40 protein-coding genes (1 of these 40 running past the window's edge) are annotated in these 57671 nt (G+C 69.9%); 18 read left to right on the forward strand and 22 right to left on the reverse strand.

The window, feature by feature from the left end; all coding sequences use genetic code 11:
• Positions 1-423: 423 nt before the first annotated feature.
• Positions 424-1431, reverse strand: coding sequence for a stage II sporulation protein M (locus tag G3I77_RS13705; protein WP_248503526.1), 1008 nt, complete (start codon positions 1429-1431; stop codon positions 424-426).
• Positions 1432-1559: 128 nt separating this feature from the next.
• Here G3I77_RS13705 and G3I77_RS13710 point away from each other — a divergent pair, with 128 nt between their 5' ends.
• Complete coding sequence (locus G3I77_RS13710) at positions 1560-2525, forward strand: RDD family protein (protein WP_248503527.1); 966 nt, start codon at positions 1560-1562, stop codon at positions 2523-2525.
• 40 nt (positions 2526-2565) lie between these two features.
• Here the strand turns inward: G3I77_RS13710 and G3I77_RS13715 are convergent, their stop codons facing one another.
• The 9 genes from G3I77_RS13715 to G3I77_RS13755 all read right to left on the reverse strand — a co-directional run bounded on the left by G3I77_RS13715 (position 2566) and on the right by G3I77_RS13755 (position 12604).
• Entirely contained in the window at positions 2566-3180 is a 615-nt protein-coding gene (locus G3I77_RS13715; RefSeq protein ID WP_248503528.1) for a hypothetical protein, read from the reverse strand.
• A 132-nt stretch (positions 3181-3312) separates the two neighbouring features.
• Positions 3313-4770, reverse strand: a complete 1458-nt coding sequence (ahcY, locus tag G3I77_RS13720; protein ID WP_248503529.1) for an adenosylhomocysteinase — start codon at positions 4768-4770, stop codon at positions 3313-3315.
• Between the two features lie 388 nt (positions 4771-5158).
• Positions 5159-6139 carry a cation diffusion facilitator family transporter gene (locus G3I77_RS13725; RefSeq protein WP_248503530.1) on the reverse strand — a complete coding sequence of 327 codons (981 nt, stop codon included), beginning with the start codon at positions 6137-6139 and terminating at the stop codon, positions 5159-5161.
• Positions 6140-6289: 150 nt separating this feature from the next.
• Positions 6290-7441 (reverse strand): mannose-6-phosphate isomerase, class I, encoded by a 1152-nt coding sequence (gene manA / locus G3I77_RS13730; RefSeq protein ID WP_248503531.1) that lies wholly within the window; start codon positions 7439-7441, stop codon positions 6290-6292.
• Positions 7442-7496: 55 nt separating this feature from the next.
• Positions 7497-8624, reverse strand: a complete 1128-nt coding sequence (locus G3I77_RS13735; RefSeq protein WP_248503532.1) for an SIS domain-containing protein — start codon at positions 8622-8624, stop codon at positions 7497-7499.
• A gap of 112 nt (positions 8625-8736) precedes the next feature.
• A complete protein-coding gene (locus G3I77_RS13740) occupies positions 8737-8907 on the reverse strand; it encodes a Trm112 family protein (protein ID WP_248503533.1) in 171 nt (56 codons plus the stop codon).
• A gap of 70 nt (positions 8908-8977) precedes the next feature.
• Positions 8978-10342: a phosphomannomutase/phosphoglucomutase gene (locus G3I77_RS13745; RefSeq protein ID WP_248503534.1), complete on the reverse strand. Its 1365-nt coding sequence runs from the start codon at positions 10340-10342 to the stop codon at positions 8978-8980.
• A 103-nt stretch (positions 10343-10445) separates the two neighbouring features.
• Positions 10446-12062 (reverse strand): L-lactate permease, encoded by a 1617-nt coding sequence (locus G3I77_RS13750; RefSeq protein WP_248504239.1) that lies wholly within the window; start codon positions 12060-12062, stop codon positions 10446-10448.
• A 119-nt stretch (positions 12063-12181) separates the two neighbouring features.
• Complete coding sequence (locus G3I77_RS13755) at positions 12182-12604, reverse strand: DUF3499 domain-containing protein (RefSeq protein WP_030844668.1); 423 nt, start codon at positions 12602-12604, stop codon at positions 12182-12184.
• Positions 12605-12898: 294 nt separating this feature from the next.
• Here G3I77_RS13755 and G3I77_RS13760 point away from each other — a divergent pair, with 294 nt between their 5' ends.
• Positions 12899-13354: a metallopeptidase family protein gene (locus G3I77_RS13760; protein ID WP_248503535.1), complete on the forward strand. Its 456-nt coding sequence runs from the start codon at positions 12899-12901 to the stop codon at positions 13352-13354.
• Positions 13355-13375: 21 nt separating this feature from the next.
• Here the strand turns inward: G3I77_RS13760 and G3I77_RS13765 are convergent, their stop codons facing one another.
• The 3 genes from G3I77_RS13765 to G3I77_RS13775 form a co-directional block, all read right to left on the reverse strand.
• Positions 13376-14908 carry a DUF5719 family protein gene (locus G3I77_RS13765; RefSeq protein ID WP_248503536.1) on the reverse strand — a complete coding sequence of 511 codons (1533 nt, stop codon included), beginning with the start codon at positions 14906-14908 and terminating at the stop codon, positions 13376-13378.
• On the reverse strand, positions 14905-18582 hold the full coding sequence (locus G3I77_RS13770; protein ID WP_248503537.1) for a glycosyltransferase family 2 protein: 3678 nt from the start codon (positions 18580-18582) through the stop codon (positions 14905-14907). The genes G3I77_RS13765 and G3I77_RS13770 overlap by 4 nt, the downstream gene beginning before the upstream one ends.
• A gap of 159 nt (positions 18583-18741) precedes the next feature.
• Entirely contained in the window at positions 18742-19005 is a 264-nt protein-coding gene (locus tag G3I77_RS13775; RefSeq protein WP_010034659.1) for a WhiB family transcriptional regulator, read from the reverse strand.
• A gap of 658 nt (positions 19006-19663) precedes the next feature.
• Between G3I77_RS13775 and G3I77_RS13780 the strand changes: the two genes are divergently transcribed.
• The 4 genes from G3I77_RS13780 to G3I77_RS13795 all read left to right on the forward strand — a co-directional run bounded on the left by G3I77_RS13780 (position 19664) and on the right by G3I77_RS13795 (position 23653).
• Positions 19664-20170, forward strand: a complete 507-nt coding sequence (locus G3I77_RS13780; protein ID WP_248503538.1) for a cysteine dioxygenase family protein — start codon at positions 19664-19666, stop codon at positions 20168-20170.
• 131 nt (positions 20171-20301) lie between these two features.
• Positions 20302-21261, forward strand: coding sequence for a 2-phospho-L-lactate transferase (cofD, locus tag G3I77_RS13785; protein ID WP_248503539.1), 960 nt, complete (start codon positions 20302-20304; stop codon positions 21259-21261).
• Positions 21258-22589, forward strand: a complete 1332-nt coding sequence (locus G3I77_RS13790; protein ID WP_248503540.1) for a coenzyme F420-0:L-glutamate ligase — start codon at positions 21258-21260, stop codon at positions 22587-22589. The genes cofD and G3I77_RS13790 overlap by 4 nt, the downstream gene beginning before the upstream one ends.
• 62 nt (positions 22590-22651) lie before the next feature.
• A complete protein-coding gene (locus G3I77_RS13795; protein ID WP_248503541.1) occupies positions 22652-23653 on the forward strand; it encodes a DNA-3-methyladenine glycosylase in 1002 nt (333 codons plus the stop codon).
• 228 nt (positions 23654-23881) lie between these two features.
• Here the strand turns inward: G3I77_RS13795 and G3I77_RS13800 are convergent, their stop codons facing one another.
• The gene (locus G3I77_RS13800; protein ID WP_248503542.1) at positions 23882-24964 is read right to left on the reverse strand and encodes an NDP-sugar synthase; all 1083 of its coding nucleotides are present in this window, start codon (positions 24962-24964) and stop codon (positions 23882-23884) included.
• 133 nt (positions 24965-25097) lie between these two features.
• Positions 25098-26576, reverse strand: a complete 1479-nt coding sequence (locus tag G3I77_RS13805; protein WP_248503543.1) for a peptidoglycan recognition protein — start codon at positions 26574-26576, stop codon at positions 25098-25100.
• Positions 26577-26725: 149 nt separating this feature from the next.
• On the opposite strand from G3I77_RS13805, the gene G3I77_RS13810 reads away from it, so the two are divergent.
• The 5 genes from G3I77_RS13810 (at position 26726) to G3I77_RS13830 (ending at position 34674) form a co-directional block, all read left to right on the forward strand.
• Positions 26726-27496 carry a TIGR03089 family protein gene (locus G3I77_RS13810; protein ID WP_248503545.1) on the forward strand — a complete coding sequence of 257 codons (771 nt, stop codon included), beginning with the start codon at positions 26726-26728 and terminating at the stop codon, positions 27494-27496.
• A 140-nt stretch (positions 27497-27636) separates the two neighbouring features.
• Positions 27637-28827 carry an LCP family protein gene (locus tag G3I77_RS13815; RefSeq protein WP_248504240.1) on the forward strand — a complete coding sequence of 397 codons (1191 nt, stop codon included), beginning with the start codon at positions 27637-27639 and terminating at the stop codon, positions 28825-28827.
• 241 nt (positions 28828-29068) lie between these two features.
• Positions 29069-30808 (forward strand): LCP family protein, encoded by a 1740-nt coding sequence (locus G3I77_RS13820; RefSeq protein WP_248503546.1) that lies wholly within the window; start codon positions 29069-29071, stop codon positions 30806-30808.
• 231 nt (positions 30809-31039) lie between these two features.
• Positions 31040-32791, forward strand: a complete 1752-nt coding sequence (locus G3I77_RS13825) for an LCP family protein (RefSeq protein WP_248503553.1) — start codon at positions 31040-31042, stop codon at positions 32789-32791.
• 224 nt (positions 32792-33015) lie between these two features.
• Entirely contained in the window at positions 33016-34674 is a 1659-nt protein-coding gene (locus G3I77_RS13830) for an LCP family protein (RefSeq protein WP_248503555.1), read from the forward strand.
• A gap of 111 nt (positions 34675-34785) precedes the next feature.
• Here G3I77_RS13830 and G3I77_RS13835 read toward each other — a convergent pair whose 3' ends face one another.
• Entirely contained in the window at positions 34786-35838 is a 1053-nt protein-coding gene (locus G3I77_RS13835) for a glycosyltransferase family 2 protein (RefSeq protein WP_248503557.1), read from the reverse strand.
• A 127-nt stretch (positions 35839-35965) separates the two neighbouring features.
• On the opposite strand from G3I77_RS13835, the gene G3I77_RS13840 reads away from it, so the two are divergent.
• Together G3I77_RS13840 and G3I77_RS13845 are read left to right on the forward strand one after the other, a co-directional pair.
• Entirely contained in the window at positions 35966-37447 is a 1482-nt protein-coding gene (locus G3I77_RS13840; RefSeq protein ID WP_248503558.1) for an LCP family protein, read from the forward strand.
• A gap of 118 nt (positions 37448-37565) precedes the next feature.
• Positions 37566-37931, forward strand: coding sequence for a four-helix bundle copper-binding protein (locus G3I77_RS13845; RefSeq protein ID WP_248503559.1), 366 nt, complete (start codon positions 37566-37568; stop codon positions 37929-37931).
• 58 nt (positions 37932-37989) lie between these two features.
• On the opposite strand, the gene G3I77_RS13850 is transcribed toward G3I77_RS13845, so the two are convergent.
• Complete coding sequence (locus G3I77_RS13850; protein WP_248503560.1) at positions 37990-39291, reverse strand: LCP family protein; 1302 nt, start codon at positions 39289-39291, stop codon at positions 37990-37992.
• Between the two features lie 119 nt (positions 39292-39410).
• Between G3I77_RS13850 and G3I77_RS13855 the strand changes: the two genes are divergently transcribed.
• Complete coding sequence (locus tag G3I77_RS13855) at positions 39411-39968, forward strand: acyl-CoA thioesterase (protein ID WP_248503561.1); 558 nt, start codon at positions 39411-39413, stop codon at positions 39966-39968.
• A gap of 32 nt (positions 39969-40000) precedes the next feature.
• Here the strand turns inward: G3I77_RS13855 and G3I77_RS13860 are convergent, their stop codons facing one another.
• Positions 40001-40444 (reverse strand): ATP-binding protein, encoded by a 444-nt coding sequence (locus G3I77_RS13860; RefSeq protein WP_248503562.1) that lies wholly within the window; start codon positions 40442-40444, stop codon positions 40001-40003.
• A 235-nt stretch (positions 40445-40679) separates the two neighbouring features.
• On the opposite strand from G3I77_RS13860, the gene G3I77_RS13865 reads away from it, so the two are divergent.
• Complete coding sequence (locus G3I77_RS13865) at positions 40680-41534, forward strand: helix-turn-helix transcriptional regulator (protein WP_248503563.1); 855 nt, start codon at positions 40680-40682, stop codon at positions 41532-41534.
• 11 nt (positions 41535-41545) lie between these two features.
• The gene (locus tag G3I77_RS13870; RefSeq protein ID WP_248503564.1) at positions 41546-41728 is read left to right on the forward strand and encodes a DUF397 domain-containing protein; all 183 of its coding nucleotides are present in this window, start codon (positions 41546-41548) and stop codon (positions 41726-41728) included.
• A gap of 2600 nt (positions 41729-44328) precedes the next feature.
• On the opposite strand, the gene G3I77_RS13875 is transcribed toward G3I77_RS13870, so the two are convergent.
• The 3 genes from G3I77_RS13875 to G3I77_RS13885 all read right to left on the reverse strand — a co-directional run bounded on the left by G3I77_RS13875 (position 44329) and on the right by G3I77_RS13885 (position 51600).
• A complete protein-coding gene (locus tag G3I77_RS13875) occupies positions 44329-44901 on the reverse strand; it encodes a PH domain-containing protein (RefSeq protein ID WP_248503566.1) in 573 nt (190 codons plus the stop codon).
• 98 nt (positions 44902-44999) lie between these two features.
• On the reverse strand, positions 45000-45503 hold the full coding sequence (locus tag G3I77_RS13880) for a hypothetical protein (RefSeq protein ID WP_248503568.1): 504 nt from the start codon (positions 45501-45503) through the stop codon (positions 45000-45002).
• A gap of 136 nt (positions 45504-45639) precedes the next feature.
• The gene (locus G3I77_RS13885) at positions 45640-51600 is read right to left on the reverse strand and encodes an RHS repeat domain-containing protein (protein ID WP_374385394.1); all 5961 of its coding nucleotides are present in this window, start codon (positions 51598-51600) and stop codon (positions 45640-45642) included.
• 848 nt (positions 51601-52448) lie between these two features.
• On the opposite strand from G3I77_RS13885, the gene G3I77_RS13890 reads away from it, so the two are divergent.
• Complete coding sequence (locus G3I77_RS13890; protein WP_374385389.1) at positions 52449-55541, forward strand: FG-GAP-like repeat-containing protein; 3093 nt, start codon at positions 52449-52451, stop codon at positions 55539-55541.
• A gap of 215 nt (positions 55542-55756) precedes the next feature.
• Here the strand turns inward: G3I77_RS13890 and G3I77_RS13895 are convergent, their stop codons facing one another.
• On the reverse strand, positions 55757-56914 hold the full coding sequence (locus tag G3I77_RS13895) for an acyl-CoA dehydrogenase (protein ID WP_248503572.1): 1158 nt from the start codon (positions 56912-56914) through the stop codon (positions 55757-55759).
• A 188-nt stretch (positions 56915-57102) separates the two neighbouring features.
• Here G3I77_RS13895 and G3I77_RS13900 point away from each other — a divergent pair, with 188 nt between their 5' ends.
• Positions 57103-57671, forward strand: the 5' end (the start) of a protein-coding gene (locus tag G3I77_RS13900; RefSeq protein WP_248503573.1) for a UDP-glucose/GDP-mannose dehydrogenase family protein. Its footprint extends 775 nt past the window's final position; the window shows 569 of its 1344 coding nt (coding positions 1-569); the start codon lies at positions 57103-57105; the stop codon falls past the right edge of the window.

The raw sequence follows: 57671 nt of genomic DNA on the forward strand, positions 1-57671 counted from the left end.
GGCACGCTGTTGAGTTCTCAAGAAACGGTCGCTTCCTTTGTACTCACCCTCTCGGGCTTTCCTCCGGGCGCTTCCCTTCGGTCTTGCGTTTCCGACTCTATCAGATCTTTTCGATCCGATTTCCTCGGTGCTTTCCAGGTTCCCGCTTCCGCGTTTCCCTTTCCGGCGGTTCCGACTTTATCAGAAGTTTCGGGCCGGATTGACCGGCCGCTCGTTTCCGATTCATCGGGAGAGGCTTCACTGAAATCAGAGTTTCAAGAAGCAGATAGACGTTCACTCTCGCTGGTCCGGGACTAGAGCCCATCTCCAGACAACTGTTCAAATCTACCTCCCCACACTTGCCGTGTCAACGGCTCCTGTGGGGCGAAGAGGACACTAGCAGCTGAACGGTGGTGGTCGCACATCCGGCGGTCGTGGGGGCGATCAGGCGGCTGTGGGGACGGTCGCGCTGCGTTCCGCTGCCTCGACGTCACCGGTCTCTCCGGCACGGGCCGCCCTGCCGCCCAGGACGTAGACGTAGGCCAGGAAGGCCACTTCGGCGGCGACCCCGATGCTGATGCGGGCCCAGGTGGGGAGGCCGGACGGGGTGACGAAGCCTTCGATGGCGCCGGAGATGAAGAGGACGACGGCGAGGCCGATGGCCATGCCTATGGCGGCTCGGCCCTCTTCCGCGAGAGCCGTGCGCCGCGTACGGGGGCCCGGGTCGATGAGAGTCCAGCCCAGGCGCAGGCCGGTGCCGGCTGCGACGAAGACGGCGGTCAGTTCGAGGAGGCCGTGCGGGAGGATCAGGCCGAGGAACGTGTCGAGGCGACCGGCCGAGGACATCAGGCCCACGCCGATGCCGAGGTTGAGCATGTTCTGGAAGAGGATCCAGAGGACCGGGAGTCCGAGGAAGACCCCCAGGATGAGGCACAGGGCGGCGGCCCAGGCATTGTTCGTCCAGACCTGGGCGGCGAAGCTGGCGGCCGGGTGACTGGAGTAGTACGTCTCGTACTGGCCCCCGGGGCGGGTGAGCTCGCGCAGCTCGCTGGGCGCCGCGATCGAGCCTTGTACGTCGGGGTGGGTGCCGATCCACCAGCCCAGGAGGGCCGCGACGGCCGTGGACAGGAGCGCGGTGGGCACCCACCAGTGCCGTGACTTGTAGACGGCGGCGGGGAAGCCGTGGGCGAGGAAGCGCGTGACGTCCCGCCAGGAGGCGCGTCGGGTGCCCGTCACGGCATTACGCGCGCGTGCCACGAGTTGGCTGAGCCGGCCGGTCAGCTGCGGGTCGGGGGCGCTGGACTGGATCAGGGAGAGGTGCGTCGCGGTGCGCTGGTAGAGGGTGACGAGTTCGTCGGCTTCGGCGCCGTTGAGTCGGCGCTGGCGGCGGAGCAGGGCTTCAAGGCGGTCCCATTCCGCTCGGTGGGCGGAGACGAAGACGTCGAGGTCCATCGGTGTGCCTGCTCCTCGGCTGGTCGTCGGAGGCTCGTCGTGGATCAGCTTGTCGTACTGCGGCGCGATGCGCCCTCAGCTTGGCAGACTGGCCCTGTCGGGGGCAGGGCAGGGGAAGGACGGCGGGCGTGAGTGAGCTGGTGACGGGCGAGGCTGTGGCGTTGGAGCTGCGCCCAGCGAGGCTGCCCAGCAGGGCGCTGGCCGTGCTGCTCGATCTGGTGGCGGCCATGGCGGTCTACGTCGCGGTGACCATCGCGCTGGTCGCTTCCACGGCCTCCCTCGACGAGGCGGCGCAGACGGCGCTGTCGATCGCGACGTTCGTTCTCGTGCTGGTGGGCGGGCCGATCGCGGTGGAGACGCTCAGTCACGGGCGGTCGCTCGGGAAGATGGCGTGCGGGCTGCGTGTGGTGCGGGACGACGGAGGCCCGATCCGGTTCCGGCATGCGCTGGTGAGGGGCTTGATCGGCGTGATCGAGATCCTCATGACTTTCGGGGTCGTCGCCTGTATCGCCTCGTTCGTCTCGGCGCGGGGACGGCGGCTGGGGGATGTGTTCGCGGGGACGCTCGTCGTCCGGGAGCGGATCCCGGTCGCCCGGACCGGTTTTGTACCGCCTCCTCCGCCCTGGCTGGCAGGACGGTTCTCGGGGCTCGATCTGTCCGCGGTTCCGGACGGGCTGTGGCTCGCCGTCCGGCAGTACCTGACGCGCATGCAGCAGCTGGATCCGCAGGTGGGCTGGTCGATGGCGGAGCGGCTGGCGTCGGATCTGGCGGAGCGTACGGGGGCTCCGGTGCCGCAGGGTGTGCCGCCGGCGGCGTATCTGGCGGCGGTCGTGCAGGAACGGCAGGCGCGGGAAGCCCGGCGGGCTTTCGGGAGCGATGCGGCCCAGGCGGCCTCGTCGGCCGCGGCCCCGGTGGCAAACGGCCCTATCCCTACGGCCGAGGCTCAGGCGGTGGGCGGTGCCCCGGCTGCCTACGGGCCGCCGGCCGGGGCGCCCGGGGTGGCTCCCGAGCCGTCCGACGGAGGCCGGCCTGCGGAGTCGCCGGGGGTTTCGGCGGGTGAGCGGCCCGGCACCGGGTTCGTGCCGCCGGCGTAGTGGAGGGCGGGGCCGGGCCGGCCCCGGCACGGCTGCCTGCTCAGGTGAACACCGACGGCGGTGACTCCAGGTCCTCGAGCTCGATGCCGGGGGCCGCGAGCACCACGTCTCCGGCGATGTGCACGGTGTGCTGCTCGCCCGTGTCCAGGGCTGTGACCTGGTATTCGTCCACGGTCAGAGGGCCGTTGTCAGTGGCGTGTGCTTCGCTTTTCACCAAGGCCCAGGACTGGTCGACGGTGCGTGGGGCGAGGACCGGGTCCGTGAAGGCGACGAGGCGTACGCGGGTGGCGGCCGCGGAGGGGGTGAGGCGCAGGAGACGGGTGGTGGCGACGAGGAATGCCGGGGACGTGCCGGTGAAGGCGTGGGCGCGCACAGTGCCTTCGGTGGCCTCGGTCCCGGTGGGGTCGGTGCGGACCCAGGTGACGCCGTCGAGGGCGGCGCCGCGGACCTGCCAGGCGGCGGCGTGGAGTTCGAGGCGGATGGGGCGGCCGAGTGCGTCGAGGGTGAGGTCGACGGAGCCGTGGTGATCGCCCGAGGGGGTGGTCAGCTGGGATACGTAGCGCCAGCCGGAGGGGCCGGGGGCGCACTGGAAGTGTTCTTCTGCGAGGGGGGTGTGATCGTGCGGATCGTGGAGCGAATAGCGGCCGCGGGGCATGGGGGTCCTGGGTCCTGACGGGCTGGGCCGGTCGCTGGTCCGTCGAACGGGGCAGGCCCCCGGCACGGGGGTGCGGGGGCCTGCCTCGGAGATCTGACCGGCAGTGAACGACCGGCAGCGGTGCTGCTCGGCTCAGTAGCGGTAGTGGTCCGGCTTGAACGGGCCCTCGACCTGGACGCCGATGTACTCGGCCTGCTCGGGGCGCAGCGTCGTCAGCTTCACGCCGAGCGCGTCGAGGTGGAGGCGGGCGACCTTCTCGTCGAGGTGCTTGGGCAGCACGTAGACGCCCGTCGGGTACTCGTCGGGCTTGGTGAACAGCTCGATCTGGGCCAGGGTCTGGTCCGCGAAGGAGTTGGACATCACGAACGACGGGTGGCCGGTGGCGTTGCCCAGGTTCAGCAGGCGGCCCTCGGACAGGACGATGAGCACCTTGCCGTCGGGGAACGTCCAGGTGTGAACCTGGGGCTTGACCTCGTCCTTGACGATGCCGGGGATCTTGGCCAGGCCGGCCATGTCGATCTCGTTGTCGAAGTGGCCGATGTTGCCGACGATGGCCTGGTGCTTCATCTTGGCCATGTCCGAGGCCATGATGATGTCCTTGTTGCCGGTCGTGGTGATGAAGATGTCGGCCTTGTCGACGACCTCGTCGAGGGTCGTGACCTGGAAGCCGTCCATCGCGGCCTGGAGGGCGCAGATCGGGTCGATCTCGGTGACGATCACGCGGGCGCCCTGTCCGCGCAGAGACTCCGCGCAGCCCTTGCCCACGTCGCCGTAACCGAAGACGACCGCGGTCTTGCCGCCGATGAGGACGTCGGTGGCGCGGTTGATGCCGTCGATCAGCGAGTGGCGGCAGCCGTACTTGTTGTCGAACTTCGACTTGGTGACGGCGTCGTTGACGTTGATCGCCGGGAAGAGGAGGACGCCGTCGCGCTGCATCTCGTACAGGCGGTGGACGCCGGTCGTGGTCTCCTCGGTGACGCCGCGGATCTCCGAGGACAGCTGGGTCCACTTCTGGGGGTTCTCGCCCAGGGTGCGGGTCAGCAGTTCGAGGATGACGCGGTGCTCGTCGGACTCGGCGGTGTCGGGCGAGGGGACCTTGCCGTCCTTCTCGTACTCGACGCCCTTGTGGACGAGGAGGGTGGCGTCGCCGCCGTCGTCCAAGATCATGTTGGGGCCGCCGGTGGGGCTGTCCGGCCAGGTCAGCGCCTGCTCGGTGCACCACCAGTACTCGTCCAGGGTCTCGCCCTTCCAGGCGAAGACCGGGACGCCCTGGGGGTTGTCCACGGTGCCCTGGGGGCCGACGGCGATGGCGGCGGCCGCGTGGTCCTGGGTGGAGAAGATGTTGCAGGAGGCCCAGCGGACCTGCGCGCCGAGGGCGACCAGGGTCTCGATGAGCACGGCGGTCTGCACGGTCATGTGCAGGGAGCCGGTGACACGGGCGCCGGCCAGGGGCTGCGCCTCGGCGTACTCCTTGCGGATCGCCATCAGGCCCGGCATCTCGTGCTCGGCGAGGGTGATCTCCTTGCGGCCGAACTCGGCCAGGGAGAGGTCGGCGACCTTGAAGTCCTGTCGGTTGTCGACAGTCGTCATTGCGAGCTGCTCCTCGGGGTTGGGGCGAGGTGGGTACGGCTGATCTGCGCGGCGGCGGACACAGGGGTGCCCGAAAGAGGACACAGGCATGCCCGCGTACGCGCAGCGCAGTCCGTCGGAGGCCCTCTCTCCCTCGGCCGGTCCGCGGTGGGACCGCCCGACCGCCATCAGCAGCGACGTCTGGCTCCGTCCCAAGCTACACCGGGGGCGGGGGCGATCCCCAGTCCGCCGGGAAACACATCGAGCCGATCATGTGACGGATCGGAGGACGGGACAGGCGGCCGAGAGTGCCGGGGCCTGGGCCGGGGCCAGGCCGGTGCGGGGCCGGGGAAGCCGGACGGGGCCCGCCGAGTGGTTCGGCGGGCCCCGTGGGCCGGAGAGGAAGGGGTCAGTGGTCGGTGGGCTCGAGGGCCGGGCCGCCCGGGGAGGCCTCGGGGTCGGAGCCCTTGGCGGCTTCCTTCTCGCTGTAGACGTCCGGCTCGAGGTAGATCACGCGGGCGATCGGGACGGCGTCGCGGATGCGGGCCTCGGCGGCGTCGATGGCGGCAGCGATCTCGGAGGCCGTGTCGTCGTGCTGGACTGCGATCTTGGCTGCGACGAGGAGTTCCTCGGGGCCGAGGTGGAGCGTGCGCATGTGGATGATGCGGGTGACGGTGTCGCCGTCGACGAGGGCGGTCTCGATCTTCTGGGTCTCCTCGACGCCGGCGGACTCTCCGAGCAGCAGCGACTTGGTCTCGGCGGCGAGGACCAGGGCGATCAGGATGAGCAGGATGCCGATGCAGAGGGTGCCGATGCCGTCCCAGACGCTGTCGCCGGTGAGCAGGGCGAGGCCGACGCCGCCGAGCGCGAGGATCAGACCGACGAGGGCGCCGAGGTCCTCCAGGAGGACGACCGGGAGTTCGGGGGCCTTGGCGTGGCGGACGAACTCCTTCCAGGAGCGCTTGCCCCGCAGGACGTTGGACTCCTTGATGGCCGTGCGGAAGGAGAAGGTCTCGGCGATGATCGCGAAGACGAGGACGCCGACCGGCCAGTACCAGTTCGTCAGCTCGTGCGGGTGCTTGATCTTCTCGTAGCCCTCGTAGAGGGCGAACATGCCGCCGACCGAGAAGAGGACGATGGAGACGAGGAAGGCGTAGATGTAGCGCTCGCGGCCGTAGCCGAAGGGGTGTTGCGGGGTGGCCTCGCGCTTGGCCTTCTTGCCGCCGAGCAGGAGCAGCGCCTGGTTGCCGGAGTCGGCGAGCGAGTGGACGGACTCGGCGAGCATCGACGACGAGCCGCTGAAGAGGAACGCCACGAACTTCGCTACCGCGATCGCGAGGTTGGCGACCAGTGCCGCCACGATCGCCTTGGTGCCGCCTGACGCGCTCATATGTCCGCGTTGTCCCTTCGTACGCCGTTCCAGGGCCGGGATGCCGCCTTGGTGCGGCGCCCGTGGCTTTGCCCGTGCTTGACGGTGGGCCATTGTTGCAGCCCGCTCGGGCCGCGGTGCTTCAGGTCAACAGCACGGGGTGCATCGCGGTCAGGCGACGACGGTGGCCCGGAAGAGCGTTCCCGTTCCGGACACTTCGGCCTTTTCGCCGGCCGGGACGAAGACGGACCCGCCCGGGGCCAGGTCGTGTTCGCCGGCCCGGACGGTGCCGGCCGTGCAGAGCAGGATCTGCGGGGTCGGGCGGGTGAGGTCGTGGGCGGCGCCCGCCTCGGCGAGGACGTAGCGGGAGAGGCGGAACTCGTCGATGGGGGTCTCGTAGACCTCCTCGCCGTCCGGGGAGGCCTCGGGGCGCAGGACGCCGGGGTCGCTGGGAAGGAAGCGGACGATGCGCAGGAGTTCGGGGACGTCGACGTGCTTGGGGGTCAGGCCGCAGCGCAGGACGTTGTCGGAGTTGGCCATGATCTCCACGCCGAGGCCGTCGAGGTAGGCGTGCGGGATGCCGGCGCCGAGGTACAGGGCCTCGCCGGGCTGGAGCCGCACGTGGTTCAGCAGCATCGCGGCGATGACGCCGGGGTCGCCCGGGTAGTGGTGGGCGATGTCGGCGTAGGGGGCGTAGGCGCCGCCGAGGCGGGTGCAGGCGGTCGCCGCCTCCGCGACCGTGCGGGACATCTCGTCGGGGTCGGCGGTGAGGATCGCCGTGAGGACCTCGCGCAGGGCGGCGTCCTCGGGGTGGGCGTGCAGCAGGTCGACGTAGGGCTTGAGGGAGTCGACCCCGAGGTCGTCGAGCAGGGCCGCGGCCTCCAGCGGGTCGCGGAAGCCGCACAGGCCGTCGAACTCGGTGAGGGCGCAGATCAGTTCGGGCTTGTGGTTGGCGTCCTTGTAGTTGCGGTGCGGGGCGTCCACGGGGATGCCGCGGCGCTCCTCGTCCGCGTAGCCCTCCTTCGCCTGCGCGAGGTCGGGGTGGACCTGGAGGGAGAGGGGGGCCCCGGCGGCGAGGAGCTTGAGGAGGAAGGGCAGCCGGGGGCCGAACTTGGCGACGGCGGCGGGTCCGAGTTCCTTCTCGGGGTCGGCGTCGACGACCTCGACGAGCGTGCCCCGGGCGGTGCGCGAGGGTGCGCCCGGGTGGGCGCCCATCCACATCTCCGCCTGCGGCTCGCCGGTCGGTTCGACGCCGAGCAGCTGCGGGATGGCGGTCGGGGAACCCCAGGCGTAGGGGCGGATGGTGTTGTCGAGGCGGTCCATGCGGTTCTCTCTGGGTGTGCGGGGGTGCGGGCGCGTCAGGGTGTCCCGGGCAAGATCAGGCCCTCGAGGCGAGCGCCAGGTAAACCGCGGCGAAATCCGTGATGGCGATCAGTTCCGCGAGGGTCTCCAGTTCGCCGCCCTCCTCCGGTTCCAGTTCGCTGATCGGTGTGTCGTGGCTGAGGGCGAGGTCGCGGGCGCCGGGGGCGGCGGTGAGGCCGCCGATCGGGCGGTCGCGGAGCAGCACCACGCGCGCGTGCAGGGCGGGTGCTTCCTCGACGCGGTCGCGGAAGAAGTCGTCGGGGTCGGCGCTGGCGGCCAGCGGGCCGGCGAGGAGGGCGCTGTGGGCGGCGAGGGCCTCGGGGAGTTCGGCGACGACCGCGGGGGTGCCGGACAGTTCGGCGAGGGCGGCGGCGAAGCGGCGGCCGGCCGGGCCGGCCGAGGTGCCCTCGGTCCAGACGATCGGGAGCGCGTCGGCGAGTTCGGCGGCCAGGGTCTTGGCGGCGTTGCTGTAGGTGGCGATGGCCGGGCCGCAGCGTTCGGCGACGCGGTCGAGGCGGTCGGCGACCTTGCCAAGGGCGTCCGGCGGGGCGGCGAGCACGCCCGTGCGGTCCAGGAGCGCGAGCAGCGGGGTGAGCAGGGCCCACAGGACGCCGGGGGCGGACGCGGCGAGGGGCTCGTCCTGGTCGTACGGGGCGGTCGCCATGGGCACGAACAGGCCGTGCGAGCCCTGGACGGCGTCGGCGAGCGGGGTACGGGCGGGGGCCACGGCGACGACGGTGCAGCCCCGGCGGTAGGCCTGCTCGGCGAGGAGGGACAGGCCGGGTTCGGTGCCGTCCGGGGTGGTGATCAGCAGGAGGTCGACGGAGCCGACCCAGCCGGGCAGTTCCCAGCGCAGGGCGCCCGCGGCGGGGGCGACGCCGGTGGGGGCGAGGCGGGTGACCGGACTGCCGGCACCGGCGAGCGTGCCGATGAAGTCGGCGGCGTGGGTGGCCGCGGCACCCGGGCCGGCGATGAGCACCGCGCGGGGACGGCCGTCCGGCTTGAGGTCGTTGACGCCCGCCTCGGCGGCATGGCGGGCGGCCGTGCGGACGCGGGCGCCGGCTTCTGCGGCGCCGCGGAGCAGGCCGCGGTGGTCGGCCTCGGCGAGGCCCTCCGGGGAGTCGAGCAGCGATTCGTCGAGCATGGGCGGCAGCTTCCCATCGCCGGGGTCCGTTATGAGGGTGTCCTGGATCGTGCCCGCTGTGCCGGGGGCTATGTGCACCGAAGTGTCACGCGGGTGCCTGAGCCCCCGCCGGTCACGCGGGGCGGCGGGCCTCGTCGACGAGCAGGACGGGGATGCCGTCGCGGACGGGGTAGGCCAGGCCGCAGCTGGTGTCGGTGCAGATCAGTTCGCTGTCCTGCTCCGTGAGGGGGGAGTGGCAGGCAGGGCAGGCGAGGATCTCGAGGAGGCCGGATTCCAGGGGCATAGGGGTTTCCTCCGAGGTGCGGGCGCTTGGGGTCGTGCCTGGTCAGGTTACCGCCGGTGGGGGTGGGGCCTCAGCCCCTGATGATCCCCAGCACCTCGTCCCGCACCCGGGCCATGGTCGCGGCGTCCCTCGCCTCGGCGTTCAGGCGCAGCAGCGGTTCCGTGTTGGACGGGCGGACGTTGAACCACCAGTCGGCGGAGGAGACCGTGAGGCCGTCGAGCTCGTCGAGGGTGATGCCCTCGCGGGCGCCGTACGCGGAGCGGATCGCGGTGAGGCTGGCCTGCTGGTCGGCGACCGTGGAGTTGATCTCCCCGGAGCCGGCGTAGCGGTCGTACTGGGCCACGAGGGAGGAGAGGGGGCCGTCCTGGCCGCCCAGGGCCGCCAGGACATGGAGGGCGGCCAGCATGCCCGTGTCGGCGTTCCAGAAGTCGCGGAAGTAGTAGTGCGCGGAGTGCTCGCCGCCGAAGATCGCGCCGGTGCGGGCCATCTCGGCCTTGATGAAGGAGTGGCCCACGCGGGTGCGGACCGGGCTGCCGCCGTTCTCCTCGACGACCTCGGGGACCGACCAGGACGTGATCAGGTTGTGGATGATCGTGCCCTTGCCGCCGTGCCGGGCCAGTTCACGGGAGGCGACCAGGGCGGTGATCGCCGACGGGGAGACCGGCTCGCCGCGCTCGTCGACCACGAAGCAGCGGTCTGCGTCGCCGTCGAAGGCGAGGCCCAGGTCGGCGCCCTCGTCGCGGACCCGCTTCTGCAGGTCGACGAGGTTGGCCGGGTCCAGGGGGTTGGCCTCGTGGTTCGGGAAGGTGCCGTCGAGCTCGAAATACATCGGGACCAGCGTCAGGGGCAGGCCGGCGAAGACCTCGGGGACCGTGTGCCCGCCCATGCCGTTGCCCGCGTCGACGACAACCTTCAGGGGGCGGATGGAGGTCAGGTCGACCAGGGAGCGCAGATGTGCCGCGTAGTCCGACAACGTGTCACGGCCTGTGATGGTGCCCGCCTTCGCGGCCGGCTCCGGGGCGCCCGACTCGCTCCAGCCCTCCACCAGTTCGCGGATCTCCGTGAGGCCGGTGTCCTGGCCGACCGGGGCGGCGCCCGAGCGGCACATCTTGATGCCGTTGTACTGCGCCGGGTTGTGGGAGGCGGTGAACATGGCGCCCGGCAGGTTCAGCGCGCCCGAGGCGTAGTAAAGCTGATCCGTCGAGCAGAGGCCGATCTCCGTCACGTCCGCGCCCAGCGCGGCCGCCCCGCGCGCGAAGGCCCGCGACAGGCCCGGTGAGGAGGGCCGCATGTCGTGCCCGGTCGCGATGGCGCTCGCGCCGGTGACCTGCACGAAGGCCGCCCCGAAGAGCTCGGCCAGGGACTCGTCCCACTGGTCGGGGACGACCCCGCGTACGTCGTACGCCTTCACGACCTGCGACAGATCAGCAGCCACGGCCAACCTTCCTGAAAAAGTACTGTCGGTCCGCCCAAACTACCCCTGCCCACCGACAGCGCGCTGGGCGGACGCCCGGAGGACTCCCTGCCGTAGCCTCAGGTCAGGGCAGCATCCAGCCCAGGACCGGGGTGCTCTGGCCCACCACGATCAGGCACATCACCAGCAGCAGGCCCAGGCTCCACGGCAGCACCTTGCGCAGCAAGTCGCCCTCGCGGCCCGCCAGTCCGACGGCCGCGCAGGCGATGGTGAGGTTCTGCGGGGAGATCATCTTGCCGAGGACGCCGCCGGAGCTGTTGGCGGCGGCCAGGAGCTCGGGCGAGAGTCCGGACTCGCGGGCGGCGGTCACCTGGAGGGCGCCGAAGAGGGCGTTGGCGGAGGTGTCCGAGCCGGACACGGCGACGCCGAACCAGCCGAGGACGGGCGACAGGAACGCGAGCCCGGCTCCGGCCGCCGCCACGAAGTGGCCGATGGTCGCCGCCTGCCCGGAGAGGTTCATGACGTACGCGAGGGCGAGGACGGACGTCACGGTCAGGATCGCGAAGCGCAGTTCGTGTACGGTCGCGAGCCATTCCCGGACCGCCACGCGCGCGTGGACGCCGATGACGACGGCCGTGCAGATCCCGGCGAGCAGGACGAGGGTGCCGCCGGTCGACACGACGGGCCAGCTGAAGACGTTGCCGCCGACCGGTTCGCCGTCGGGTCCCGCGACGTCCAGGAAGGGCCAGTCGTAGGTCTGGGTGGTCCTGGCGAGCCGGTCCTTGACGGCCGGGATCTGCGCGACGGAGAAGATCACGACGATCAGCGCGTAGGGGGCGTACGCGCGCAGGACCTCGCGGGGCGGGTCCTCCTCGTCCAGTTCCTCACTGCGGGCGCCGGTCAGCACGGAGGCCCGTACGGACTCGGCGGCGGGCACGCGCGCGTGCGGTACGGCGAGCAAGGCGCCCGCGCCGGCCAGGGCGGCGCCGATGTCGGCGAGTTGGGCGGAGACGTGGTTGGAGGCGGCGAACTGGGCGACGGCGAAGGCGACTCCGCACGCCAGGGCGGGTACCCAGGTCTCGCGCAGGCCGCGTCGGCCGTCCACGAGCCAGACCAGCACGAGGGGCACCACGAGGGCCAGCAGCGGTGTCTGACGGCCCACCACGGACGCCACGGAGTCCAGGGGCAGTCCGGTCACCTGGGCGAGCGTGACGACCGGTGTGCCCATCGCTCCGAAGGCGACGGGCGCGGTGTTGGCGACCAGGGCGACGACGGCGGCGCGCACCGGCTCGAAGCCCAGGGCGACCAGCATGACCGCGCTGATCGCGACGGGCGCCCCGAAGCCGGCGAGCGCCTCCAGCAGCGCTCCGAAGCAGAAGGCGATGACGAGCGCCTGGATGCGCGGATCCTCGGACAGCCGCCCGAAGGACCGGCGCAGGATGTCGAAGTGCCGGGTGCGGACGGTCATCCGGTACACCCACAGGGCGTTGACGACGATCCACAGGATGGGGAAGAGACCGAAGGCGGCGCCCTGGGCGCCGCTGGAGAGAGTCTGGCCGAGCGGCATGCCGTAGGCGAGCCAGGCGACGAGGACGGCGGCGAGGAGGCCGGTCAGGCCCGCCAGGTGCGCCTTCATGCGGACGCCGCCGAGCAGGACCAGGACGATCACCAGGGGCAGGGCCGCCACCAGGGCGGACAGGCCGAGTGAGCCGGCGACGGGTTCCAGCTCCTGGACGTACACGGGCGCCTCCCCGGTTTCCGTCATGCGAAAGCGATTTCTCGCTGCCTCACCACGGAATGGTCATGTCCGCGCCAAGCGCGCATCAATGGGTGGGCGTGTGGAGAAACCGAGGGGTGCGGTCAGTTGTCGGGCGAGCGCAGGACCCGCAGGTGTCCGCGCCGCGCGACCTCTCTCGGATCGGCCCCGCGGCCTCCGCCGCCGGCCCCGGCCGCCCGCTCCTGGGGACGGGCCGCCTCGCGCACGGCGTTCGCAAGCGCTTCCAGGTCGTCGCCGCTGGGGCGGGCCGGGGCCGAACCGTCGAGGAGCCGGACGACCTCCCAGCCGCGCGGCGCGGTGAGGCGCTCGGAGTGCTCGGCGCACAGGTCGTAGCAGTGGGGTTCGGCGTAGGTGGCGAGCGGGCCGAGGACCGCGGTCGAGTCGGCGTAGACGTACGTCAGCGTCGCGACGGCGGGACGGCCGCAGGCGGTGCGCGAACAGCGACGTACAGGGCTCACGACGTTGGACGGTACCGCACTCTTGAGCGGGCCGCGACGACTCTCCACCAGGTCACTCCCCCGTGTCGTGTTGTGAAACGCCCCACACACCCCTTTGGCCACACCTTGCTGACCTGCCAGGACATCGACGTCCAAGGTGTCGAACGACCTCGCAAGCGGTCAAGAGTCGTCACAAAACCCTCAATTGCCGCGAGGTCGCCGGTCTCAACGGGATACGGATTTGAGCCCAACCTTGGCTTGAATGGTCATGTAACGACATGCCGCGCGGCGCGGCCGGAACCCGTCCGTGCCGCCGTGCGGTGCCGGGCACTGGGACGCGGCGGGGACTACCCTTCACCAGTGATGGACAAGCCCGTAACGCCCCGTGCCGCCGCCCCCGGGCCCCGCCGTCGTGATCGCCACGGACGGGGCATGCGCGGCCCGATCGCACCGCCGCAGGTGCCGCTCGCCGCGAGCCGCGCGGAGGCGTTCGCCGATCTGGTGCAGGACTCCGTGGAGCGCCTGGAGCGGCGGTGGCCGCAGCTCGCCGACATCGACTTCCTGGTCCTCGAGGTGCCGCGGCTCGACGGGCCCGGCCAGGCCTGGAACGACGAGGCGGTTCCGCTCGGCGGCACGATCAGCGCGCGCGACGGCCGCCCCGCGCGTGTGGTCGTCTACCGGCGACCGGTCGAGATCCGCACCAAGGGGCGCGACGAGCGGGCGGCGCTGGTGCACGAGGTCGTCGTCGAGCAGGTCGCCGAGATCCTCGGACTGACGCCCGAGACGGTGGACCCGCGGTACGGCGAGGACCAGGGCTGAGACCGGCGCCGGCCGGCGGACCTACTTCTGGAGCACCGACAGGTCCTCGTCCGCCTCGGGTACGGCCACCGTCCCCCGGTCGTCCGGCAGGGTCTGCACGGTGAAGGCGGGGATGCCGCCCTCGCTCGCCGCCAGGGTGCGGGCCCCGTAGACCGGGCCGCCGGAGACCGGCTCGACGGTCAGCGCGTAGGTGCCCTTCAGGCCTCCGGGGGCCGGGGGCTCGATGTCCTGGGTCGTGCCGGCCTTGATCGTGTACGTCTTCGACACCGGTGTGCCGCCCTCGCTGCCGGCCGACGCGGTGACCTTGACCGTGGCGGCGGCGCCGGGCGCCGTCAGGGACAGGGTGCTGCCCTTGCCGCTGTTGTCCGCGGACGTCGCGCGCGTGCCGACGGGGCGCGTGGCCGGGATGAACGCCGTCTCCTGCTTGTCGCCCTTGCCGCGGACGACCCGCACGGCCGCCACGACCGGCACGGACCGGTCCGTCGGGGTCAGCACCAGGGAGCCGGCCTCGCCGCGGGTGACGTCGCCCAGGTCGACGGCGGTCGTCATACCGCCCTTGACGTGCACCGTCTCGTGCCCGGCCGGGGTGATCAGCCCGGAGGGGGAGGCGAGGCGCACCTTCAGGTCCGCGTCGGCGTCGCCGGGGGTGAAGGCGACCAGGCGCACGGAGGTGGCGTCCTTGGGGATGCCGGGCAGGACCAGGCTGCCCGACGGGTCCGTGGACGCGGCCAGCCAGTCGCCGCCGAGCTTGTCGTCCAGGGCCTGCACGGCGGCGCCGACGCGTCCGCTGCGGACGTTGACGTGCACGGTGAGGTTGGTCTGCCGCGCGTCGCTGAGGGTGGACAGCAGGACCGGCTCGCTGGAGTGCGGCTGGACCGTGATGCCCTCCCCGACCGCGGACTTCAGGGTGCCGTCCTTGCCGTAGAGCTCGATGTCGACCACGGCGGCCGAATCGTCGGGGTTCGTCAGGTGGACGTAGTCGGTGCGGTCGGCTTCCGTGCTGGCTCCGGGGAACCAGAAGTCGGTGTCCGGAGCGGTGCAGTTGACGCCCTGCAGGCCGCGCCCGGTGCCCGCGGCGACCTCGGTCGTCTCCTGGACGGTCCAGCCGGGCGCGAACCTGCCGTCCGCGGTCCCGACGAGCGCGGGTGCGTCGCCGCCGGAGCTGTCGCCGGTGACCGGCTTCCCGGGCTCCTTGGGAGTCAGCACGGGTTTGGCGGACTTGTCCTTGCCGGACTTCCCGTCGTCCTTGCCCCTGTCCTTGTCCTTGCCGCCGGCCGAGTCGTCCGCCGACTCCTCGGTGGCCGCCTGGAGTTCGGCCTTGCCGCCGCTCTCGGTGCCCTTGGTGACGGGCGTGAAGGAGGTGTAGGACGTCTCGGCGAGGTCGGACGTGCTGGGCGCCGGGCACAGCAGGCTCGTGCGCTCCACGGGCAGTTGGGCGGCCGCCTTGGCGGCGGTGTCCGTGCCCTTGGCGTCCGGGGCGGACAGCGCGGCGAAGCCGGTGACGGCGGCCAGCGCGGTCGTGCCGGCGATCAGGGACAGGGTGGTGCGGTTCACTGCTGGCTCCCGTCGGGACGCTCACTGCCCGTGCCGTGGGGGTGGTGCTGCTGCGCCGGGTCGTACGGCGTGCCGTAGCCCTGCTGGTACGCCTGGTCGTAGCCCTGTTGGTCGTGCTGGTCGTACGAGGGAGGCTGGCCCTGGCCGCCGTAGGCGTACGGGTCGTACTGGCCGCCCTGGTACGGGTCCGCCTGGTACTGCTGCCCGTAGGCGTCCGCCGGGTACTGGGCGTTCTGGTACTGGTCGCCGTAGCCCGCGTACTCGCCGCCCTGGTAGGCGGCGTTGTCCCACTCACCGTAGTTCTGCTGCTGGGGCACGGCCGCCGGCGGCTGGTCCGGCTGCGGGGGCTGCGGGGGCGGGAACTCCTCGGGCCCGGTGGCCTCTTCGGCCTCGGCCTCCGCCTGGGCGCGCAGGCGGCGGGCGCGGCGGCCCTCGCCGGCGACGGCCTGGGCCGGGACGGCCGGCTCCTCGGGGAGGTCGTCGTCGATGTCGCGGCGCCGGCCGGGCAGGGCGAGCACCACGAGGACGACGGCGAGGAGGCCCTGGGCCCACAGCCAGGCCGTGTGGCCGATCGGGTCGTCGTAGGTGACGTCCAGCCTGCCGCCGGTGGCGGGGAGTTCGAAGCCCTGGGCCCAGCCGTCGACCGTGGTGCGGGGCAGCGGCTTGCCGTCGAGTGTGGCGGACCAGCCGTCGGAGGCGGTGTCGGCCAGGCGCAGCACGCGTCCGCCGGCACCGGCCGGGATCGTGGTGTGGATGTCGACGGGCCCGGCGGCGACGGGCTTCGGGGTGCCGGAGCCGGAGGCGGGGACGATGGTGGCGCGTGCGACCTCCTGGTCGATCTGCCACAGCGCGCCGTCGTCCTGCTGGCTGAGCCGGGTCAGGCCGGGCGTGGCGTCCAGGACGCGGGTGACGTCTCGGGGAGCGCCCTGGTGGACGAGGACGTAGCGCACGGCGAAGCCACCGAGCTGGTCGGCCTGGTCGGCGCCGGAGCCGGCGACGAGGTTGGCGACGACCTTGTCGAGCCTGCCGTTCTCGCCGTCGGCCGCGGCGATCTCGCCGTCGCCGAGGCGGGCGCCGGAGCCGCGGACCAGCACGTATCCGACGTGGGAGCCGGAGTCGCTGTCGAGGACGAGGGTGCGGGCCTGGTCGCTGCTCCCGCTCTCCTCGGCGACGAACGCCGGGACCTGGGTCGGGTCGCGCCGCTCCACGGGGCCGTCGGCGCCGCGGATCATCCAGCCCGCGGCGACGAGCAGCGGGCCCGCGGCCGAGGCGAAGGCGATCAGCACGGCGACCGGCTGGCGCCAGCCGAAGCTCTGCTCGGCGACACGCGCGCGTGCCCCGTCGGCGCCGAGCGCGGCGGCCGCCAGGAGGGCGATGCCGTAGACGAGGGTCGCCGGGCCGGCCCAGGTGGAGCTGTTGGACAGGACCGCGAAGACGAAGCCGACCAGGGCGACCGCCCAGGCCGTCCAGATGCCCGACTGGCGTTCCGAGCGCACCAGGGCGGCGAGCGCGGCCAGCACGATGCCGATGAGCATGAGGCCGCTGACGGTGCCGGGGCCGCCCGGGCTGGCGCCGAGCAGGTCGACGGCGGAGGCGGCCGAGGGGCCGTACGCGAGACCGGCCTCCTGGAAGAAGCCGAACGGAAGCAGCGTCAGCGACCAGGGGGCGAGGAGCAGCAGGGGCGTGCCGAGCTGGGCCAGGAACCGCAGCCCGTAGGCCGTGATGTCGGACCGGCGCAGCACCAGCAGCCCGACGCCGAGGAGCAGCGCGATGGGCCACACGATCGGCGTGAAGGCGGTGGTGATGGTCAGCAGCAGCGCGTACGCCCAGGTGGCGCGCCAGCTGCCGCGGGTTCCGGCGGAGTTCGTCAGGCCGCCGGCCGCGACGCCCGCGCGCGCGATGAGCGGCAGCAGCGCGGCCAGGACGGCGGTGCCGATGCGGCCGCCAGCGAGGGCGCCGGTGGCGGCGGGCAGGAAGGCGTAGACGACGGCCGCCCAGGCGCGCAGCAGCCGGGACTCGACGAGCGGGCGGGAGGCGAAGTAGGCGGTGACACCGGCCAGCGGCACCGAGCAGACGAGCAGGACCGTGACGGCGAGGCCGGTCGAGCCGAACAGCAGGGACGCCAGCATGGCCACGAGCGCGAGGTACGGCGGCGCGGACGAGGTGCCGCCGGCGCCGACCGGGTGCCAGGCGTCCAGGTAGCGCGACCACAGCTCGGCGGAGTCGGCCGGGGCGGGCAGCAGGGCGCCGCCCGCGAGCGCGCCGCCGCCGAGGAGCTGGCGGCAGGCGACCAGGGAGACGAGCAGCAGCACCAGGAAGAGCACCGGGCCGGGCTTGCGCGCGATGCGCTTGAGCCGGGCGAACTGCTCGATCTCCAGGAAGTCGGCGTCGTCGCCGCCGGGGCCCGATTCGACGGCGGAGCCGTGCCGTCCGGCGCCGGACGCGACCTCGGGGTCGGAGCGGCCGACGAGGCTGCTCGCGACCTGCTCGACGGTGACGCGGACGGTCGCGCCGGGCGGCGGGAAGAGGGACCGCAGCTCGTCCTTGTCGATCCGGGGTGCGCCTCTGCCGCGCCGTCCGGCGAGGATCCGCTCGGGCCTGAGCAGCGTGCCCATCAGACCGCGGATCTCGTCGACGGCCTGTCCGGGTACCTTGCCGACGAGGTAGGCCACGGTGCGCAGCAGGGTGCCGAGCACGATCCGCAGCATCACCCAGGGGAGTACGGCCGTACGCGAGTTGACGAGCAGGGTGTAGACGGCGCCGGCCTTGTCGACCTTGTGCGGGGAGGCCGCCGTACGGCCCACGCAGTCGACCGTGCGGCGCTCGCGGCTGGACGCCTCGGCATGCCGGACGACCGCCTCGGGGGCGACCAGGACGCGGTAGCCGGCCGCGTGCGCGCGCCAGCACAGGTCGACGTCGTCGCGCATGAGGGGCAGGTGGCGGTCGAATCCACCGAGCTGCTCGAAGACGTCGCGGCGGACGAGCATGCCCGCGGTGGACACTGACAGCACGGTCCTGACGTGGTCGTGCTGCCCCTGGTCCTGCTCGCGGCGGTCCAGGCCGGTCCAGCGGCGCCCGGAGTTGGCGATGGAGACGCCGACCTCCAGCAGCTGCCGCCGGTCGTACCAGCCGCGGAGCTTGGGGCCGACGACGGCCACGTCCTCGCGGCCCAGCTCGTACTCGTTGTCCACGACCCGCAGCAGCTGGGCCAGGGCGTCCGGGTCCGGGGCGCAGTCGTCGTGCAGCAGCCACAGCCACTGCACCGGCTCGCCGTGCGGGAGCTCGGGCAGGTCGTAGGCGTCGTCGCGCCACGAGCGCGTGACCGGGTCCCAGCCGCTGGGGCGCTTCAGGTACGGCAGCTCGTCCGGGGTGAGGACCGGGGCGGTGCGGCCGCACTCCTCGACGGCCTGGCCGAAGCCGGTGCGGCGGGCGAGGTGCAGCACGCGGTCGGCGCCGAGGGCGTCGGTGACCAGCTGGGCGGAGGTGTCCGCGCTGCCGGTGTCGGCCCCCATCGCGTACTGGACGGGCCGCTCCTGGCCGAGCAGCCCGGCGAGCGCGTCGGGCAGCCAGCGGGCGCCGTCGTGGGAGACGAGGACCGCGGTCACCACATGACGCGGGAACTCAGGTGTGGCAGCGGTGTCGTGATGAGCTGCCGGGTGGCTGTGCACGGACATCGAGGTACGGGCCCCGGTTCGGTGGACTGCGGTGGACGCCTGCGCCCGGTGGGGGCGGGGTCGTCTCGGACGAGCGACCACACTATCGGCTGCGCAGCAAGGCGGCCCGCCGCCTGTGGATAACCCACGGGTGACGGGCCGTTCGCGAAGAGGGGTCGGTCAGACGGCCGCTTTCTTCAGCCGGCGGCGCTCCCGCTCGGACAGGCCGCCCCAGATGCCGAATCGCTCGTCGTTGGCGAGGGCGTACTCGAGGCACTCGGAGCGGACCTCACAGGCGAGGCAGACCTTCTTGGCCTCCCTGGTCGAGCCGCCCTTCTCGGGGAAGAAGGACTCGGGGTCGGTCTGGGCGCACAGCGCGCGCTCCTGCCAGCCGAGTTCCTCGTCCGCGTCGTCGACCAGCAGTTGCTGCACCGTCTCGGTCATGTGCGCCCCTCGTCTGTCTTTCGCGTCCCCGTGATCTAGCCGTTACCGATTCCGGCTGAACGACACGAGTGAAATTACAAGTGTGCTGCTCCGGGCGAGTCAAGCCGAGATCTGCTATTGAGCCCCTTATTCACTCTGCGGAACCAAGCCCATGCGGAAAGTGTTCAAATCACCATAAAACCTGACACACGGATGGAGCCCGCGAGGGCTCACACCTTCCGCCGGACCCCTTGCGGACCTGTACGGAGGAGGACGCCCGGGAGTTCGATCTCGTTCCGACACGCACATCGAAGCGAAACGGATCACAGTCGGATCACGAGTACGCAACGGGGTTTGTGCGCCCGGTTGGACGCCATGTGTCCCGGGCGGGCCATGAACAAACCTTTCATCTGAGCGATCGACCGGATGAGGTGAACCACATCCCACATACCGGGTGTCGAGTTGACAGCGGAGGTGTGAGCCGGTGTCCTTGTGGGCATGCTCGCGAACTTGGCGCTCACCTCGACCCGCACCGCCGGGTCCCACGGTGCTGCCCGCGCTCGCTGTCGCTGTTGCTGTTCCAGCTGTTGAGCCACACCCGCTCCAGCTGAAGGCCGAGCCACCCGTATCTCGGCTCCTGTTCCCTCTGACCTTCTTTCACTGAGGAACCACGCACCCCATGAACAGCGACAGCGACCTCCAGATCGCCGGCGACATCCTCGAAGTCACGCACCTCCTCCAGACCCCGCGCGAGCACCCGGCCACCGTCGCCGAGTTCGTCGGACTCGCCCGCTCCCTCGCCGAGGACCGCTCCCAGTGGGAGCACCTCGTCCGCTACGACGCGGCCAGCCGGTGGTACCACCGGCTGCGCACCGGCCCGGGCTACGAGGTGTGGCTGCTGTCCTGGGTGCCCGGGCAGGGCAGCGGGCTGCACGACCACGGCCGCTCCTCCGGTGTGCTGACCGTGCTGGACGGCACGCTGACCGAGCGCACGGAGCGGGGCACGCGCGCGCTGGGCGCGGGCGCGCAGCGCGTTTTCGCGCCGGGGTACGTGCACGAGGTCGTGAACGACGCGCTGGAGCCGGCGGTGAGCCTGCACGTCTACTACCCCGGCCTCACCGAGATGCCGATGCACACGGCCCCGCACTGCGAGGCCCGAAGCACACCGGGTGTCGTGACCGCCTGACCGGTTGCCGTGGCCGCCGACCGGTTGTCATGGGCGCCGACCGGTTGTCGGAGGCGCCTGCAAGACTGTCCCGCCCGTCGCCCGACCACCACCCCTCAACGAGTCAGCCTGGCGGCTGACACACTGTTTCAATGCGCATTGTGGTTCTGGCAGGCGGCATCGGCGGTGCCCGGTTCCTGCGTGGTCTGAAGCGGGCTGTTCCGGACGCGGACATCACGGTCATCGGCAACACCGGGGACGACATCCACCTCTTCGGGCTGAAGGTCTGCCCGGACCTCGACACGGTGATGTACACGCTCGGCGGCGGCATCAACGAGGAGCAGGGCTGGGGTCGCGCCGACGAGACCTTCCACCTCAAGGAGGAACTCGCGGCGTACGGCGTCGGGCCCGAGTGGTTCGGCCTCGGCGACCGGGACTTCGCCACGCACATCGTGCGGACGCAGATGATCGGCGCCGGATACCCGCTGAGCGCGGTGACGGAGGCGCTGTGCGACCGCTGGAAGCCGGGCGTGCGGCTCATCCCCATGTCCGACGACCGCATCGAGACTCATGTGGCCGTCGAGATCGACGGCGAGACCAAGGCGATCCACTTCCAGGAGTACTGGGTGCGGCTGCGCGCCTCGGTGCCCGCCCGGGCGGTCGTGCCGGTGGGTGCCGACCAGGCGAAGCCCGCGCCGGGCGTCCTGGAGGCCATCGCCGAGGCGGACGTGATCCTCTTCCCGCCGTCCAACCCGGTCGTGTCGATCGGCACGATCCTCGCCGTGCCGGGCGTCCGGGAGGCGATCGCCGAAGCCGGGGTGCCGGTCATCGGCCTTTCCCCCATCGTCGGTGACGCACCCGTGCGGGGCATGGCCGACAAGGTGCTCGCCGCCGTGGGCGTCGAGTCGACCGCCACGGCGGTGGCCGAGCACTACGGCTCCGGCCTGCTGGACGGCTGGCTCGTCGACTCGGTGGACGCGGGCGCGGTGGAGCAGGTCGAGGCGGCCGGGATCCGCTGCCGGGCCGTGCCGCTGATGATGAGCGACGCCGACGCGACCGCGCGGATGGCCCAGGAGGCGCTGGCGCTGGCCGAGGAGGTGCGGGGGGCGTGAGCGGCGAGGTCACCGGCGCGGAGCCGGGTGCCGCCGGGTACCGGGTGTGGGCCCTGGGCGGGCTGCCCGAGGTCACGGCCGGGGACGACCTGGCGAAGCTGATCGCGGCCGCCGAGCCCGGTCTGGCCGACGGGGACGTGCTGCTCGTCACCTCGAAGATCATGTCCAAGGCGGAGGGCCGGATCGTCCGGGCCGCCGACCGGGAGGCCGCGATCGACGCGGAGACCGTCCGGGTGGTGGCCCGGCGCGGCGCCCTGCGGATCGTCGAGAACAAGCAGGGGCTCGTCATGGCCGCGGCCGGGGTCGACGCGTCCAACACCCCGTCCGGGACCGTGCTGTTGCTGCCCGAGGACCCGGACGCCTCCGCCCGCGCCCTCCGCGACGGACTGCGCGACGCCCTCGGCGTCGACGTCGGGGTCGTGGTCACCGACACGTTCGGGCGGCCCTGGCGCTCCGGGCTCACGGACGTCGCGATCGGCGCCGCCGGAGTGCGCGTGCTCGACGATCTGCGCGACGGCACGGACGCGTACGGCAATCCGCTCAGCGCCACCGTCGTCGCCACGGCCGACGAACTCGCCGCCGCCGGCGACCTGGTCAAGGGCAAGGCCGCTGGACTGCCGGTCGCCGTGGTGCGCGGGCTCCCGCACCTGGTCGCGGAGGGCGACGACGGCGAGGGAGCGCGGGCCATGGTCCGCGGCGCACGCGACGACATGTTCCGCCTCGGCACCTCGGAGGCGATACGGCTGGCCGTGACCCAGCGGCGTACGGTCCGCACCTTCACGGACGAGCCCGTCGACGCGGATGCCGTACGGCGGGCCGTGGCCGCGGCCGTGACGGCGCCGGCCCCGCACCACACGACACCGTGGCGGTTCGTCCTCCTGGAGTCGGGGGAGTCGCGGACCCGCCTGCTCGACGCCATGCGGGACGCGTGGATCGCCGACCTGCGGCGGGACGGCAAGACGGAGGAGTCCATCGCCAAGCGGGTCCGGCGCGGGGACGTCCTGCGCAACGCGCCCTACCTCGTCGTCCCCTGCCTGGTCATGGACGGATCGCACACGTACGGCGACCCGCGGCGGGACGGTGCCGAGCGGGAGATGTTCGTGGTCGCCGCCGGTGCCGGCGTGCAGAACTTCCTGGTCTCGCTGGCCGCGGAGCGGCTGGGGTCGGCATGGGTGTCGTCGACGATGTTCTGCCGGGACGTGGTGCGCGAGGTGCTGGATCTGCCCGCGGACTGGGACCCGATGGGGGCGGTGGCGGTCGGGCATCCGGCGGCGGAACCACGGCCGCGGCCCGAGCGGGACGCGGGGACGTTCATCGAGGTGCGGTGACAGGTGCCGGGCGGCGCCTACGCTCGTAGGGCTGCTCCTCACGGATTCCAGGGACGTCATTCATGGCAGGACGGTTCGCTCCGCGACCCCCGCGTACGAGAGTGCGCGGTGGGCATGTCGCCGTGCCCGGAGGGGTTCCGCGGCAGGCGGCGGGGCCGGGCCGGGTGCGGGAGTGGGTGCCGGACGGGCCGCTGGATCTCGGGCTGGTGCTCGGGCCGTTGCGGCGCGGGCCCGGCGATCCGACGTTCCGGGCGACACCGGACGGGTCCGTCTGGCGCACCAGTCTCACTCCGGCAGGATCCGGGACGCTGCGGGTGTGCGCGTACGGCGGTGGGGTGCGCGGGGAGGCCTGGGGGCCCGGGGCGGAGTGGCTGCTGGAGCGGTTGCCGGAGTTGCTCGGGGCCGCGGACGATCCGTCGGCGTTCGTGCCGCGGCACCGGCTGCTGGCGTCGGCCCGGCATCGGCGGCCGGGTTTGCGGCTGACGCGGAGCGGGCTCGTGCTGGAGTCGCTGATTCCGTCGATCCTGGAGCAGAAGGTCACGACCGATGAGGCGTATCGGGCGTGGCGGCTGCTGGTACGGAAGTTCGGGGAACCGGCGCCGGGGCCCGCGCCCGAGCGGATGTATGTGATGCCGGCTCCCCGGACGTGGGCGTTGATTCCGTCGTGGGAGTGGCATCGGGCCGGGGTCGACAACAAGCGGGCGTCGACGATTCTGCGTGCGGTACGGGTCGCTGCGCGGCTGGAGCAGGCGGTGGGGATGGAGCCCGGGGCGGCTCGGGCGCGGCTGGAGGTCGTTCCGGGGGTCGGGCCGTGGACCTCTGCGGAGACGGTGCAGCGCAGTCATGGGGCTGCGGACGAGGTGACGGTGGGGGATCTGCATCTGCCCGGGATCGTGGGGTGGGCGCTGGCCGGGGACCGGGATGCGGATGATGCGGTGATGCTGGAGCTGCTCGAGCCGTATGCCGGGCAGCGGCATCGGGCGGCTCGGTTGATTCTGCTGAGCGGGAGGGTGCCGGCGCGCAGGGCGCCGAAGATGCCGCGGTGGGATATCGGGCAGTTGTGAGCCGTTGGGTTCGGGTGCTCGGCGGTGGTGCCGGCGGCGGGGCGTTGCGCAGCCCGGCGGAGCGGGGTGCCGCTGCGCCCACCCGTGCCGCCGCCCGCAGCCAGGCGGGCCAGGGGGTCCGCACCCAGGCGGGACGGGGACCGCGTCCCGGGCGGGACAGGGCGTCCGCAGCTGGGCGGGGCGCGGCCCCCGTTGCCGGGCGGGCGCCGCTCCCTCCGCTCCGGCGTCCTACTGATCCGACGAGAAGCGGACCGCTCCTGCTGGGATGCGGGCGTCGCACCATATGCGGGCGCCCTCCAGGAGTTCGTTGTCGGGGCCGATCACCGCGCCGTCGCCTATGACCGTGCCCGTGAGGACCGAGCGTTGGCCGACGCGGGCCCGGGTGCCGATCAGGGAATCGGTGATGACCGCGCCCGGTTCGATGACCGCGCCGGGCAGGATCGTGCTGCCGAAGATCCGCGCGCCCTCCGCGACGAACGCGCCCTCTCCCACCACCGTGCCGCCCGCCAGCTTCGCGTCGGACGCGACCTGAGCCGTGGGCAGGACCAGGCGGTCGCCGCAGCGGCCGGGCACGGCGGGCGACGGGGCCCGGCCGAGGACCAGGTCCGCCGAGCCCCGGACGAAGGCCGCCGGGGTGCCCAGGTCCAGCCAGTAGGTCGAGTCGACCATGCCCTGGAGGTGCGCGCCGGCCGAGAGGAGACCGGGGAAGGTCTCCCGTTCCACCGACACCGGCCTGCCCAGCGGGATCGAGTCGATGACCGAGCGGCGGAAGACGTACGCCCCCGCGTTGATCTGGTCGGTGACGATCTCCTCGGGGGTCTGCGGCTTCTCCAGGAACGCCAGGACCCTGCCCGTCTCGTCCGTGGGGACCAGGCCGTAGGCGCGCGGGTCCGTGACCTTCGTGAGGTGCAGGGAGACGTCCGCGCCCGTCGTCTCGTGGGTGTCCACCAGGGCCCGGATGTCCAGGCCCGTCAGGATGTCGCCGTTGAAGATCAGGATCGGGTCGTCGGGCCCGGAGTGCAGCCGTGAGGCCACGTTGCGGATGGCACCGCCCGTGCCGAGCGGCTCCTCCTCCGTGACGTACTCGAGGTGGAGTCCGAGCGCGGAGCCGTCGCCGAAGTACGGCTCGAAGACCTCGGCCAGATAGGACGTGGCCAGGACGATGTGCTCGACACCCGCGGCTCTCGCTCTCGCCAGCTGGTGCGTGAGGAAGGGCACCCCGGCCGCCGGGACCATGGGCTTGGGCGTGTGCACCGTGAGCGGGCGCAGCCGGGTGCCCTTGCCGCCGACCAGGAGGATCGCTTCTGTCACGTGTCGTCTCTGCTTCCTGCCGGGACCGGCCGAACTGTCTTTCGGCCGGTCAGTGTATGCAGACCGTTCCGTGGCGCCTTCGTTGGCCGTGCGGCATTCCGCCCCCTGCCCCCCGTCGGCGGTGAACGTGTGCTCAGCGGCCCTGGTAGCGGGCCGCCGTGGAGCGGGCCGAGCCGAGCTTTCCGTAGAGCTTGCGTCCCGGGCACTCCGTGATGAAGCCGTCCCGGTGACCCGAGATCCGGTTCAGTCGCACCTTCTTACCCTTGCGGTGGAGATTGCTGCCAGCCGACTTCAGGTATGTCTTCCCCTTCGGATTCACCCGGTACAGCCCCAGCTTCCACGCGGTCAGCCGGGCGACGGCCTTGACAGCGGACTTCGACGGCTTCGTGGCACCGTACGACCCGAGGACGGCGATCCCCATGCTGTTGCTGTTGAAACCAAGCGTGTGCGCGCCGAGGACCGGTTTCGCCACGCCCCCGGCGCGGCCCTCGTAGATCTTTCCGCACTTGTCGATGAGGAAGTTGTAGCCGATGTCCCGCCAACCCATGCTCTTGACGTGGTAGCGGTAGATACCGCGGATGAGTGACGGGACCTGCGAGCAGCGGTAGTTGTTGCCGCTGGCCGTGTGGTGCACGAAGGCCGCCTTGATCTTCTTCGTGTACTTGAAACCGCTCTCCCGCAACCCCTCGTTCGCACCCCAGCCGCGCCGCGTGACGATACCCGGGCGCGGGCCGATGTACGGCTTGGCCTGTCGCTGCTGCTCCGTCAGCCCGCCCGCGTCGAGGGCGAGGTACTCCTGCTCGGTCTCGGCGCGGCTCATTGCCGCGATCTCGGTGGCGCCGAGCGGGGCGAGGTCGGCGTTGACGGCTGCGGCTTCGGCGAGGGCGGAGGCCTCGGTGAGTGCGGCGGCCTCGGCGTTCAGGCCACCGGTGCGGGGGCCGTCCGCGGCGGCGCCGGGGAGCGCGTCGTCGTCCTCGCCGGGGTCGACGAGTTCGAGGCGCAGGCCCGAGGGCAGCGGGGGCGCGGCCGACAGGTTGCGGGTGCCCGAGGTGTGCTCGGCGGAGTCGGACTCGGACTCCGACTCGGAACGGACGCGGAGTTCCACGCCGTCGGAGTCGCCCACCCACAGCGGGGCCGTGGCACCGCGGACGCGGCCCGAGGCTCGCTCGGAGGTGTCCCGGTCGGCGGCGTGGTCGGCGTTGTGGGTCTCCACGTCCTGCCAGCCCGACCAGGTGCCGGTGCCGGCGGCGCGGGTGCGGACCTGGACGCGTCCGCGCAGTTCGGCCTCGGGGTCGTCCCAGACGACACCGACGAGGGAGAAGTGGCGTACGGCTCGGCGGGGCAACCCCTGCTCGGCGGAGGGGGTGGCGCGGTCGCGGGTGAGGGGTTCGAGGGGGAGGGACTGGGTGCTGCCGGCGGCGAACGGTTCGGTCGCACGCCGGTCGGTCGGGGTGGCGGCCGGGGTCCCCGCGCGGGGCACGGATCTCGCCGTCGTGGCGACTTCCGTGGCCGGCACCGGGCTCGCCGTCGCCGCGGAGGCGGGAGGGGTGAGGGGAAGGGCCAGAGCGGCCGCACAGGTGACACCGATCGAGGAAGCAAGGAATCCACGCATGCCCCTGATCTTGGGCATAGTCATACAAGTCTGTCTATTTGGGATTTGACGGACTGTCGGTCGGGCTCGGCCGAACCGGTGGCGGATTCGCGGCGGTGCCGTGGCCCGGCCGTTGGGCGGAGGGTGGTGCGCCGCGTACGCTTGCGCGGGTGAACGCCACCGATCGCACCCCCGCCGACCTGCTGGGTTCCGCGCTGGCCGCGGATCCGGGACGTCCCCTGGTGACCTTCTACGACGACGCCACGGGCGAACGGGTCGAACTGTCCGTGGCCACCTTCGCCAATTGGGTGGCCAAGACCGCGAACCTCCTCCAGGACGAACTGTCCGTCGAGCCCGGGGACCGGGTGGCGCTGCTGCTGCCCGCGCACTGGCAGACGGCGGTGTGGCTGCTGGCGTGTGCGTCGGTGGGAGTCGTCGCGGACGTGTCCGGGGACGTCCGGGCGGCCGACGTCGCGGTGAGCGGGCCGGACCGGCTGGAGGAGGCACGGGCCTGCTCCGGGGCACGGATCGCGATGGCGCTGCGGCCTCTCGGGGGGCGTTTCCCACAGGCCCCCGAGGGGTTCGTCGACTACGCGGTGGAGGTGCCGGGGCAGGGCGACCGGTTCGTGCCGTACGCCCCCGTGGATCCGGAGGGGCCCGCGCTGATCGTGGCCGGGCGGGAGTTCAGCGGGGCCGAGGTGGTCGAGCGGGCCCGGGCCGAGGCGACGGAGCTCGGCCTGACCGGGCCCGGGTCGCGGATCCTGTCGGACCTGCCGTACGACACATGGGACGGGCTGAACGCCGGGCTGTACGGGCCGCTGGCCACCGGGGGTTCCGTGGTGCTGTGCCGGAATCTGGAGCAGGCCGGGGACGGCGTGCTGGACAAGCGTGTGGAGAGCGAGCGGGTCACGACGATCGCCCGCGGCGCAGCGGGCCGGTAGCCGAGCCGCTCCCCCCGTTCGGCGCATCCCCACCCACCCCCCGCCCTCCATCCGCGCCATGGTCGTAGGAGCAGTGCGCGCGGGGCGTTCCTACGTCAGGAGGGGTGGTTGCTGCCGTGGGCTACAGGGTCGGTCCGGGCGTGGGGGCGTCGGCCAGCGGGCGGGGGCTGGCGCGGCGGCGCCGGCGGCGGTGGGTGCGGATCACGGCGTTCGGGGTCACGGCTCTCCTCGTGGTGGCCGGAGGAGTCGGCTGGGCCGTGTACGCGAAGCTCAGCGGGAACATCACAGCCGACGAGGCGGCCGCCGCCGAGCTCGCGCGGTACGACAAGGAGCGGCCCACCTCCCTGGTCAAGGACGCGCGGAACATCCTGCTGATCGGGTCGGACTCGCGCGCGGGGACCGACAACGCCCGCTACGGGCGGGACTCCGGCACCGAGCGGTCCGACACCGCGATCCTGCTGCACCTGTCCGGGGGCCGGGGCAGCGCCACCGCCGTCTCCCTCCCCCGGGATCTGATGGTGGACCTGCCGGGCTGCCGGCGCCCGGACGGGTCCCGCAGCGCGCCCCGGTTCGCCATGTTCAACCAGGCCTTCCAGCTGGGCGGGTCGGCCTGCACCATCCGGACCGTGGAGAAGCTGACCGACATCCGCGTCGACCATCACGTCGTCGTCGACTTCCACGGCTTCAAGAAGATGGTCGACGCGGTCGACGGCGTCGAGGTGTGCCTGCGGGAACCGATCGACGACCGGGCCGCCAAGCTGCGGCTGCCCGCCGGGCGCGTGACGCTGAACGGCGAGCAGGCCCTCGGCTACGTCCGGGCCCGCAAGACCCTCGGCGACGGCAGCGACACCGAGCGGATGGAGCGTCAGCAGCGATTCCTCGGGGCACTCGTCAACAAGGTGCGCAGCAATGACGTCCTGCTGAATCCGGCGAAGCTCTATCCCGTGCTGGATGCCGCCACGTCGTCTCTCACCACCGACCCGGAATTGGCGAGCTTGCGTGGTTTGTACGAGCTCGTGCGCGGCCTGCGCGACATCCCCATGGAACAAGTGCAATTCCTGACCGTCCCCCGGGAGTCGTATACGTACGACGCCAATCGCGACCAACTCGTGGAACCTGCGGCGGAGAGGCTCTTCGAGCGGCTGCGCACGGACGCGCCCGTGGTCGTGGAGGGGAACGGCCCGCGAAGTTCCGCCCCGCTGAGGCTCGCCGATACGCGTGACGGGTCGTACGGGGATTCGCATCCGGGTCCTTACCGACGGCCCTCCGTCACCGTTTCTCCTCCACCGACATTTCGGGGGAACACGGCAGCCGAGGACACCTGCGAGTAAAGCGGGCACCAAGGTCACTCCAAGGCAATGAACTCTTGACCCGGGAAATGGGCGAATTGCCCGGGTGTAGGGACGTGGAATGGGTCACCGTCCTCGCTCGGCGCCGAAAGGGGCGGTTAGTGTGAGCGATCCGGTGCGCCCGGCTCTGAGGGACGGTCCTGAGGTCGCGCACTGTGTGACCGAGACCCGAGCGCCTTGGAGGGGAAGGCGCCGCGTGCCCCGACGGAGGAAACAGGCAACCGTGGACGCGCAAGGCCGTGGGCGGGCGGACGATATCGATCCCGCAGATCAATGGGTGCTCAATCCGGACACCGGTGAATACGAACTGCGACTGGGGCCTTCCGCACCGCAGTCGGGCGTCCCCGCGCCGCGCAGGCCACAGCCCTCCGAGACGGCCCCGCCGGCGCGCGGCCGCAGGGAGGCGCCCGGCCGGTCACGGCCCGAGACGCCCGGCCGTGCGGTGCCGCCGCCGCGCAGGCGCCGCGGAGCCCCGGAGGAGCCGCTGCCGGGGCGGCGCGGACGCCGTCCGGCGAAGGCCTCGAAGAGCAAGAAGGTCCTGCTGTGGACCGGCGGCGCGATGGCGTTCGTGCTGGTCGCCGGCGCGGGTGGCGCGTACTTCTACATCGAGCACCTGAACGACAACATCGCGTCCGTCTCCGACGACGGCGCGAGCACCGGTGGCTTCCAGAAGGACAAGGCCATCAACATCCTGCTGATCGGCACCGACAAGCGCACCGGCAAGGGCAACGACAGCTACGGCGACGCGGGCAGCGCCGGGCACGCCGACACCACGATCCTGCTGCACGTCTCCAAGGACCGTTCGAACGCGACCGCGCTGAGCATCCCGCGCGACCTGGTCGTCGACGTGCCGGACTGCCCGACGACGCAGGAGGACGGCACGCAGAAGATCATCCCCGGCACACGGCAGGCCCGCTTCAACACCAGCCTCGGCCAGGACGGCCGTACGCCCAGCTGCACCATGCGGACCGTGACCGAGCTGACCGGGGTCAAGCCGGACAACTTCATGGTCGCCGACTTCAACGCGGTCAAGACGCTGACCAGCGCGGTCGGCGGGGTCGAGGTCTGTCTGGGCAAGGACATCGACGACCCGGACTCGCACCTGAAGCTGTCCCAGGGCACGCACACGATCGAGGGCGAGCAGGCCCTGGCGTTCGTGCGCACCCGGCACGCCGTGGGCTTCGGCGGCGACCTGAGCCGGATCGGGCTGCAGCAGCAGTTCCTGAGCGCGCTGATGCGCAAGCTGAAGGACAACGACACGCTCACCAGCCCGTCGAAGATGCTCGACCTGGCCGAGGCGGGCACGAAGGCGCTGACCGTCGACTCGCAGCTGGACAGCATCGGCAAGCTGAAGGACCTCGGCCTGGAGCTGGGCAAGCTCAACACCAAGAACCTGACGTTCGCCACCACGCCGGTGATCGACAACCCGGCGGAGAAGGTCAAGGCCACGGTCGTGCTCAACGAGTCGACGGCCCCGCAGGTCTTCGACATGATCAAGAACGACGTCTCCTTCACCGCCGTCAAGGAGCAGAAGAAGAAGGAGGCCGCCGCGGTCGCCGCCCGGCTGAAGGGCACCAAGGCCCCGGCCTCCGAGGTGCGGGTACGGATCCTCAACGGCGGCGCCGTCGCGGGCAGCGCCCAGGAGACCCTCAGCTGGCTGCAGGTCCAGGAGGGTGTGACCAAGTCCGAGAACGGGGGCAACGCGGAGCAGTCGCTGGCGAAGACCACGCTCGAATACGCGCCCGACCAGGCCGCCCAGGCCCGCCGCCTCGCCGACATCATGGGCCTGTCCGGGTCCGCGATGAAGCCGGGAACGAGCGTGACCACCTCCCAGGGCGTGCCCGCGATGACGCTGACCCTCGGCAAGGACTTCGAGGGCGCGGGGGTCTCCCTCACCGCGCCCACAAAGGCACCGGAGGGGGTGCAGAAGTCCACCGCCGACAAGGTGGAGTGTGCCAAGTAGCGGCTAATTCTTCCGCGTTCACCGAACTTCCTTCAAACAAATGGGCGGGATTGCCCAGTTGTGAGAACGTGCAATTTCTCACCCACGTCACTTGACGCCGAAGTGTGCGGATAGTGTGTGCGATCCAGTGCTCTCCCCCATGAGGTCCGTCCTGGGGGTGCACTGCTTGACCAGCACCGTGCGTCTTCCGGGGGAGGGCGCCGCGTGGCCCGACGGAGGAATCAGGCAACCGTGGACGCGCAAGGCCGTGGGCGGGCGGACGACATCGACCCCGCAGACCAGTGGGTACTCAACCCGAACACCGGCGAATACGAACTGCGACTGGCCCCTTCCGCAGCGCAGTCGTCCGTTCCCGGCCCCCGTGGTTCCGGCGGCCGTGGCACGACCGGGACGGGCGGTGCGACACGTGCCCGCCGGACCGCCCCCGCCGGGCGTTCCGGAGCGGCGGCATCCGACGACAAGGCTGCCTCTCCGCGCAGACGCACGAGCGCCCCGGCCGAGGCGGCCGGGCGGCGCGGGCGCCGTCCGGTGCAGAAGAAGGGCAAGGGCAAGAAGGTCCTGGTGTGGACCGGCGGCTCGCTGGCCTTCGTACTGGTCGGGGCGAGCGCGGCCGCGTACCTCTACTACGAGCACCTCAACGGCAACATCACGTCCGTCTCCGACGACGGCGCCGGCACCGGCGGGTTCAGCAAGGACCGCCCGATCAACATCCTGCTGATCGGCACCGACAAGCGCACCGGCAAGGGCAACGAGGGCTACGGCGACAAGAACAGCGCCGGGCACGCGGACACCACGCTCGTACTGCACGTATCCAAGGACCGTACGAACGCGACGGTGCTGAGCATCCCGCGCGACCTGATCACCGACATCCCGGACTGTCCGACGACGCAGGAGGACGGCTCGGAGAAGGTCATCCCGGGCAAGCAGCGCACCCGCTTCAACAACAGCCTGGGGCAGGAGGACCGGACGCCGAGCTGCACCATGCGCACGATCACGGAGCTCACCGGGCTGAAGATGGACCACTTCATGGTGGCCGACTTCAACGCGGTCAAGACGCTGACCAGCGCGGTCGGCGGGGTCGACGTCTGTCTGGCCAAGGACATCAAGGACCCCGACTCCAAGCTCGACCTGCCCAAGGGCGAGCACACGATCGAGGGCGAGGAGGCGCTGGCCTTCGTCCGCACGCGGCACTCCGTGGGCTTCGGCGGCGACCTGAGCCGGATCGAGCTGCAACAGCAGTTCCTGGGCTCGATGCTGCGCAAGCTGAAGTCCAACGACACCCTCACCAGCCCGTCGAAGATGATCAAGCTGGCGGAGGCGGGCACCAAGGCGCTGACCGTCGACTCCCAGATCAGCACGATCAAGAAGCTGGCCGATCTCGGGGCCGAGCTGGGCAAGTTCGATACCAAGAACCTCACGTTCGCCACCGTGCCCGTCGTCGACAACCCCGCGGAGACGGTCAAGGCCACGGTGGTCCTGAAGGAGCCGCAGGCCCAGCAGCTGTTCGCGATGGTCCGGGACGACGTGTCGCTGTCCGAGGTGAAGCAGGAGAAGAAGAAGGAGAAGGCCGCCGAGGCCGCCCGGCTGAAGGGCACCAAGGCGCCGGCCTCCGAGGTGCGGGTGCGGATTCTCAACGGCGGTGCCGTCGCGGGCAGCGCCCAGGAGACCCTCAGCTGGCTGCAGGTCCAGGAGGGTGTGACCAAGTCCGAGAACGGGGGCAACGCGGAGCAGTCGCTGGCGAAGACCACGCTCGAGTACGCGCCCGACCAGGCCGCCCAGGCCCGCCGCCTCGCCGACATCATGGGCCTGTCCGGGTCCGCGATGAAGCCGGGAAAGAGCGTGACCAACTCCCAGGGCGTGCCCGCGATGACGCTGACCCTCGGCAAGGACTTCGAGGGCGCGGGCGTGCCGCTCACCACTCCGGCGAAGGTGCCTGACGACGTGCAGAAGGCCACGGCCGACAAGGTCGAGTGCGCGAAGTGACCTGACCGTCCCTTCCTGCGTCTCACACATGGACGGGGCATGCCCGGACGAATCGGCGGGGTGTACATCCGACCGGGCATGTCAGTGGTCCAACCAGTAACGGGGACGACCGTGCTCCGGCGGAGCATCGGGGGAACCCGTGGTCCGGACGGACACGGGTCACCCGTGATCCGAACACGACGCGGGGCGGGCCCGTGGGTCCATAGGGGTGGGGAGGCAGGGGTATGGCGCAGAGCGACGTGCGCGGAGGCGGCACACGGCACGATTCGGGCGGCCTGGCCCAGGACGAACGTCCGGGGACGGCGGCGCCCGCCGCGGGCGGGGACGAGGGGGGCAGGGGCGGCCACGGCCGACGGCGTGGCCGGCGGCGCGGCGGCGGACGCCGGATATTGCGCTGGTCCGCGATCGTGCTGTCCCTGCTGATACTCGGGACGGCCGGCGCCGGATACCTCTACTACCGCCATCTCAACGGCAACATCGACAAGGGCGCACGCAACAGCGGCGAGTCCGACGTCAAGAAGACCGGCCCCAACGCGGCGGGCCAGACCCCGCTCAACATCCTGCTGATCGGGTCCGACAGCCGGAACTCCGCGGAGAACGTCAAGCTCGGCGGCGGCAGGGACAACGTCGGCAGCAAGCCTCTGGCGGATGTGCAGATGCTCCTGCACGTCTCGGCGGACCGCGAGAGCGCGTCCGTGGTGAGCATCCCGCGGGACACCCGGGTGGACATCCCCAAGTGCGTCGACCCCGACACCGGGGAGACCTACCCGGCCAAGAACACGATCATCAACGAGTCGCTCCAGCGCGGCGGTCCGGGCTGCACCCTCGCCACCTGGCAGAACCTGACCGGCGTGTACATCGACCACTGGATGATGGTCGACTTCGCCGGAGTGGTGGACATGGCCGACGCCGTCGGCGGCGTCCCGGTCTGCGTCAACCAGAACGTGTGGGACCGGCCCCTGCCCGGCCAGCGCGGCGGCTCCGGACTGAAGCTGAAGGCCGGCACGCACAAGGTGCAGGGCAAGCAGGCGCTGCAGTGGCTGCGCACCCGCCATGCCTGGGGCAGTGACCCGCTGCGCGCCAAGGCGCAGCACATGTACATGAACGCGATGATCCGGACGCTGAAGCAGCAGAACGTCTTCACCGACACCGGCCGCCTGATGGGCCTGGCCGAGGCGGGCACGAAGGCGCTGAAGGTGTCCGAGGAGATCGGCACCGTCAAGGAGCTGTACGACGTGGGCATGCAGCTGAAGTCGGTCCCGACGAGCCGCATCACGATGACGACGATGCCGTGGATCGAGGATCCCCTGGACCGCAACCACCTGGTGCCCAAGCCGGAGGACGCCGACAGGATGTGGGCGATGCTCCGCGACGACGTCTCCTTCGACAAGGGCGGGAAGGCGCGTGCGGCCACGGCCGCGGGGCCGTCCCCGGCGTCGGTGAAGGCCACGGGTCCCGCTGCCGCACCGGCCGCGGGCCTGTCGGTCTCCGTCGTCAACGGGACGGCGAGCGAAGAGCGGGCCGCCGTTCCCCAGCGGGCCGCCGCGATCGTGGCGGCGTTGCAGCAGGAGGGCTTCGCCCGGGCCGTCGCCTCCGGGCAGCAGGACCCGCACACCCGGACCCAGGTGACGTACCCGAAGAGCACGGGGGAGCAGGGCCGGGCCAACGCGCTGTCGGTGGCGGAGGCGGTCGGCATCCCGAGCAGCCAGGTGCGGGCCACGGACGGCGTGACCACCACGCTGACCATCGGCAGCGACTGGCGGGAGGGCACGACCTACCCGAAGCAGAAGGCTCCCGAGGCGGGCGACCTGCCCGACTCCGCGGACGCGCTGACCGCGGACAAGAAGGAGTGCATGGACGTGTACCCGCCCTACCGATGGTGACCACGGGCACGGCATGAGAACGGGGCCCGCCGTCCTTCCGGACGGCGGGCCCCGTTCTGCATCCGTGCGGGGCAGCACCTCAGCCGTCAGGTCAGGTCAGGTCAGGTCCGGTCAGCTCGCGGCGGCGTCCGCACGCACCGCGGGGCGCCGGGAGGCGATGACCTTCTTCGCCAGCGACCGCGGGCTGGTCAGGAAGCCCCAGCCCCAGGACATGTGCATGGTGGCCAGCGCCACGGGGATCTGCAGCCGCGCCTTCAGCGGCAGGCCCTTGCCCGCCGGGACGGAGCCGAGCAGGATCGCCGCGAGGTAGCCGCCGGGCACCACGAAGCCCCACGGCGTCAGCAGAGCGCCCACCAGGAGCCCGGCCCCGATCGCGCACACGGCGGTCGGCGGGGCGAGGTAGCGCAGGTTGATCGAGCCCTCGTGGAAGCGGGCGACCACGTGCCGCCACCGGCCGTAGTCCTTGTACTGCTTGGCGAGCGCCTTCACGCTCGGCCGCGGCCGGTACGAAACCTTCAGCTCGGGCGAGAACCAGATCAGCCCGCCGGCCTCACGGATGCGGAAGTTCAGCTCCCAGTCCTGGGCGCGGATGAACTCCACGTTGTAGCCGCCCTGCCGCTCCAGCGCCTCGCGCCGGAACACACCCAGATAGACGGTCTCGGCCGGGCCCGCCTGACCACCGGTGTGGAAGGCGGCGTTGCCGACCCCGATCTTCGAGGTCATCGCGGCGGCGACCGCGTGCTCCCAGTCGTTCTCGCCCTCGGCGTGCATGATGCCGCCGACGTTCTGCGCGCCGGTCTCCTCCAGGAGCCGTACGGCGGTCGCGATGTAGTTCGGCGAGAGCATGCCGTGCCCGTCGACGCGGACGACGATCGGATGCCGGGAGGCGTTGATCGCGGCGTTGAGCGCCGCGGGCGTACGGCCGGTGGGGTTGGGGACGGTGTGCACGCGCTTGCTGGTGAGGGACGCGGTTTCGGCCACGAGCTCGGCGGCGATCTCGTCCGTGCGGTCCGTGGACGGACCGAGGGCGATCACGACCTCCATCTCGCCGGCGTACTCCTGCGCGAGGATCGCTTGGACTGCTCCCCGCAGATGCCGCTCCTCGTTGAGGACGGGCATGATCACGGAAACGGCGGGGAGCCGCACGTCGGGATTGGCGTTCATAGGGGGCTCACGTTACCGCGAACGGGGGACACCGGTGCGCGCCGCCGGGGCGATGGCGCAGGCCGCAGATCGTATCGGCCTACGGTTTCACGGATCCCACGTACGGCCGTCGTCCGGAGGTGTCCCCATGCCCACGCCGCCGCGGTCCCCTCGGTCCACCGCCGCCCCCCGGCGCCGCCCGCAGCCCCCCGCCCCCCGCCGCGCTCCGCGCGGGCCCGCACGACCCGCGCGCAAGCCGCGCTGGGGCATGCGGGCGGTCACCACGCTGTCCGTCGTGGTCCTCGCCTCCGCCGGCATCGGGCACGCGGTGATGACCAGCCTCGACGCGGACATCACCCGGGTCGACCCCTTCAAGGACATGAAGAACCGCCCGCAGGCGGGCCACGGCATGAACCTCCTGCTGGTCGGCACCGACGGCCGCGAGAAGATCAGCAAGGAGGAGCGCCGCAAGTACCGGCTGGGCGGCGCCCCCTGCCACTGCACCGACACGATCATGATCGTGCACATCTCCGAGGACCGGGAACGGGCGAGCGTGGTGAGCCTGCCGCGCGACTCGTACGCGGTGACGCCGGCGCATGTCGACCGGGTGTCGGGCAAGCGGCACCACGGGCACCCCGTCAAGCTGAACGCCGCGTACGCCGAGGGCGGGCCGCAGCTGACCGTGCGCACCGTCGAGGCCATGACGAAGGTGAAGATCGACCACTACCTGGAGGTCGACTTCACCAGCTTCATGAAGACGGTGGACGTGGTCGGGGGCGTGCAGATCTGCACCGCCGATCCCCTGAAGGACAGCTACACCGGCCTGAACCTCCCGGCCGGGCGGCACACGCTCGCGGGCGGGCAGGCCCTCCAGTTCGTCCGCGCCCGCCATGTCGACGGGGCCTCTGACCTGGGCCGCATGAAGCGGCAGCAGCGCTTCATGGCGGCGCTCGTGGAACGGCTCACCTCGTCCGGGATCCTCCTCAACCCGATGAAGTTCCGGGACGTGACGCGGGCCGTGCTGGGCTCGGTACGGGCCGACAAGGGCTTCGGCACGGACGAGATGCTGGACCTGGGCCGCGCCATGCGGAACTTCTCCCCCTCCTCCTCCGAGTTCACGACCGTCCCGATCGGGCGGATGGGGTACGCCGTGAAGGGCGTCGGCTCCACGCTGAAGTGGGACCCGGTGAAGGCCGAGCGCATCTTCCACGCCCTGCGCAAGGACCAGCCGCTGTCGGTGCACCAGTCGCGCGGCGCGGCCCGGATCGTCCCCGTCGCCCCGCAGCAGATCCGCGTCCAGGTGGAGAACGGCACCGGCATGCCCGGCCTCGGCCGCCGCGTGGACGCGGCCCTGGCGTCGACGGGCTTCCGCACGACCAAGGCCCCGGTGAACGCCGCGGTACGCAACGTGAAGCGCACGATCGTCGCCCACGACCCCCGCTGGGACCGCTCCGCCAAGTCCCTCGCGGCGGCCCTGCCGGGCAGCGAACTCCGGGCGGTCAAGGGCCTGGGGCCGACCCTGAAGGTGATCGCGGGCACGGATTTCGAGCGCGTCAGCAAGGTGCGGGCCGAGGACCCAGGGAAGGGCGAGTTCGGGGTGGTCCGCGGCGACGAGGTGGCGTGTTCGTAGGGCCGTGGCGCACGCGTGGCGGATTCCTTCCCTCCGCCCCGTGGCGGTCGGGGCCGGGTAGGCGTAGGACGGAAGGCACGAGGGTCGCCCCGGCCCTCACCGTCCCCTGGGAGGAATCATGACCCAGCAGCCCGCCACCATGACCCCGCTGAGCAAGGAGATGCAGGACTGCGTCCAGGCGTGCATGACCTGCCACAGCGTGTGCGAGGAGACCATGAGCTCCTGCCTGCAGATGGGCGGCCAGGCCCAGATGCAGATCATGCGCGCGGTCATGGACTGCGCCGAGATGACGCGCCTGTGCGCCGACATGATGATGCGGCGCTCGCCGCTGTCGGCCGAGATGTGCGCGATGTGCGCCCGGGCCTGTGACATGTGCGCCGAGGCGTGTATGTCCATGCCGGACGACGCCCAGATGATGCGCTGCGCCGAGGCGTGTCGCCGCTGTGCCGAGACGTGCCGCACGATGTCGGCCGCCACGATGTGAGTACCGCCTCACAGCAGTCGGGGGCACCTCCGTGGGTGCCCCCGACGCATGCCGGTGCTCAGTTGCCCGAAACGGTGACCGTCTCGTCGTTCTTCAGCTGGCTGACCAGCGTCTTCAGCTTCGCGCTGTCCCACTGGAGGTTGCCGTTCGGGGCGTTGCCCGAGATCGGCATGTTCATCGACTTGCCCTCGCCGCCGCTGACGCCCTTCATCGCCCAGAACATGGACGCCAGGTCGAACAGGCCCATGTCCTCGTCGACCACGAGGGAGTCCAGGCCCGCGCCCATGGTCGGGTACAGCTTGAAGGGGTTCATGATCGTGCTCGGGGTGGCGACCTGGTTGGCCAGGGCCGAGAGGAACTTCTGCTGGTTCTTCGTACGGTCCAGGTCGGAGCCCGCGAGCGCGTAGCGGGTGCGGACGAAGGCGAGGGCCTGCTCGCCGTTCAGCGTCTGCTTGCCCTTCTTGAGGTCCGCGCCCGACTTGGTGTCCTTGATGTCCTGCGGGATGTCCATCTCGACGCCGCCGACCGCGTCCACGATGTTCGCGAAGCCGCCGAAGCCGATCTCCACATAGTGGTCGATGTGCAGGCCGGTGTTGGCCTCGACGGTGCGGACCAGCAGCTCCGGGCCGTCCTCCGAGTACGCCGCGTTCAGCTTCGTCTGGCGGCCCGCGGCCGGGTAGAGCTTGCCGGAGTCGGAGCCCTTGTACGAGGGGATCGTGACGTTCGAGTCACGCGGCAGCGAGACCAGGGTGGGGGCGCCGCTGCCGGTGTGCAGGATCATCATCGAGTCCGTGCGCTTGCCCTCGGCGGAGCCGGTGCGCAGTCTCTTCTTGTCCTCGGCCGACATGCCCGCGCGGCTGTCGGAGCCGACGATCAGGTAGTTCGTGCCCTCGCCCGCCTCAGGACGGTCGATGACCTTCGACAGGTCGACGTCGCGGTTGAGCTTGGATTCGGCCCAGAAGTACGTGCCGACGGTCGTCACGACCAGTACCGTCGCAACCGTGATCGCCGTCACCTTGATACGGCGGCGCCAGTTCGGCGCGGGGCGCGGCTCGTACATGCCGTCGCCCGGACCGCCGGGGCCTCTGCCACCCGGGGCGCCGTAGACCTGTCCGGTGTTGTAGCCGCTGTCGTAGCTGCCGGGCGGCGGCTCGGCGTAGCCGCCGTCGACGTACGACGGCTGCTGCGGAACCCCGCCGGCGTACGGCGCCGCACCGCCGTAGGCACCCTGCCCGGGCAACGGCGCCTGACCGCGGACCTGCCGCATCACGCGGGCGCTCTCGGGCTGTGCGCTCGCGCTTCCGCGTCCGTAGCGGTTGCCGCGGTTGTCGTCGGACCGCCTCTCGGGCCAAGTGTTCATGCGCCCCAGTGTGCCGTCCCCCGTAGTACGCCATACAAGAGTCGTCGGAAAATCAGAGCACGGCTGTGGCGAAGCTGACACAAAATCCCCTCATACCGCCTCGGCATAAGGTAGGGGCCATGACAGACCAGGCCCCAGCTGCGGATTCCGGCACTGCGGATATCCCGGGCAAGCCGACTTCGGCCTCCCGCACCACCCTCAGCCACATCATGACCCACAACGACACCAACCTTCTGGGGACGGTGCACGGTGGCGTGATCATGAAGCTGGTGGACGACGCGGCGGGTGCCGTGGCCGGGCGGCACTCCGGCGGGCCGGCGGTGACGGCGTCCATGGACGAGATGGCGTTCCTTGAGCCGGTCCGCGTCGGCGACCTGGTCCACGTCAAGGCGCAGGTCAACTGGACCGGCCGTACCTCCATGGAGGTCGGCGTCCGCGTCCTGGCCGAACGCTGGAACGAGTCCGCCCCGCCCACCCAGGTCGGCTCCGCCTACCTCGTCTTCGCGGCCGTCGACGCCGACGGCAAGCCCCGCCGGGTCCCCCCGGTCCTCCCGGAGACCGAACGCGACAAGCGCCGCTACCAGGAGGCACAGATCCGCCGTACCCACCGGCTGGCCCGCCGCAGGGCGATCATGGAACTGCGGGAGAAGCGGGTGGCGGAGGGGTTCGAGGACTGAGCTCGGGGGTCGAGGACTGATCCCAGGCCACCTCACCCGCCCACTTCGAACCACAGCAGCTTCCCGGCCCCGCGGTCCAGCAGGCCGTCACCGAGGGGCCAGCCACCCCAGCGGTCGGCGTACTCCTGCACGAGGCGCAGACCGCGCCCGCCCTCGGAATCCACCGGGGCGGCCGGAACCCGGTCCCAGGGCGGCTGGCCGAAGGGCGCGGGAATGCCCGGATGACTGTCCCAGACGCCGACCCGCAGGCGCCCGCCGGCGAGTGCGGTCAGGCGGAGGGAGGCGGGGCCCTTGGTGTGCAGGTAGGTGTTCGTCACCAGCTCGGAGGTCAACAGCTCGACGGCGTCGCGCACTTCGGGTCTGCCATGGCTGTCGAGCACCGAACGTACGGTCATGCGTGCGACCCGTGCCGCGCGGGGGTCGTGGGGCAGGCGGAGGGCGTACACCCAGGTGTCCGGCGGGGATACGGTGCGCATGAAAACCTCCGGAAGTCTCGCATGGAAGGGGATGTGAGCTCGCTCAACTGCCGCGCCGGGCGGTGGCAGTGCCTGGGGTGGTGCGCTTCCGTCTTACGGGCGAAGGGAGTTGGGCGGTGCGGGAACTAAGGTAGAACCATGAGGGGAGATAAATCTCCCAAAATTGGGAGATTTACCTGCAATTACCTCGTGTGGGTTACAAGAGTGCGCCGCGTCGCGGCCCGGAAGGAGTGCCTTGCCACCCACCAACAACCCCACCTTGCGCCAGCGGCGTCTCGGTGCCGAGCTGCGGAAACTCCGTGAACGTGCCGGGTTGACCGTGACCGAGGCCGCCGCTCACCTCGGGGTCAACCAGGGGCGCGTCAGCATGATCGAAACCGGACGCAGCCCTCTCAGCTCCGGCCGTCTCCAGGCAGTTGCATCGGCCTACAACTGCTCGGACGAGGCGCTCATCGACGCCTTGGCGGCGATGACCGGACGCCGGGAGCGCGGCTGGTGGGAGGAGTACCGCGAGCACGTACCTGCCGCACTGGTCGACCTGGCCGAGCTGGAGCATCACGCCTCCGCGCTGCGCGTGGCACTCGTCATCCACATTCCGGCGCTGCTGCAAACCACTGACTATGCCCGCGCCCTCTTCCGGTCAGTAGTGCCGCCCATGCGCCAGTACGAGGTCGAGCACCGCCTGACGCACCGCATCAAGCGGCAAGGCATCCTGCACCGCGCGGATCCGCCCCCGTACGCGGCCATCATCCACGAGACGGCACTCCGCATGGGTTTCGGTGGCCCTGTCGTCGCCCGTGGCCAGCTCAAGCACCTGATCGACATGAGCGAACTGCCCCACGTCACGGTCAGGGTGATCCCTTTCGGCACGGACCGTTTCCCCACTACAGGCCAGTCTTTCGATTACGTCGAGGGCTCCGTCCCCCAGCTCGATACGGTCCAACTGGACTCACATCACGGTGCCTGCGAATTCCTCGACACCGAGGCCCAGTTGAGCAAGTACCGAGCCGTACTGGACCGTATGGAGTCCTGCGCGCTCGACCCGGCCAAGACGCGCGACTTCATCCACCACCGCATCCAGGACCTGTGAAGGAACCAACCATGCAGACCCTCCACTGGCGGAAGTCCACCTACAGCGGCGACGGCTCCAACTGCGTCGAGATAGCCACCACCCCCACCACCGTCCACATCCGCGACTCCAAGAACCCGGACGGCCCCCACCTCACTCTCCGGAGCACCACCTGGATGGAGTTCCTCTCAACCGCGTGGAGTCGGGGCGCTTGAACTAGGAGTCACCCAGGAGTCGGCAGAGATAGCTCCGGTCCTCCGCGTTTTCGGTGCGGACCTCCCGCAATCCCTGAAGTGGCCACAGCGCCTGCCCTTCGATCCACGGTACGACCGTGGGTTCATCGTCCAGCCAGCCCCGCAGGTCGGCCGTGCCGACCGGGTCGGGCAGCCCCAGCCACGGTCGCTTGGCGGCCGGGAGGGAGGACGGTGAGCACGGCGTCAGGCAGGGCGTCCGGTCCTGCATGGCCTGGGAACAGGACCAGCACAGGCATCCCGTCGTGGGGATCGTGCACAAGAACGTACGGCCTCAGCACGGGGACGGGGGCCCGGGCCGCCCGTACAAGCCTGCGAACGATGGCGAGCCCATAAGACTTGGCTCGCCATCCCGACACGACCATCCCTGCGCATCCGGCCACCATGATGAAGAGCCGACCTGCATCCGCCTCGTTTCCGGACCACAGCAAGAGGAACGCTGCAAGACCTGCGCCCCCTCCAGCGAACACTCCGCCCCGATGGGATATCCGCCACAAGGTCCACACCCGCCACCAGGGCAGGGAACGCACGTCGGCTTCACGCCGCCTGGTGGACTCCGACGGCGGCCGAGCCGTACGCCGCGCCAACTCCACCCACGCCGCATACGAGAGATCTGCGAGTTCCCGCGCAACAACCGCACTGTCCTTGGTCAGCACCACACGCGGGACGTTGTCTCTCGCCAAGCTCCGGGACTCGCTCCCCCGCAAGGTGGTACACCGCTCGGTCACACGTCGGGCGATGCGAATACCACCCCCGATCCCGGAACCGGCCAGGCCGAGAAGCCCGGTGAGAAACAGCCCGTCGTTGACGGCGTTGGCGGGCGTACCCTCCAGATCCGCGTTGTACAGATCGCCTTTCCAAGGCGCACGAGACGACGAATCCCGTCTCCCAATCGCTCAGGAGCGGATCCCTGCCGGGATCGCATCGGAACGGCCCATGACGCTCCGCACCGCTCGACGGATCGCGCCAGGTCACGGAGCAGTTCCCCTCCGCGTCTTCCTCGACGAACGTCAGGTCCACCTGTGGATCCCGCTCCGCCGCCAGAGAGCCGGCGATCCCCAGGCCCATGACCAAGGCTGCGAGGAGCGCGACCCACCGGAAGAGGGGCCGGCGGCGAGTGGTGATCACTTCTCTCGTCGCCGAAGTGGCCTCGCGCAGCTGCGACGACCGCGGCTGCCGGGGCGCAGCCCACTTCAACAGCCCCAAGGCCACGCCTCTTTGTACGTCGCCTTCACGTCGGCGCCCTTTGCGAGTCGGCCGCGCCCACGCCAGGATCTCCCCACCCGGCCTAGCGACGACTCCGCCCCGGCGCGGATCCCCGCACCACCAGAGCACTCCGGAGCTCCCCGGCACAGCGAGGTGGTAGCGCTGCCGAACAGCGACCACGGCCAGTGCCAAGAAGTCACTGTCGCCGGGTGCGCGCAGCACAAGGCGAGGTGCTCCCGTTCCCACCGGCAGTGCGACAGCCGGGCAGGCGATCCATGGCCCGCGCGACAGGGTGTTCCGCATACGCGTGGCGATCCGCAAGGAACCGACTCCGATGGCCACGGCTCCCAGCCCGCCTCCCCCAGCCAATGCGGCCACCGTGCCGGACCACTCGCCACTCACCGTTCCCCCGCTCACTCCGGCCACAGCGACGCCCGCCACAAGACCAAGTCCCATGCCCAGCAAGCGCCATGCGTGCCGCCGATAGTCGGCCAAGGCAGCACGAGTGCCGCCGTGTGCGAGAGCGGCTACCGACACGCAGTCAGAGCGATTCCAATACTCACGAATCAGATTGAATTTCCCTTCAAAGGCGCTGTCATACCTCCGGGTGGTAAATGTGCCAGGTATCGCAAGCCGCCGCCCGTGCGAGCGAACGATGCGCAAGTCCCACCACTCGCCACTTCGCGCCTGATGACGCCACTTCTCGATATCGATAATCTCGACCCACGGGATCGACCGGCGGCTGAAGAAAGTACGGAATACGATCCGATCTGACGTAAGGAGACTTCGACCGTACTTCGGTTAACCATATAGGCGACCGAGAGTAGCCAACGCATAGCAACAGAAAACGCCCACCAGAATTGTTCGCCTGCCGCAGCCAGTGCCACTGCGACTCCCAATCCGCCGAAAATCGCCGTCAAATAGCCGGCCCACCACCAGTTCTTGCGCCGGGCAGCGGCATCGAAGGCAATCCAAGTGTCAGGCATGCACGAATTCTACAGTCGCTGTTCCCTGCAACCCCGAGCTCCACGATTAGGATCCTCAGGCCAGGAACGCCGCCGGATGTCAGCGAATTCAACACTCCGTGATCACCGGGCCGTGCCTCGCGTCTCTACCTGCCGACCCATCACCACCACGGCCCTCTGAACTCGAAGACCTCTTCAACTGCCGCTGAGCGCCATCCAAATCGCACCTGCGCCGGATAGCACGACACCTAGGATGAGAGACAAGTCCAACTCCGCCAAGTTTTGCTGCCAGCCCTCCTGCGACGGCTCCTCCTGGCTGGCAACTTCCCCCATCACACCCGGCCACCCGCTCAGCCAGCCATCCTCCAGACAACTTGACCACGCCGATCGAGGTCAAGATACATGAAAGATATACTTCAGAATTCCATAACACAATGCGTGCAGCATGATAATTATCAGTGGAACTTGCAGCGAGAGAGAAAACTTTTCCTGCATCCTCTCGCCTTCGAGTGACTCTTCAGAGCCCAGGAAGGGCTGAATTGCGCGCCTGATCCGCTTGGCTGACGGGTAGCCTCCGAACTGCCCGATGAGTGAATTACCGACCACGCACCCTCTGAGTTCGGATCCGTCTTTGAGCTCAAAGACCAGTCCATCATTCGTCCGCACCCTGGCAATGTAGCAATAAGGAACCACAGTCTCAGTAATCCAATTTCGCACCTTAACCGAGTCACTCGATAGCGTCACGCGGGGGCGAACAGTCAACACCCAAGCCAGCCATGTGATCGCAGTACTGATTAGCCCGCCCACGATTGACCTGTTGAGTAGCGGTTCACCTGAGTTTCCCTTACTTGTTGCGATAAACACCCCCACCCCTGACATGGCAATAGATGCACCCAGTCCGAAATAGCGGACCTTGCTGTAGAATTCATTGCCCTTTTGCGTGACGGCGGTGAAGCTCTTCACCATCTTCACCTGCTCCCGTAGACCGTGGGTGGACCCGCCCGAAGCGGGTCCACCCACGCAACTCTTTTGCCAGCACGCCGAGGGACCTCGCCGTCTCCTCGTCAACGCAATAGCACGGATGCCAGCATGCAGCCACCGGCTGCCAGCACCATGAATTCGGCTACAGCATCCGCTGCAATACGACGCCGCACAGGGCCGTCTGCTCCTTCCATGCGTCGCCCCTTCTTCTGAGCTTTCTTCAACTCCCGAGCCGCCCTTTCCGAAGTCTTGAAGATGCGGTCGAGCAGCGAGCCAGCATACCCCACAGCGAGGTACCCTTCCCCCTCATTCTTTGGAGTGTACTCCTTGGGGAAAATGATCAGGCTACCGGATGGATTGGTCTCAATTTTCCGGATCGCGGAATAAGGAAATTCGTAGCTGAAGATGGGATTCACGAGAATGAGTGAGGCGTCGGTAAGATGGATCCTGCTGCGCATTGTTCGATATGCCATGGATCCGACTCCAAGGCAGACCGCCGCCCCGAACATTGGGCCTGCCTCACCGCTGGAGATTGCAGCGGAAGCGGGGAAAAGAGCTCCTCCCCCGAACAAAATCAGGACCAGCACAGCCAACACCCTAAAGGACCGGCGGCGAAGTACGCGTCCACCAGCGACCCGTCCATATTTCATCAGGCTGACGTCCGTTCTTCTTGCTCGTGCTCGTGGGGGCGTACGCCCCCACGAGTCCAATTCCATCCGCACATCAGCAAGAGCCGATCGTCTTTCCGGGGCTCAGGCTTCCAGCGCCGCAGAACCCGAGGGCGAAGTTACTGTTGGCGAGCATGTTCCCTCTGGTCACACTCCAGTTCATTGGTCCGGGTTGCCGAATTGCTCCACTGGTCGTGGTCGCTGGCTTGGTGACGACCGAGGTCCGAGAAAAGGCGTGACCCCACATAGCCTCCCCTCGGGTCGCTCCGCCCCATCGAGCGTACTTATAGGCGACACCCGTCCCGAGGGTTCCCCACGCGAGGTTCGTTACCAAACCGGTCTCATTCCAGCCACTTCCGCTCACCCCGTCACCAACGTAGACCCCGGTAGCGATACCCGCACCGACAACTCCACAGACACCAGCGGAGGCAATGACGCATGTCACGAAACCGGCTGCAGGGAGGACACGGTTCTTCCAGCCGTCCCATGTGCCGAAGGTGTCGTGCAGCCCAGACTTGGTCTGCTTCCAGGCAGTGCCCCAGTTGCCCTTCATGATGTTGCCGAAGATACCGTCCTTCTTGCGGCGTTCGGCTTCTGCGGCCTTGGCCCGGGCGATGGCCTGCGCCTTGGCTCGTGCTTGGGCCTGCTTCGTCTGTGCGGCGGCCTTCGCCTTGTAGTAGCTGGAGCCGTAGACCTTGTAGGTGGTGGGGTTGGCGCGGTAGGCGGCGTACTTCTTCTGGGAGGCCTTGTCCTTCTTCGGTGTCTGCTTCCAGACCCACTTGCTGTTCTTCTTGGTCCAGCCGGCCGTCATGCCGCGTTCGGCGGCCCATCGCTCGTCGTTGTACGAGGCTCCGCCTGCCGGGCCGTCGGGGCGCAGGCCGCTGGGGTCGGACTTGGTGACCGGGTTGTTGTGGGCGTAGGAGTAGGCGTTCATCTGCGCCGGATCGTCGAGGTCGATGACCGGGTCGACGGAAAGGAAACGGCCCAGAACGGGGTCGTATTCGCGGGCGCCGAGGTGGACGAGGCCGGTGGGGTCGTTGGTGCCGCCGACGAAGCCGCGCGTGCCCGGGAGGGACTCGGTCTGCTCGGATCGTATGCCGCCGAAGGGGAGTTGCTTGCGCCGGGTGACGGCGAGCGTGGTCATGGCGATGGCGGCCGTCGCCGTGCCCTGCTGGTCGGGTATGAGGAAGGAGAAGCCGCTGCTGGTGCGGACGGCGACGGTTTCACCTTCGTGGGTGTAGTAGCGGACACCCTCCTTGGTGCCGTTCGCCTTGACCTTGAGTTCGTTGTCGCCGGGCAGGGTGAGGGTCTGGGTGCCGTCGGCGTCCTTGGTGATGAGTCGGTCGCCGTCGGCGTCGTACTGGTAGCTGGTGGTTTTGCCGCCTTCGGTGAGGGTGGCGAGGTGGCCTTCGGCGTCCCAGGTCATGCTCTGCTCCCGGGTTCCGATGGCGCGCTTGGTGGTGTTGCCTGCCTTGTCGTACCCGAAGGTGCTCTTCTGCCCGTTGTGGGCGCCGCCGGTGACGGTGGCCGACTGCACGGCGTGCGGCAGGCCTGTCTTGGGATCGTTGTGCGTGTACGTCGCGGTGGCGTCCGATCCGGCGAGGGCGCCGGTGCCGTGGTCGACCTGCTTGACACGGTTGCCGGCCGCGTCGTAGGTGAAGGTCTGCCAGTAGGCATCGGGGCCGCCCACCGTGGTGGCCGATGGCTGCGCGGAGCAGTCGGTCTTCGCGGTCCAGGCCTCGGTCAGGCGGCCCAGAGGATCGTTGGCGAAGCACTGGGTGTCGACCGCTTTGCCGGTGTCCTGGCCGCTGGCGGTGGTGATGTTGGTGACGTTGCCCGCGTCGTCGTACGAGTAGGTCGTGTCGTCGATGCGCTGCGGGGCGAGATCACGGTCGGAGGTCTGCCGGGTCAGCCGGCCGGTGAACTCGTCGTAGACGCGGGTGTTGTAGACCTTCTTGCCGAGCGTGCCGTATTCGGTGCGTACCGGCCGGGAGAACACGTCGTGGCTGGTGGCGTTGACGAGGGTGATCGAGCCGGCGGTGGTCTTGTGCGGCAGGTTGCCCTCGCCGTAGACGGTGGTCTGGCGCTCGCTGGGCAAGTTGCCGACGGCCGGGTGCCTGATCCACTCCTGGAGGCCGGTGTACGTGTTGTAGCCGAAGGTCCAGGTGTAAGAGCCGGCGAGTGCGCCGGCCTCGGCCGGGATGGTGACCGTGCTGGTGGTGGGCTGGTAGCGGTCGTCGTAGGCGGTGTTGGCGGAGGTGTACTCCTTGCCGTCGATGTAGCGGATGCTGCTGGAGGGCTGGCCCTTGGCGACGGTGTCGTAGGTCCATTTGGCCAGCAGCGTGCCGCCCTTCCTCAGCGCGGTCTTGCGGCCGAGTTCGTCGTAGTCGGACGTCAGGGTGGTGCCGCGGGCGTCCGTGGCCGAGACGGGGTGGTTGAGTTTGTCGTAGGCGGTGTGGCTCTTGCCCTTGTCGGGGTCGTCGACGTCGGTCTGCCGGCCCCGGGCGTCGAAGGTGTACGTCCAGACGTTGCCCGCCGGGTCGGTGACGGTCAGCGGCTCGTCGAACTTGCCGTAGGTGTATCTGGTCGACTGGAACGTGGTGCGGGCCGCGTTCGTGTATTCACGGCGTTCGGCGGTGCGTCCGCGCGCGTCAGCGATCACCGTGGTGGCGGTGCCGCCCTTGGGTGGGACCACCGTGGTGCGGTCACCCTCATACACCGTCTTCGTGCGGTACTTCTCATCGCCGTAGGTGCGGGCGATCGCGTCGGTCACCCGTCCCATGCCGTCATAGATGTTCTCGGTCATGGACGGGATCTTGTTGTCGGCTCCGGAGACCAGGGTCTTCGACGGTGCGCCGTCGGTGTAGTAGGCCGCGTAGGTCTTCCACACGTCGCCGCGGGTGTCGTACCGCGTCTCGGTGACGACCCTGTTCGATGTGCCGATCGCCGGCGCCTGGGTCTCGCGTTCGCGCAGCAGGCCGTCGTAGAGCTGGTAGCTGGTTGCGTACGAGCCGTCGTACTGGAGGGACTTGGTCGCCACGGCGTTGGCGGCGGTCGTGGAGATGGTGTAGCTGAACTCGGTCGAGGGTTGTCCGGCGTGGTCGGCCTTGGCCCAACCCGGATTCCACACCTGTCGGGTCCGGCCCAGGCCGTCGTAGGTGGCGTCCGTGCGCTTGCCGTTGGCGTCGACCGCTGCCGTGGGCACACCGCGGGCGGGATCGTAGGTGGTGGTCGTGTTGTGATCGAGGGCGTTGGTCTCGGTCTTCGAGGTCGGGGCCTCGATCGTGAGCGGCTTGTACGTGGTGGTGGTCGTGTTGCCGTTCGCGTCGGTGTCGGTCAGCTCGCGGCCGTGGATGTCGTAGGTGTGCTTGGCGGTGGTGAGGTAGCCGGTGCCTGCGGCGTCCTGCTCGTCCAAGCGCGTCACGTCCCCCTTGGCGGGCGTGGCGTCCAGGCTGGTCGCACCGTCGTAGTAGTGCCGCTCGACGGAGATCAGGTCGGCGGGCAGCAGCGGCGTCTTGTCACAGGCCACCGCGACCGTCCGCACCTCCTTGACCAGGGTGAGCATGTTCTTGTCCGCGTTGCGGGCGTAGCTGGTGGTGGTGCACTCCTCGTCGCCGGTCTTGGCCGTGTCACCGAGATCGGACTCTGTCAGAGGCAGGCCGTAGTCGTCGAAGGTCCGCACGATCCGGGTGGAGCGCCAGCCGTCCCCGACCGCCGTGCGAGTCTTCTCGCTCTTGCCTCCGGTGAGGTACGCCTTGAGCGCCGACAGACCGGAGCGGGTCTGAGTCGCGGTGGCGGCACTGTGCCAGGGCTCGTAGCTGGTGGTGCTCTCCAGCGTGCCGCCGTCCCCGTTGTAGGTGGCTTCCTCCCGGGTCATCCCGGCGAACGCGGCATGGTCGGTGACCTTGACGCCTTCGTGGTCGGCGATCTCCGCGCCGTCGATGCCGCGGAAGTAGCGGTACTCCTTCAGCGTCTGCCGGCCCTCGGCCGGGGCGCCGGTGCGGACCTGGACGCGGCCGTAGCCCTTGCGGGCGCCGTAGGTGAGGTGCTTGGCCTTGGTGAACTCGTCCTCGTCCTTGCCCCAGGCCATGCCGCCCAGATACGCGTAGTCGGTCTCCTTGACCGGTGCGCCGCCGGTGTTGTCGGCCTCCAGGACCTGGGTGACGACATAGGTGTGGAACCAGTCCAGGTACGGCTCGTAGTCGGCGGCCGGGGCATCCGGCGGCGACCAGATCACGGGGTAGCAGCGGCGAGTGTTGGAGGACGGCGTGGGCACATTGCCGGCCTTGCAGTCGGCGGCCGAGTAGGTGATGCCGATCGTGCCGCCGGTCTCGGTGTCGATTCCGTACACGCGGTAGCGCACCAGCGGCGGCACCGGGTCCGGGGCGCCGCCGGTCGTGGCGCCCTCCACGCGGTTGGCGAGTTGCTGCCCCTTGAACCTGACCGCGGGCAACGTGACGTCACCGGTGCCGGTGTGCCCGGTGCGGGCGAGCGATGCCAGCCACAGGGCCGGGGCGGAGCCGTCGCCGGTTGCGGGGAAAGTGTGGGTGAGTTTCCAGGTGTCGACCGGCTTGTAGGCGCCGCCCGTGAGTATCGAGGTGTCGATCTGAGTGAGGCGCTTGCGGGTCCAGAAGGAGGGTGAGTAGCGGTCCTTGCACGCCTCGCCCGCCTTGCAGTACCGGTCGAAGGGCACGTCGGGCCAGTTCTTGGCGTGCGAGGAGTCAAAGGCCGCGCAGTCGCTCAGGCAACGCTCCGAGACGGTGAAGTCGACTCGGCCGGCTGCCTTCTGACCGTACATGGTGCTGGAGCGCAGCCCGTAGTCGATGTGGTCGAGGTAGCCGCCCCGGTCGTAGACCGTGGCCGTCGAGGAGCCGGTGTCGGGGTTGACGTTGCGGCCGTAGTGGTTGGTTTCCTTGTTCCAGTAGTAGGCCATGGCGTCGGAGTGGGGGTCGACGACGTAGTCGAGGTTCCACCGCCAGGCCTGCTGGCACCAGGAGTCCTTGAACGCGTCCGCGTGGCACGGCTCACCGCTCTGGTTGCCGAATACCGGGACGGTCCAGGTGGAGTTGGTTTCGGGCTTGCCGTCCTCCCAGCCCGGCAGGCGGTTGTAGCCGAAGTAGTAGCGGGTGCCGTCCGGGGTGGTCACCCGCCAGTACTCGCCGTTGTCGTCACCGTTACCGCGGGCGGAACTGGTCAGCTTGGCGACCTTGGTGCCGTCGTCGCCCTCCAGGTGCCACTCACCGGTCGCGTCGTCCTTGATGAGCACATTGGTCTGGCCGTTCAGGTTGAGGACCGCGTTGTCCTTTTTCCAGCACTGGTCACCGCTCTTGTCGGTGCCGTTGCTTCCCGTGGTGTCCTCCGAGCAGGACACGTACCGGCGCTCGATGTAGCCCGGCTCCATGGACCAGCCGTCGCCGATCCAGTTGGCCTGGTTGTTCGTCGCCGCGGTGCGTCCGTCCACCGACTGGGAACTGTAGGACAGGCTCAGCTGCGGCTGGACACCGCCGGGCACATCCGGGGTGCCGATGCCGTAGTTCCAGGAGAAGCCGCCACTGGAGCCACCTGCCGTCCAGGACGCTGACGGGGCCAGCGAGGTGGCCGTGAAGTTGCCCGCCGCGCCTGAGGCGGCGGCCGTGGCGGCCAGCAGAACCGTGCCGTCACTCGCCGCCAGACCGCTGGCCGAACTTGTTTTGGCGGGCGCCTTCGTCACCGGGGTGGACGACGTCTCCTCGTCCGCTGCGGCGACGGGGACAGCGGCCGAGAGCGTCGCGGTCTTGACGTCGTTGTCGCTCTTGAGAGCTGTGAGGCTTTGGCAGTTCTTGGCGTTTGGCGTGGTCAGCGCGCACTGCGGCAGGCGGTGCAGTGTCAGCCGCGAGGCCCAGTCGCCGCCGTAGGCGTGCCGGAAGCCGGAGTAGTCGAGGGTGATGTCTATCGAGCCCTTGTCGCCCTGAAGCGGGCGCACCGCCAGGAGCACGCCGGTCACGCCCGCGGTCTTGGCGGCCTTCTGATCCAGCACTTGCACCTGCGTCTGCCGTGCAGCGCGGGCCGTCGTCGAGGCCTTCTTACCGACCTTGCCCTGGTGGGGGGAAACACGCAGAGGGAGAGTGCCCGCCTCCGTCTTCGTGCTGCCATGTGCCGGGACAGTGACCGTGGCGGTGCCCGGCTTGGGCCAGGACGATTTCGGCCCGGCCTTCCAGGAGTGGGCAGCCGTCTGATCCGGGCGGGAGATCCGGTGCTTCTTCACCGACTCGACGGGAACCGGATCCGGGTTCTTCAGCTTCGCCAGCGACAGTTCGGCCGCCGCGGCCACCGGGCCGCCCAGCAGGCCGGCCACCAGATAGGCGATCAGCGACACCGCGATCCAGCGTGCCCACTGCACCCGTCTCTTGATCGTACGACCGGGACCTCTCGTCCCCTTCATTCGCAAACCGGACACAATTCCCCCCGCGAGAGACCCAAGAGCGTGAAGATCTTGCGGAACGTATCACCGCACAAAAGCAGCAGTAAATGACCGATCAAGGGATTGGCTCGTTCTTGCCTTTCTGCGGATCGGAGTGAGCAGAATGTTATCTTCCGGAAAGGATCGAAAGCTGCGTCATCCTTATTGAGAGCAACCGGAGGGCGCGCCAAACGCCCTTACTTTATTGGCGAGTTGGCAGCTCCACAGGCGGTCAGTCCAGATTCTCCGCAGTTGCCCAAAATTAAACGATCTATCCAAGATGCGAATCTCTGACACCGTCCGCGCGCAGCCCAAAAATCGCCATACGACTCACTCCTGGCACCCCGATGCAAGCTCTCCTCGCGCCGACTTGTCAGCGTTATATGGTGCGCCCAATCTGGTGCAGGAAACGAAAAGGAGACGTAATGACAGACCATCGAAGATGGCCACGGTCTGGAAAGGCGCGTCGCGTATCCGTCGTCGCTGTCATCGCATCGGCCCTGACAATGTCGTTGATCTCGGCCGTGCCGTCAGCTGCAGATGCCGGCCCGTCCTCTTCGCCCAGCGGGCAGCAGTACTCATCCCAGGAGTCACAGGCGCTGGCTGACGCCGCGGAATCGGGGGAGCCAGTGGAGGTCCTCTCCCTCCGCACCGAGGCGTCGCAGGTGTTCGCCAACCCCTCGGGCACGTTCACCGAGGAGCGCTACGCCACCGCCCAGTGGGCGCGCAAGGGCAACAGGCTCGTTGACATCGACACCGCTCTCAGCCTGGGCGCAGACGGGAAGATCACGCCTGAGGCCACCACAGTGGGTCTTGAGTTCTCCGGCGGTGGCGAGGGACCGCTGGCGACCATCACCCGAGACGGTCGTAGCATCTCCCTGTCCTGGCCCGCCGACCTGCCCAAGCCGCAGATCGCAGGCGACACGGTCACCTATCCGGGCGTGCTGCCCGATGTGGACCTCAAGCTGCGCGCCACCGCCTCCGGATTCGCGCAGTTGCTCGTCGTGAAGTCCGCTCAGGCCGCCGCGAATCCAGACCTGAAGACCATCGGATATCAGATGTCCAGCGACGGTGTGGACGTCACGACGGACGAGAACGGCAATCTGAGCGCCGTCAACCCGGGCGGACAGGAGCTGTTCACCGCACCGACCCCCCGTATGTGGGACAGCTCGTCCGACAGCACGGCCTCCATGAGTCTGCGGATGGCCACTGCCGATGGGCCCGCGGGTACCCCTGCGGGCCACGACGAGTTCGAACCACGGCAAGGAGCACAGCAGGCCGCCATCCCCGTCAAGGTCACGGACGACAGCCTGCAACTGACTCCGGACTCGGACCTGATGACCGGCAAGGGCACGACCTACCCGGTCTACATCGACCCCTACGTCGAGGGCTCGCGCCACTCGTGGACCATCGCCTACAAGAAGTACCCGAACAGCTCCTTCTTCAACGGCGCCGGCTTCAGCGGCGGCACCACCACCGCCCGGGCGGGCTACGAGAATGAAACCAACGGCCTGGCCCGCTCCTACTTCCGCATGAACACCAAGAACCTGTGGAACACGAAGAAGCAGGTCATCAAGTCCACGTTCCGGATCAAGAACAGCTGGTCCTGGTCCTGCACCGCCAAGCCCGTCGAGCTGTGGCGCACCACCGCCATCACCTCATCCACCACGTGGAACAACCGCCCCGACCGGCGCGAGAAGATGTCCACCATCACCGACGCCAAAGGCTGGAGCTCCGACTGCCCGGCCGGCAACCTCGCCTTCAACGTCACCGAGGGGGCCAAGGACGCCGCAGCAGGCAAGTGGAACACCATCACCTTCGAGCTCGCAGCCTCCAATGAGTCCGACGTGTACGGATGGAAGAAGTTCGACGCCAAGTCGGCCGTACTCTCCACCCAATACAACACCTACCCCAACGCCCCCACCGGCCTGGACACCATCCCCAGCACCAAGAACAGCAAGGGATGCGGCGACACCGCCCCCTACGGGCTGATCGGCAACACGGACATCTACCTGACCGCCAAGGGCAGCGACAGCGACGGCGGCACCGTCAAGATCGAGTTCAATCTATGGGCCACTGGCCACCACCCCAACGACGACCCGAAGGGCGTGATCATCGTTGACAAGACGGTCTCCGTCTCGTCCGGCACTGTCGCGAAACTCAAGGTCACGAAGGCGGAACTGACCCCCTACCTGAAGCTGGCGAACGGCAACTTCACTTGGAAAGCCCGCAACTACGACGGCTCCCTGTACTCCGACTGGACACCCACCAGTGGCGCTCCCGGCTGCCGGTTCGTCTTCGACCCCAACCGGCCCAGCACCCCGCCGGGCATCACCTCCAGCCGGTTCCCCGACGGCAGCGACGGCTGGCCCGCCGTGACCGGCAGCGTCCGCACGGAAGGGGCCTTCGCCCTCTCGAGTGGTGGTGTCACCGACGTCACCAAGTACGAGTACTGGACCGATACCGACCCCGCTGTGCGCACCGCCACCCCTGGCAGCGCGGGCGGCAGCGTCACGGTCAAGTTCACCCCGACGGCCGCTGGGCCCAACCACCTCTACGCCCGCAGCCTCGACAAGGCCGGCAACAAGTCGGACACCGCCGACTACCTCTTCTACGCCAACGGCCCACTGAAGGTCGACCAACCGGGAGACATCAACGGCGACGGCAACCCCGACATGTGGGCCGTGGACAAGGACGGCACGCTACGCCGCTTCTACGGTGCCGGGGACGGAACCGTCACCGAGGCCTCCAATACCGCCAGCAGCATCACCTGGACCGGAGCGAAGATCACACATCGGGGGGACTGGACGGGAGACGGCTACGAAGACCTCATCGCCCTGCGTCACGACGCCACCGCCAGCTCCGACCGACTCTGGCTGCACCCCAACACCGGCTACGGATTCGCCTGCAGTGAGTGCACCGGCGACATCCACGACAAACAAGAACTCACCGTCTACGACTCCGCCAACAACCACTGGCAGAACGCCGACCAGATCCTCGCCATCGGCGACGTCGACGGTCCGCTGGACGTCGACAGTGACGGTGTCGACGACATCGCGGGCTACCCCGATCTGCTGGTCAGGCAGGGTGACCTGCTGTGGCTGTACTTCGGTGCCCCCGACAACCGCCTCGACACCGACCGCGAACCGATCCTCATCGGGCCCGACAGCTGGAGGAACACGGACCTGTTCGCCCCTGGCGACACCAACGGCGACGGTCGCGTCGACCTCGGCGCCCGCGACCGCACCACCGGCAACCTCTACGTCTACCGCGGCACCGGCGACGACGGCGACGGACTGGCCGACCAGGCAGCCAAGGTCCGGACTGGCGCCAACTTCACCACCACCGGCACTCCCCTGATCACCTCACCCGGAGATGCCAACGGCAGCGGCAAGGCATTCGACTTGTGGTTCACCCGCAGCGACAACGCATTGTGGAACTATCTGGACATCAGCAGCGGCAGTTCCACCATGGCCAAGGTCAGCGAAGGATGGCAGGGCTACCAGGCCATTAGCTGAGCACTCCCGCACAAGGCCTCCCCCGCACGCACACGCGGGGGAAGCCCCTCGGCGTCCGTATCACTTGTCCTCTCCGGCGCCAACAGCACCTCGCGTGCTCGGCCAGGAAGGCGGACACTCTCCCGACCGGGGTCGACTCCCAGCGGGTCTCCCACAAGAGTCCGGCCCCGCCGCTCACGCGGCGGGGCCAGCACCCCAGGACGTCCCTCCGTCTTCTACGGAAGGTTCCTCGCCATCACGATCCGCTGGACCTGGTTCGTGCCTTCATAGATCTGGGTGATCTTGGCGTCGCGCATCATGCGCTCCACCGGGTAGTCGCGGGTGTAGCCGTATCCGCCGAGGAGCTGGACCGCGTCCGTGGTGACCTCCATCGCCACGTCCGAGGCGAAGCACTTGGCGGCGGCGCCGAGGTAGGTGAGGTCGGCGTCGACGCGCTGGGACGCGGCGGCGGCCTGGTAGGTCAGGGCCCGGGCGGCCGAGATCTTCATGGCCATGTCGGCGAGCATGAACTGGATGCCCTGGAAGTCGGCGATCGGCTTGCCGAACTGCTTGCGCTCCTGGACGTAGCCCTTGGCGTAGTCGAGGGCGCCCTGGGCGATACCGAGGGCCTGGGCGGCGATGGTGATGCGGGTGTGGTCGAGCGTCTTCATCGCCGTGGCGAAGCCGGTGCCCTCCTCGCCGATCATGCGGTCGGCGGGGATGCGGACGTTGTCGAGGTAGACCTCGCGGGTCGGGGAGCCCTTGATGCCGAGCTTCTTCTCGGGGGCGCCGAAGGAGACGCCCTCGTCGGACTTCTCGACGACGAAGGCGGAGATGCCCTTGGAGCGCTTCGCCGGGTCGGTGACGGCCATCACCGTGTAGTACTCGGACTCGCCGGCGTTGGTGATCCAGCGCTTCACGCCGTTGAGGATCCAGTGGTCGCCGTCGCGGACGGCCTTGGTCTTCATGCCCGCGGCGTCGGAGCCGGCGTCCGGCTCGGAGAGGCAGTAGGAGAACATGCCGTCGCCCTTGGCGAGCGGCGTCATGTACCGCTTCTTCAGGTCCTCGGAGCCGGAGAGGATCACCGGCAGGGAGCCCAGCTTGTTCACGGCCGGGATGAGCGAGGAGGAGGCGCAGACCCGGGCGACTTCCTCGATCACTATGACGGTGGCGAGCGCGTCCGCGCCGGAGCCGCCGTACTCCTCGGGTACGTGCACGGCGTGCAGGTCGTTCGCCACCAGCGCGTCGAGGGCCTCGCGCGGGAATCGGGCCTCCTCGTCCACCGCGGCGGCGTGCGGCGCGATCTTCGCCTCGGCCAGCGAGCGGACGGCGTCACGGAGCATGTCGTGCTCCTCGGACGGGCGGTACAGGTCGAAGTCAGCCGATCCGGCCAAGGTCTCTCACGCTCCAAAACGCTGCGACGGTGACGCTAACTACCGTTAAGTAATCAAAAGTTTATGGGGTCGCCCACGGGAGTGATACGTGAGCTAGGCGACAGCGGAGAAGTTGCCCGTTGAAGCGCGCCGCCATGCCCCGGATATGCTCGGGCGCGCACCACATGCCGTAGACCCCTGGAGTACCCATGGCCCTGAAGATCACCGTGATCGGCACCGGTTATCTCGGCGCGACACACGCGGCGGCCATGGCCGAGCTGGGCTTCGAGGTGCTCGCCCTCGACGTCGTGCGCGAGAAGATCGAGAAGCTGGAGCGCGCCGAGGCCCCGATGTACGAGCCGGGTCTCGAGGAGCTGCTGCGCAAGCATGTCGCCGGCATCGAGGGCTCCAGCGGCCGGCTGCGCTTCACCCAGGACTGGGCCGAGATCGGCGCGTTCGGCGACGTGCACTTCGTCTGTGTGAACACCCCGCAGCGGCACGGCGAGTACGCCTGCGACATGAGCTACGTCGACGCCGCGATGGCCTCGCTGGCCCCGCATCTGCACGGTCCGGCGCTGGTCGTCGGCAAGTCGACGGTGCCCGTGGGTTCCGCGGACCGTCTGGCCGCCTACCTGGCCGCGCACGCGCCCGCCGGGGAGGACGCCGAGCTGGCGTGGAACCCGGAGTTCCTGCGCGAGGGCTTCGCCGTGGACGACACGCTGCACCCCGACCGTCTCGTGGTCGGCGTGCGCAGCGAGCGGGCCGAGAAGCTGCTGCG

Origin of the sequence: Streptomyces sp. D2-8 (genome assembly GCF_023184515.1) — a bacterium.
In the GTDB taxonomy this organism is placed as follows: domain Bacteria; phylum Actinomycetota; class Actinomycetes; order Streptomycetales; family Streptomycetaceae; genus Streptomyces.

Coding starts and splice junctions, on each gene's coding strand:
- G3I77_RS13850 (WP_248503560.1), bottom strand. CDS start 39,291: ATGAACACTTGGCCCGAGAGGCGGTCCGACGACAACCGCGGCAACCGC.
- G3I77_RS13840 (WP_248503558.1), top strand. CDS start 35,966: ATGCCCACGCCGCCGCGGTCCCCTCGGTCCACCGCCGCCCCCCGGCGC.
- G3I77_RS13775 (WP_010034659.1), bottom strand. CDS start 19,005: ATGACCGAGACGGTGCAGCAACTGCTGGTCGACGACGCGGACGAGGAA.
- G3I77_RS13835 (WP_248503557.1), bottom strand. CDS start 35,838: ATGAACGCCAATCCCGACGTGCGGCTCCCCGCCGTTTCCGTGATCATG.
- G3I77_RS13770 (WP_248503537.1), bottom strand. CDS start 18,582: ATGTCCGTGCACAGCCACCCGGCAGCTCATCACGACACCGCTGCCACA.
- G3I77_RS13875 (WP_248503566.1), bottom strand. CDS start 44,901: ATGGTGAAGAGCTTCACCGCCGTCACGCAAAAGGGCAATGAATTCTAC.
- G3I77_RS13760 (WP_248503535.1), top strand. CDS start 12,899: ATGGACAAGCCCGTAACGCCCCGTGCCGCCGCCCCCGGGCCCCGCCGT.
- ahcY (WP_248503529.1), bottom strand. CDS start 4,770: ATGACGACTGTCGACAACCGACAGGACTTCAAGGTCGCCGACCTCTCC.
- G3I77_RS13725 (WP_248503530.1), bottom strand. CDS start 6,139: ATGAGCGCGTCAGGCGGCACCAAGGCGATCGTGGCGGCACTGGTCGCC.
- G3I77_RS13780 (WP_248503538.1), top strand. CDS start 19,664: ATGAACAGCGACAGCGACCTCCAGATCGCCGGCGACATCCTCGAAGTC.
- G3I77_RS13715 (WP_248503528.1), bottom strand. CDS start 3,180: ATGCCCCGCGGCCGCTATTCGCTCCACGATCCGCACGATCACACCCCC.
- G3I77_RS13870 (WP_248503564.1), top strand. CDS start 41,546: ATGCAGACCCTCCACTGGCGGAAGTCCACCTACAGCGGCGACGGCTCC.
- G3I77_RS13795 (WP_248503541.1), top strand. CDS start 22,652: ATGGCAGGACGGTTCGCTCCGCGACCCCCGCGTACGAGAGTGCGCGGT.
- G3I77_RS13805 (WP_248503543.1), bottom strand. CDS start 26,576: ATGCGTGGATTCCTTGCTTCCTCGATCGGTGTCACCTGTGCGGCCGCT.
- G3I77_RS13740 (WP_248503533.1), bottom strand. CDS start 8,907: ATGCCCCTGGAATCCGGCCTCCTCGAGATCCTCGCCTGCCCTGCCTGC.
- G3I77_RS13830 (WP_248503555.1), top strand. CDS start 33,016: ATGGCGCAGAGCGACGTGCGCGGAGGCGGCACACGGCACGATTCGGGC.
- G3I77_RS13860 (WP_248503562.1), bottom strand. CDS start 40,444: ATGCGCACCGTATCCCCGCCGGACACCTGGGTGTACGCCCTCCGCCTG.
- G3I77_RS13890 (WP_374385389.1), top strand. CDS start 52,449: ATGACAGACCATCGAAGATGGCCACGGTCTGGAAAGGCGCGTCGCGTA.
- G3I77_RS13855 (WP_248503561.1), top strand. CDS start 39,411: ATGACAGACCAGGCCCCAGCTGCGGATTCCGGCACTGCGGATATCCCG.
- G3I77_RS13845 (WP_248503559.1), top strand. CDS start 37,566: ATGACCCAGCAGCCCGCCACCATGACCCCGCTGAGCAAGGAGATGCAG.
- G3I77_RS13735 (WP_248503532.1), bottom strand. CDS start 8,624: ATGCTCGACGAATCGCTGCTCGACTCCCCGGAGGGCCTCGCCGAGGCC.
- manA (WP_248503531.1), bottom strand. CDS start 7,441: ATGGACCGCCTCGACAACACCATCCGCCCCTACGCCTGGGGTTCCCCG.
- cofD (WP_248503539.1), top strand. CDS start 20,302: ATGCGCATTGTGGTTCTGGCAGGCGGCATCGGCGGTGCCCGGTTCCTG.
- G3I77_RS13705 (WP_248503526.1), bottom strand. CDS start 1,431: ATGGACCTCGACGTCTTCGTCTCCGCCCACCGAGCGGAATGGGACCGC.